The organism is Paenibacillus sp. FSL H7-0737, from assembly GCF_000758545.1.
Lineage (GTDB): Bacteria > Bacillota > Bacilli > Paenibacillales > Paenibacillaceae > Paenibacillus_AQ.
The window spans coordinates 1,384,117-1,441,787 of sequence record NZ_CP009279.1; the positions used below are offsets into that span (position 1 = coordinate 1,384,117).

60 protein-coding genes and 1 riboswitch (2 of these 61 only partly in view) are annotated in these 57,671 nt (G+C 45.4%); of the genes, 40 read left to right on the forward strand and 20 right to left on the reverse strand.

Annotated elements, in window-relative coordinates:
• Nucleotides 1–930 carry the 5' portion of a DMT family transporter gene (locus H70737_RS06060; protein WP_042185604.1) on the reverse strand. 18 nt of this gene lie to the left of the window's left edge, so 930 of the gene's 948 nt are visible here — the first part of the coding sequence; the start codon lies at nt 928–930; its stop codon lies off the left edge, out of view.
• A 229-nt stretch (nt 931–1,159) separates the two neighbouring features.
• Here H70737_RS06060 and H70737_RS06065 point away from each other — a divergent pair, with 229 nt between their 5' ends.
• Nucleotides 1,160–1,873: a metal-dependent hydrolase gene (locus H70737_RS06065; RefSeq protein WP_042185605.1), complete on the forward strand. Its 714-nt coding sequence runs from the start codon at nt 1,160–1,162 to the stop codon at nt 1,871–1,873.
• Nucleotides 1,874–1,958: 85 nt separating this feature from the next.
• Here H70737_RS06065 and H70737_RS06070 read toward each other — a convergent pair whose 3' ends face one another.
• Nucleotides 1,959–2,960 carry a lipoate--protein ligase gene (locus H70737_RS06070; protein ID WP_042185606.1) on the reverse strand — a complete coding sequence of 334 codons (1,002 nt, stop codon included), beginning with the start codon at nt 2,958–2,960 and terminating at the stop codon, nt 1,959–1,961.
• A 280-nt stretch (nt 2,961–3,240) separates the two neighbouring features.
• Here H70737_RS06070 and H70737_RS06075 point away from each other — a divergent pair, with 280 nt between their 5' ends.
• From H70737_RS06075 to H70737_RS06100, 6 genes are all read left to right on the forward strand, one after another.
• Complete coding sequence (locus H70737_RS06075) at nt 3,241–3,825, forward strand: TetR/AcrR family transcriptional regulator (RefSeq protein ID WP_042185607.1); 585 nt, start codon at nt 3,241–3,243, stop codon at nt 3,823–3,825.
• Nucleotides 3,826–3,832: 7 nt separating this feature from the next.
• Complete coding sequence (gene map, locus H70737_RS06080; RefSeq protein ID WP_042185608.1) at nt 3,833–4,579, forward strand: type I methionyl aminopeptidase; 747 nt, start codon at nt 3,833–3,835, stop codon at nt 4,577–4,579.
• A 257-nt stretch (nt 4,580–4,836) separates the two neighbouring features.
• A complete protein-coding gene (locus H70737_RS06085; protein WP_042185610.1) occupies nt 4,837–5,925 on the forward strand; it encodes a pyridoxal phosphate-dependent aminotransferase in 1,089 nt (362 codons plus the stop codon).
• A gap of 565 nt (nt 5,926–6,490) precedes the next feature.
• Nucleotides 6,491–7,270: an adenosylcobinamide amidohydrolase gene (locus tag H70737_RS06090; protein WP_231573392.1), complete on the forward strand. Its 780-nt coding sequence runs from the start codon at nt 6,491–6,493 to the stop codon at nt 7,268–7,270.
• A 49-nt stretch (nt 7,271–7,319) separates the two neighbouring features.
• The gene (gene cbiB, locus H70737_RS06095) at nt 7,320–8,279 is read left to right on the forward strand and encodes an adenosylcobinamide-phosphate synthase CbiB (RefSeq protein ID WP_042185612.1); all 960 of its coding nucleotides are present in this window, start codon (nt 7,320–7,322) and stop codon (nt 8,277–8,279) included.
• A gap of 8 nt (nt 8,280–8,287) precedes the next feature.
• A complete protein-coding gene (locus tag H70737_RS06100) occupies nt 8,288–8,944 on the forward strand; it encodes a histidine phosphatase family protein (protein ID WP_052404184.1) in 657 nt (218 codons plus the stop codon).
• A gap of 106 nt (nt 8,945–9,050) precedes the next feature.
• On the opposite strand, the gene catA is transcribed toward H70737_RS06100, so the two are convergent.
• Nucleotides 9,051–9,710, reverse strand: coding sequence for a type A chloramphenicol O-acetyltransferase (gene catA / locus H70737_RS06105; protein ID WP_042185618.1), 660 nt, complete (start codon nt 9,708–9,710; stop codon nt 9,051–9,053).
• A 167-nt stretch (nt 9,711–9,877) separates the two neighbouring features.
• On the opposite strand from catA, the gene H70737_RS06110 reads away from it, so the two are divergent.
• From H70737_RS06110 to H70737_RS06145, 8 genes are all read left to right on the forward strand, one after another.
• Nucleotides 9,878–10,414 carry a P-loop nucleotide/nucleoside kinase family protein gene (locus tag H70737_RS06110; RefSeq protein WP_042185621.1) on the forward strand — a complete coding sequence of 179 codons (537 nt, stop codon included), beginning with the start codon at nt 9,878–9,880 and terminating at the stop codon, nt 10,412–10,414.
• 125 nt (nt 10,415–10,539) lie between these two features.
• Nucleotides 10,540–11,991 carry a MocR-like pyridoxine biosynthesis transcription factor PdxR gene (pdxR, locus tag H70737_RS06115; RefSeq protein ID WP_042185623.1) on the forward strand — a complete coding sequence of 484 codons (1,452 nt, stop codon included), beginning with the start codon at nt 10,540–10,542 and terminating at the stop codon, nt 11,989–11,991.
• Between the two features lie 19 nt (nt 11,992–12,010).
• Nucleotides 12,011–12,943, forward strand: a complete 933-nt coding sequence (locus H70737_RS06120; protein WP_042193411.1) for a D-alanine--D-alanine ligase — start codon at nt 12,011–12,013, stop codon at nt 12,941–12,943.
• Nucleotides 12,936–14,099 (forward strand): aminotransferase class I/II-fold pyridoxal phosphate-dependent enzyme, encoded by a 1,164-nt coding sequence (locus tag H70737_RS06125; protein ID WP_042185624.1) that lies wholly within the window; start codon nt 12,936–12,938, stop codon nt 14,097–14,099. Before H70737_RS06120 ends, H70737_RS06125 begins: the two co-directional genes overlap by 8 nt.
• Before the next feature lie 92 nt (nt 14,100–14,191).
• A complete protein-coding gene (cobT, locus tag H70737_RS06130) occupies nt 14,192–15,253 on the forward strand; it encodes a nicotinate-nucleotide--dimethylbenzimidazole phosphoribosyltransferase (RefSeq protein ID WP_042185625.1) in 1,062 nt (353 codons plus the stop codon).
• The gene (gene cobU / locus H70737_RS06135; protein WP_042185626.1) at nt 15,250–15,798 is read left to right on the forward strand and encodes a bifunctional adenosylcobinamide kinase/adenosylcobinamide-phosphate guanylyltransferase; all 549 of its coding nucleotides are present in this window, start codon (nt 15,250–15,252) and stop codon (nt 15,796–15,798) included. Before cobT ends, cobU begins: the two co-directional genes overlap by 4 nt.
• Nucleotides 15,795–16,610 (forward strand): adenosylcobinamide-GDP ribazoletransferase, encoded by an 816-nt coding sequence (gene cobS, locus H70737_RS06140; RefSeq protein ID WP_042185627.1) that lies wholly within the window; start codon nt 15,795–15,797, stop codon nt 16,608–16,610. The genes cobU and cobS overlap by 4 nt, the downstream gene beginning before the upstream one ends.
• A 187-nt stretch (nt 16,611–16,797) precedes the next feature.
• Nucleotides 16,798–17,124, forward strand: coding sequence for a YnfA family protein (locus H70737_RS06145; RefSeq protein WP_042185628.1), 327 nt, complete (start codon nt 16,798–16,800; stop codon nt 17,122–17,124).
• A 58-nt stretch (nt 17,125–17,182) separates the two neighbouring features.
• Here H70737_RS06145 and H70737_RS06150 read toward each other — a convergent pair whose 3' ends face one another.
• The gene (locus H70737_RS06150; protein WP_042185629.1) at nt 17,183–18,871 is read right to left on the reverse strand and encodes a methyl-accepting chemotaxis protein; all 1,689 of its coding nucleotides are present in this window, start codon (nt 18,869–18,871) and stop codon (nt 17,183–17,185) included.
• 343 nt (nt 18,872–19,214) lie between these two features.
• A riboswitch (PreQ1 riboswitch) is annotated at nt 19,215–19,260 on the forward strand.
• A gap of 10 nt (nt 19,261–19,270) precedes the next feature.
• On the opposite strand from H70737_RS06150, the gene H70737_RS06155 reads away from it, so the two are divergent.
• The 10 genes from H70737_RS06155 to H70737_RS06200 all read left to right on the forward strand — a co-directional run bounded on the left by H70737_RS06155 (nt 19,271) and on the right by H70737_RS06200 (nt 27,772).
• Complete coding sequence (locus H70737_RS06155; RefSeq protein WP_042185630.1) at nt 19,271–19,984, forward strand: queuosine precursor transporter; 714 nt, start codon at nt 19,271–19,273, stop codon at nt 19,982–19,984.
• 209 nt (nt 19,985–20,193) lie between these two features.
• Nucleotides 20,194–21,675, forward strand: a complete 1,482-nt coding sequence (locus H70737_RS06160; RefSeq protein WP_042185632.1) for an AMP-binding protein — start codon at nt 20,194–20,196, stop codon at nt 21,673–21,675.
• Entirely contained in the window at nt 21,672–22,823 is a 1,152-nt protein-coding gene (locus H70737_RS06165) for a thiolase family protein (RefSeq protein ID WP_042185633.1), read from the forward strand. Before H70737_RS06160 ends, H70737_RS06165 begins: the two co-directional genes overlap by 4 nt.
• The gene (locus tag H70737_RS06170) at nt 22,820–23,221 is read left to right on the forward strand and encodes an FAS1-like dehydratase domain-containing protein (protein WP_042185634.1); all 402 of its coding nucleotides are present in this window, start codon (nt 22,820–22,822) and stop codon (nt 23,219–23,221) included. Before H70737_RS06165 ends, H70737_RS06170 begins: the two co-directional genes overlap by 4 nt.
• On the forward strand, nt 23,196–23,537 hold the full coding sequence (locus tag H70737_RS06175; RefSeq protein WP_042185636.1) for a MaoC family dehydratase: 342 nt from the start codon (nt 23,196–23,198) through the stop codon (nt 23,535–23,537). The genes H70737_RS06170 and H70737_RS06175 overlap by 26 nt, the downstream gene beginning before the upstream one ends.
• Before the next feature lie 2 nt (nt 23,538–23,539).
• Nucleotides 23,540–24,361: an SDR family NAD(P)-dependent oxidoreductase gene (locus H70737_RS06180; protein WP_042185638.1), complete on the forward strand. Its 822-nt coding sequence runs from the start codon at nt 23,540–23,542 to the stop codon at nt 24,359–24,361.
• Nucleotides 24,362–25,162, forward strand: coding sequence for an energy-coupling factor transporter ATPase (locus tag H70737_RS06185; protein ID WP_042185640.1), 801 nt, complete (start codon nt 24,362–24,364; stop codon nt 25,160–25,162).
• Nucleotides 25,147–26,004: an ATP-binding cassette domain-containing protein gene (locus H70737_RS06190; protein ID WP_042185643.1), complete on the forward strand. Its 858-nt coding sequence runs from the start codon at nt 25,147–25,149 to the stop codon at nt 26,002–26,004. The genes H70737_RS06185 and H70737_RS06190 overlap by 16 nt, the downstream gene beginning before the upstream one ends.
• A complete protein-coding gene (locus H70737_RS06195) occupies nt 25,997–26,800 on the forward strand; it encodes an energy-coupling factor transporter transmembrane component T family protein (protein ID WP_042185644.1) in 804 nt (267 codons plus the stop codon). Before H70737_RS06190 ends, H70737_RS06195 begins: the two co-directional genes overlap by 8 nt.
• Before the next feature lie 6 nt (nt 26,801–26,806).
• Nucleotides 26,807–27,772 (forward strand): NAD(P)H-dependent flavin oxidoreductase, encoded by a 966-nt coding sequence (locus H70737_RS06200; protein WP_042193412.1) that lies wholly within the window; start codon nt 26,807–26,809, stop codon nt 27,770–27,772.
• Nucleotides 27,773–27,932: 160 nt separating this feature from the next.
• Here the strand turns inward: H70737_RS06200 and H70737_RS06205 are convergent, their stop codons facing one another.
• Nucleotides 27,933–28,712 carry an alpha/beta fold hydrolase gene (locus tag H70737_RS06205; RefSeq protein ID WP_042185646.1) on the reverse strand — a complete coding sequence of 260 codons (780 nt, stop codon included), beginning with the start codon at nt 28,710–28,712 and terminating at the stop codon, nt 27,933–27,935.
• A 541-nt stretch (nt 28,713–29,253) separates the two neighbouring features.
• Nucleotides 29,254–30,348, reverse strand: coding sequence for a M24 family metallopeptidase (locus H70737_RS06210; protein ID WP_042185648.1), 1,095 nt, complete (start codon nt 30,346–30,348; stop codon nt 29,254–29,256).
• A 292-nt stretch (nt 30,349–30,640) separates the two neighbouring features.
• On the opposite strand from H70737_RS06210, the gene H70737_RS06215 reads away from it, so the two are divergent.
• Nucleotides 30,641–31,525 (forward strand): SDR family oxidoreductase, encoded by an 885-nt coding sequence (locus H70737_RS06215; RefSeq protein WP_042185650.1) that lies wholly within the window; start codon nt 30,641–30,643, stop codon nt 31,523–31,525.
• Nucleotides 31,509–32,012 (forward strand): GNAT family N-acetyltransferase, encoded by a 504-nt coding sequence (locus H70737_RS06220; RefSeq protein ID WP_042185652.1) that lies wholly within the window; start codon nt 31,509–31,511, stop codon nt 32,010–32,012. The genes H70737_RS06215 and H70737_RS06220 overlap by 17 nt, the downstream gene beginning before the upstream one ends.
• An 18-nt stretch (nt 32,013–32,030) precedes the next feature.
• Here H70737_RS06220 and H70737_RS06225 read toward each other — a convergent pair whose 3' ends face one another.
• Nucleotides 32,031–32,375 (reverse strand): winged helix-turn-helix transcriptional regulator, encoded by a 345-nt coding sequence (locus H70737_RS06225; RefSeq protein WP_042185654.1) that lies wholly within the window; start codon nt 32,373–32,375, stop codon nt 32,031–32,033.
• Between the two features lie 109 nt (nt 32,376–32,484).
• Between H70737_RS06225 and H70737_RS06230 the strand changes: the two genes are divergently transcribed.
• The 10 genes from H70737_RS06230 (at nt 32,485) to H70737_RS06275 (ending at nt 40,584) form a co-directional block, all read left to right on the forward strand.
• Nucleotides 32,485–32,727, forward strand: coding sequence for a YqkE family protein (locus tag H70737_RS06230; RefSeq protein WP_156113209.1), 243 nt, complete (start codon nt 32,485–32,487; stop codon nt 32,725–32,727).
• Nucleotides 32,728–32,959: 232 nt separating this feature from the next.
• Nucleotides 32,960–33,907, forward strand: coding sequence for an ABC transporter permease (locus H70737_RS06235; protein ID WP_042125010.1), 948 nt, complete (start codon nt 32,960–32,962; stop codon nt 33,905–33,907).
• Between the two features lie 2 nt (nt 33,908–33,909).
• Entirely contained in the window at nt 33,910–34,854 is a 945-nt protein-coding gene (locus tag H70737_RS06240; protein ID WP_042185658.1) for an iron chelate uptake ABC transporter family permease subunit, read from the forward strand.
• The gene (locus H70737_RS06245) at nt 34,848–35,603 is read left to right on the forward strand and encodes an iron ABC transporter ATP-binding protein (RefSeq protein WP_042185659.1); all 756 of its coding nucleotides are present in this window, start codon (nt 34,848–34,850) and stop codon (nt 35,601–35,603) included. The genes H70737_RS06240 and H70737_RS06245 overlap by 7 nt, the downstream gene beginning before the upstream one ends.
• A 122-nt stretch (nt 35,604–35,725) precedes the next feature.
• Nucleotides 35,726–36,718, forward strand: coding sequence for a siderophore ABC transporter substrate-binding protein (locus H70737_RS06250; RefSeq protein WP_269321807.1), 993 nt, complete (start codon nt 35,726–35,728; stop codon nt 36,716–36,718).
• Nucleotides 36,719–36,892: 174 nt separating this feature from the next.
• Entirely contained in the window at nt 36,893–37,396 is a 504-nt protein-coding gene (locus H70737_RS06255) for a sigma-70 family RNA polymerase sigma factor (RefSeq protein ID WP_042185661.1), read from the forward strand.
• The gene (locus H70737_RS06260; RefSeq protein ID WP_042185662.1) at nt 37,389–38,582 is read left to right on the forward strand and encodes an anti-sigma factor; all 1,194 of its coding nucleotides are present in this window, start codon (nt 37,389–37,391) and stop codon (nt 38,580–38,582) included. Before H70737_RS06255 ends, H70737_RS06260 begins: the two co-directional genes overlap by 8 nt.
• A 183-nt stretch (nt 38,583–38,765) precedes the next feature.
• On the forward strand, nt 38,766–39,272 hold the full coding sequence (locus H70737_RS06265) for a metallophosphoesterase family protein (RefSeq protein ID WP_042185664.1): 507 nt from the start codon (nt 38,766–38,768) through the stop codon (nt 39,270–39,272).
• A 103-nt stretch (nt 39,273–39,375) separates the two neighbouring features.
• Nucleotides 39,376–39,837: a GNAT family N-acetyltransferase gene (locus H70737_RS06270; RefSeq protein ID WP_042185666.1), complete on the forward strand. Its 462-nt coding sequence runs from the start codon at nt 39,376–39,378 to the stop codon at nt 39,835–39,837.
• Between the two features lie 36 nt (nt 39,838–39,873).
• Nucleotides 39,874–40,584, forward strand: coding sequence for an HAD family hydrolase (locus H70737_RS06275; protein WP_042185668.1), 711 nt, complete (start codon nt 39,874–39,876; stop codon nt 40,582–40,584).
• A gap of 73 nt (nt 40,585–40,657) precedes the next feature.
• On the opposite strand, the gene H70737_RS06280 is transcribed toward H70737_RS06275, so the two are convergent.
• From H70737_RS06280 to H70737_RS06290, 3 genes are all read right to left on the reverse strand, one after another.
• The gene (locus H70737_RS06280) at nt 40,658–41,509 is read right to left on the reverse strand and encodes an RCC1 domain-containing protein (protein ID WP_042185670.1); all 852 of its coding nucleotides are present in this window, start codon (nt 41,507–41,509) and stop codon (nt 40,658–40,660) included.
• Nucleotides 41,510–41,656: 147 nt separating this feature from the next.
• A complete protein-coding gene (locus H70737_RS06285; protein ID WP_042185672.1) occupies nt 41,657–42,763 on the reverse strand; it encodes an FAD:protein FMN transferase in 1,107 nt (368 codons plus the stop codon).
• Between the two features lie 180 nt (nt 42,764–42,943).
• Nucleotides 42,944–43,876 (reverse strand): glycosyltransferase family 2 protein, encoded by a 933-nt coding sequence (locus H70737_RS06290; protein WP_042185674.1) that lies wholly within the window; start codon nt 43,874–43,876, stop codon nt 42,944–42,946.
• A gap of 274 nt (nt 43,877–44,150) precedes the next feature.
• On the opposite strand from H70737_RS06290, the gene H70737_RS06295 reads away from it, so the two are divergent.
• Nucleotides 44,151–44,873: a DsbA family oxidoreductase gene (locus H70737_RS06295; RefSeq protein WP_042185677.1), complete on the forward strand. Its 723-nt coding sequence runs from the start codon at nt 44,151–44,153 to the stop codon at nt 44,871–44,873.
• Between the two features lie 141 nt (nt 44,874–45,014).
• On the opposite strand, the gene H70737_RS06300 is transcribed toward H70737_RS06295, so the two are convergent.
• From H70737_RS06300 to H70737_RS06345, 10 genes are all read right to left on the reverse strand, one after another.
• Nucleotides 45,015–46,595 (reverse strand): oleate hydratase, encoded by a 1,581-nt coding sequence (locus H70737_RS06300; protein WP_042185679.1) that lies wholly within the window; start codon nt 46,593–46,595, stop codon nt 45,015–45,017.
• A 156-nt stretch (nt 46,596–46,751) separates the two neighbouring features.
• Nucleotides 46,752–47,321 carry a TetR-like C-terminal domain-containing protein gene (locus tag H70737_RS06305; protein ID WP_042125036.1) on the reverse strand — a complete coding sequence of 190 codons (570 nt, stop codon included), beginning with the start codon at nt 47,319–47,321 and terminating at the stop codon, nt 46,752–46,754.
• Between the two features lie 20 nt (nt 47,322–47,341).
• Entirely contained in the window at nt 47,342–47,737 is a 396-nt protein-coding gene (locus H70737_RS06310) for a hypothetical protein (RefSeq protein WP_042185681.1), read from the reverse strand.
• A 47-nt stretch (nt 47,738–47,784) separates the two neighbouring features.
• Entirely contained in the window at nt 47,785–48,306 is a 522-nt protein-coding gene (locus H70737_RS06315; RefSeq protein WP_042185682.1) for a hypothetical protein, read from the reverse strand.
• Between the two features lie 97 nt (nt 48,307–48,403).
• Nucleotides 48,404–48,823, reverse strand: coding sequence for a GNAT family N-acetyltransferase (locus H70737_RS06320; protein WP_042185684.1), 420 nt, complete (start codon nt 48,821–48,823; stop codon nt 48,404–48,406).
• A gap of 103 nt (nt 48,824–48,926) precedes the next feature.
• The gene (locus H70737_RS06325; protein ID WP_042185686.1) at nt 48,927–49,919 is read right to left on the reverse strand and encodes an RluA family pseudouridine synthase; all 993 of its coding nucleotides are present in this window, start codon (nt 49,917–49,919) and stop codon (nt 48,927–48,929) included.
• Nucleotides 49,920–50,012: 93 nt separating this feature from the next.
• The gene (locus H70737_RS06330; RefSeq protein ID WP_042185688.1) at nt 50,013–50,201 is read right to left on the reverse strand and encodes a CLC_0170 family protein; all 189 of its coding nucleotides are present in this window, start codon (nt 50,199–50,201) and stop codon (nt 50,013–50,015) included.
• Between the two features lie 24 nt (nt 50,202–50,225).
• Nucleotides 50,226–51,449, reverse strand: a complete 1,224-nt coding sequence (locus tag H70737_RS06335; protein WP_042185689.1) for a Ger(x)C family spore germination protein — start codon at nt 51,447–51,449, stop codon at nt 50,226–50,228.
• Nucleotides 51,442–52,545 carry a GerAB/ArcD/ProY family transporter gene (locus H70737_RS06340; protein WP_042185691.1) on the reverse strand — a complete coding sequence of 368 codons (1,104 nt, stop codon included), beginning with the start codon at nt 52,543–52,545 and terminating at the stop codon, nt 51,442–51,444. Before H70737_RS06340 ends, H70737_RS06335 begins: the two co-directional genes overlap by 8 nt.
• The gene (locus tag H70737_RS06345; RefSeq protein ID WP_197071268.1) at nt 52,538–54,151 is read right to left on the reverse strand and encodes a spore germination protein; all 1,614 of its coding nucleotides are present in this window, start codon (nt 54,149–54,151) and stop codon (nt 52,538–52,540) included. Before H70737_RS06345 ends, H70737_RS06340 begins: the two co-directional genes overlap by 8 nt.
• Before the next feature lie 170 nt (nt 54,152–54,321).
• Between H70737_RS06345 and recQ the strand changes: the two genes are divergently transcribed.
• Together recQ and H70737_RS06355 are read left to right on the forward strand one after the other, a co-directional pair.
• Complete coding sequence (recQ, locus tag H70737_RS06350) at nt 54,322–56,157, forward strand: DNA helicase RecQ (protein WP_042185693.1); 1,836 nt, start codon at nt 54,322–54,324, stop codon at nt 56,155–56,157.
• Nucleotides 56,158–56,173: 16 nt separating this feature from the next.
• A protein-coding gene (locus H70737_RS06355; RefSeq protein WP_042193418.1) for a B12-binding domain-containing radical SAM protein crosses the window boundary here: on the forward strand, nt 56,174–57,671 show its 5' portion. The gene runs 410 nt beyond the window's last position; only the first 1,498 of its 1,908 coding nucleotides appear in the window; its start codon is at nt 56,174–56,176; the stop codon falls past the right edge of the window.

Consider the following 57,671-nt stretch of genomic DNA (forward strand, 5'->3'; position numbering starts at 1 on the left):
ATGTAATTTGGAAAAATAATTCTTCTTATGTTGATTCTGACCCGGTTCCGGACTCAGCTCTGCCATAAGCATAGCTCCCAGAATACAACCACAACCGAGCAGAGCGGACATACCAAGCGTTTCTCCGCCAAAGGCTAAGCCTGTCAGAACAGCGAATACAGGTTCTGTGGCATAAATAATGGCTACCCGTGAAGGCGTAGTGTATTTCTGGCAGGCGGTTTGAATCCAGAAAGCAAAAGCGCTGGTAGGACCAATAGAGATTAAAAGTGCCCAGAGAACGTCCGGGTCCTTTATAAGCTCTGCGCTGTGTGCCAGTGGTGCAGCTCCTTCAAAGATAAGCGAAGCGACAATGCTCAACAGTCCAACGAAGGCGAGCTGCAAGGTTGCCAGCGGCAACGCCGGATAATGAGGTGCATAAACGCCAGTATATGCGACTTGTAGCGCAAAAGCTATGGCGCAGAGCAAGATCAAAGCATCGCCTTTATTCAGGGACAAAGCAGAGCCGGTGAAGGTCAGCAGATAAAGACCTACTGCGGCAAGCGCCGCGCTGAACCAAGTGTAACGTGAAATGGCATGCTTTAGTAGCGCCAGAGAGAGAAACGGAACCAATACGACCGATAGACCGGTAATAAACCCGGTATTGGAGGTGGTTGTATATAGAAGTCCCATGGTCTGGAAGCCATAGCCCATAAACAAAAAAAGGCCTAGCAGCAGAGAATCACGTACCATGCGGAAACTTAGCTGTTTCCACTCCTTGCGGTAAAAAATAAAAGTGATTAGAGCCAGCAACAGGGCAGCACCTGTAAAGCGGATGCTGTTAAACGCGAGTGGAGGGAGCACTTTGACAGCATTTTGAACAATCAGAAAGGTGCATCCCCACATCATCGCCACAAGTAGCAGGCTGAAATCGGCCATACGGGAACGCTTCACTTCTTAGGTCATCCTCTCTTCGGCAAATGCCGTCCTTGTAAGAACGACAAGGTCAAGTTGTCCAAATTGTATCGTATATTCATGGGGAGGACAAGATAAGAATCGCTCAAAGGCTTATATTTAAAGGGATTTAAGGGATTAGGCTAGACAAAAAAACAGGGTCTTGATATACTTCGATAACCGCACATTTGTTCTTGTTTTTCGCATCTTAGAAAGGAGCGGTTTCACCATGATGGGCAGATCCCATTTAATAATCAGCACTGGGGTTACCCTATCTGTAATGAGTTTGATGTCACACGATATTACGATTCCAGTTATTGCAGTCGCAGCGTTAAGCTCTTTGCTTCCTGATATCGATGAACCGAATTCGCTGCTCGTGCGCAAGGCGATTCCAGAATTTCTATTAAGAGTGCTGCAAATTGCTTTGATAGGCGCGGCGATTTATCTCTATTTTGCCGGAATCGTGGAACGTCCTTGGAATATTGTGCTGGCATTGCTAGTCGGAAGTGTATCTTTCCTGCCTAGTCGAAAGCTGCGCCATTTGGTCATGATCTTGATTGCCATAGCACTCTTTGCCTTCGGGGAAGCCTATGATCCATGGAACTACATTGCAGCGTGCGTGCTTGTAGTCTCATCGGTTGTTCCTCATCGTGGACTGACACATACCCTGTATGGAGTTGCGGGCTGGAGCGCCTTATTGTATTTTGCCTCAGCGGGTATAAATGACGGTGGCAGTCTATGGATAGCTGGGGGCATGTCGTATGCGCTTCACCTACTAGCTGACTCTCTTACCCAACGGGGAATTACACCCCTGCCGCCAATACCCTTTAAGCTGCGTCTAAAGCTAATGAGTACAGGCACGAAAAAAGGTGGAGCCGTAGAGAACATCTGCATCATGCTGACTCTAGCGTTCGTTGTCTATGTATTTATACTTTCTACTTGAACTAAAATGAATATGAAAAAGGGGCTTGTCTATTCTTTACGCAAATTTGCGCATAGGATAAGCAGGCCCCTTTATTTTTGTGTAACTATTCTTCTAGGAAAACCAGTCCGATAAAGTCCTCCGGCTCAATACGTCCGAAATAATGCTTCAAATCCAGATCAGCTAATGCTTCTCTAACCTCTGCCTCATTATAACGTTTGCCACGAAGTGCATTTTCAACATCTACTACGTCACCAACCCCAAAGAAGTCACCATAGATTTTGATGTCCTTAATGAGGGAATCCTCAATATCCATACGAATATCAATAATTCCAGCAGGAAATTTACGTGTGTGTTTGACGTTGCTTTTTGGTGACAGACCGTAGTTCCAGTCCCAGTTCTGGTAGTGCTCTTTGGAAATTTCGTGGATTTTGTCCCAGTCTGCTTCCTGAAGCTTATACTGAGGGACCTCGGATGGCTCCATGCCAAAGATCGAACGTAGGAGACCGGAGCGGAACTCTTCAATGGTCATGTCTGTACCTAGCAGCTCTTTGATGTTGGCTACGCGACTACGTACGGATTTGGTGCTCTTCGATTTGAACTTCTCTGGATTTACTTTTAGAGAGGCTTGTACATTGTCCAAATTGAGGTCAAACATCAGTGTGCCATGGCTGAACATGCGTCCACGTGTGGAGAATTGAGCGTTGCCGGAAATTTTTTGTTCGCCGACTTGAAGATCATTCCGTCCACTAAGCTCAGCGTTTACACCCATGCTTTGTAAGTAGTCGATCACCGGCTGGGTGAATTTCAGGAAGTTATGGAAGGATTGGCCGTCGTCCTTAGTAATGAAGCTGAAGTTAAGATTTCCGAGATCGTGATAGACCGCTCCACCGCCGGACAAACGCCGCACAACCTTAATATCATTCTCTTTAACATATTCCTGATTGATTTCTTCAATCGTATTTTGATGTTTACCGATGATGATAGATGGGCTGTTAATATAAAAAAGCAGGTAACTCTCGTCCATCGGCAAGTGTTTCAGCGCATATTCCTCAATCGCCAAATTGATGGAAGCGTCAGTAATCCCTGTGTTATCAATAAAAATCATAGTGAATTCCTCCGTTGCAGCAAAATTGATTACAGTTCTCATTTTAAACCAAAAGCAGTTTTTTAACAAAAGAGATCGCTTCGTGTTTCGGTGGAATAAAGTATTAGACTGGAATCGTTGAATTAATGCGATTTTTAAGTTGAAGAATTTCCAGCGCCCAGTCTTATTGTTAAGTACTTCATTTTATCGAAAATCAACAAATATTTTGCATTTCTTCAGCCCATGGGTTACTATTTTTATATTGACAAATTTGCAGGTCTAAATAAGGAGGTTACACGTTATGTGCCCCCGTACCAAAGAACAAAATGAGCTCATACGCATACAGCGCAAAGAACAGATCCTGGACGTCGCCGCGCGCTCCTACTTTCGCACGGGCGGCAGCTTTGATATTCGCGACGTCGCCCGCGAGGCAGGTCTTGGTTACGGCACAGTATACCATTATTATCCCAACCGGCATTTATTAATAGAAGATGTGTTAGAAGGCGGCTTTGAGCGATGTGAGCAAGTTATCGCAAAATGGGCGGACATCAGCGGCAGCCCACCGGATGACAGGCAGTTGTTGATGTATTGTAAAGCGCTGCTCCAGCTGTGGCAGTCGGACGCCCGCGCATATCTCGTCTACAAAATGGCGGCGGAACATTATGTAGGCTTGTCTGAAAGGGATCGACACCACGCCAAGAGACGGTTTATGGAACGCCTGTACGTTCCACTCCAATCGATCGCCCAGTGCGAAGACGACAGCGTCGACCATATGCTTGCCGTGCTGGTCGGTTGCTGTGGGCTGCACTACTATGCGGGCAATTCCGATCTGAACGTCGATCGAATCGCCCGACTCGCTATCCAAGCTATTACGAAGGGGTCCTGATACGAACATGGTCATTTTAAAAAGCAAGCATGAAATTGAGGCTATCCGCAAGGCATGCCAAGTGGTGGCTGAATGTCATCGTACAATCGCCCCGCTTATCAAACCGGGTATTACCACCAACGAGATTGAGCGCATATTCGAGGACATTATGTTGAAGCACGGCGCAAAGCCATACCAGAAAGGCTATAGGGGCTATCAATATGCGACCTGTGCCTCCGCCAACGATGTAATCGCGCATGGCTTCCCTAGCAATAAGCCACTTGAGGAAGGCGATATCGTGACGATTGACACGGTCGCTGAGCTCGATGGTTGGCTCGGCGATTCGGCCTGGAGTTATGCGGTCGGGCAGATCTCGCCGACAGCCGAGAAGTTGATGCGTGTCACGAAAGAATGTCTTGACCTGGGCATCGAGCAGGCTCAGCCCGGTAATCGACTCGGCGACGTGACGAGCGCGATTCAGCGGCATGCGGAATCACACGGTTTCGGCGTCGTGCGCGACCTTCTCGCCCATGGCATCGGCCGCGACCTGCACGAGGAGCCGACTTATATGCATATCGGCAAGCCTGGAAAAGGCCCCCGTATCAAAGAAGGTATGGTGTTCACGATTGAGCCCATGATCACCGAAGGTACCTACTTCTTGACAATCGATCCGGACGGCTGGACCGCACGGACAATGGACAACAAGCTCGCCGCCCAATATGAGCATACGATCGCCATCACGGCTGAAGGTCCACAAATTTTGACCGCGCAATAGAAAAAAAGAAGTCGACCAACGAAATGGTCGACTTCTTTTTTTCGGGTTCGGGGACAGCGTGTCCGTAGATCTGATGAGGCTGCCAGTCTAGAACTTTATTATCTTTTGACATCTCGTAGATTTTAATGTCGATTTGAGGCAAGGGGTTATTCAGGTGATTCCTTTAGTGAGCATTGACGTATTCCCGGCAAAGACGCAATAATGGTGGCAATGAGATACATATCGAACAAACGAAAGTGGATAGAGGGAGTGTAAATATGCTTGAAAAATACGGCCACGGTGGTGATTTGCTAACAGCTGCGGAACTTTATGAGGAGGCTGGTGGCACATTTCTTGATTTCAGTGCAAACATCAATCCTATCGGGCCTCCGCCAGCCGTCTTAGAGCTACTTAGAACAGCATTGTCTACGGTGGTTGCCTACCCTGACCCTGGACATCGGCGCTTCAAAAGTCTGCTTGCAAAGGATCTTGGTATACATAGTAGTTGGTTGACAGTAGGCAACGGAGCCGCAGAATCTATGGCATTGTTGCTGCTTGCGATTGCTCCGCAAAAGGTAGGTATCGTAGAACCTTGTTTTTCTGAGTACCGGCAGCTATCTGTGCAATTCGGCGCAGAAGTATTATCTGTTCAGGGAACAAGGGAACAGCACTTCCGAGCTGGAGTGAACGAGATTGCCGGGTTGCTGGAGAAGGTTGATCTGCTGTTCCTTGGACAGCCGAACAACCCTAATGGCGTTCAGTATACTGTGGATGAGCTGCGCTGGTTAGCGCAGAAAGCTGAAAGCTACGGGACGTATTTGGCTGTGGATGAAGCCTTTATTGATTTTATTCCAGAAGCAGAACGAAATACGCTTTTGCCGGATCTGGATCAGTTTCCGCATACGATTTTGGTGCGGTCGATGACGAAATTTTATGCGATTCCCGGACTGCGTCTCGGGTTTGCCATTTCGCATCCGGAGCTGGCAAAGGCGATGACCGGAAAGCAGGTTACCTGGAGCGTGAATGGTTTGGCGCTGCTGGCGGGCGAAGCCTGCCTTGAGTGTGGGCACGAGTATGGACATCGCACACGCGAACTGATCGCCACGGAACGGGAGCTGCTGCGTCAAGGCCTTATGCAGCTAGGCTGCGAAGTGCCGCCAGGCGAAGCCAACTTTCTGCTCTGTGGCCTGCCTTCGCCGTGGAGTGCGGCTGAGATGCAGACCCGTCTTGGGCGTGTCGGTATACTGGTGCGCAGCTGCGCTATGTACCCCGGTCTAGGAGACGAGCATATCCGAGTAGCCGTTAAGGGACATGAGGATAATGTCCGGCTGCTAAAACAGATGAAGGAAATTCTGGCGGATAAGTGACCTGTGTAGCTTAGAGGGCAGCGGGTTTGCTGTTAAAGTGTCTGGTGTAGAGCAAAAATTGCGATTTGATACCGGATGGCGGGCTTCAGCTTGCATGCTTAAGGTTGTGACAAAGTTTGGTGAGATAGCTTCTGATGGACATCCTCCAAAGTGCATTCGTTGTATTTCGTACAACAGAACTCGCTTTGCTGGCGTAGCAATTCGATTCTATAGCACTGTGTACAATAGAAATTTGGAAAATGATGCGAATTAGGTTTTTACGTGACATTCTATTGCAAGAAATACAGCAGAATGGCTTTTGCCAGTGAATAAAGCTGAATTTGTTGTATAAAGTGCAATAGATGGGTGAGGGATGGATTTCTAGGTGGATATTGGAGTATGTGTTGTAGTAGAAATCGAGTATCTGTGGAGCGGATATTGAGTATGTGTTCAGAGCTGAAATTAGGGGCATGTGTTGGTGTAGATTTTAGAGCAGATAGTCATTTGCTGTGAAATAGAGAATTAGGTAGTTTCTAAGTGAGACGGTTGGGGAAGTACAGGCGCGACCGCGAAGCGGGTTGGATGAATGGATAAAAGTAATGTGCTGTGGAAGGAGCAAGATCGATATATGGTGCAAGTAAAGATTCCATTTAACCTCGCAGGAGACGTAAAAGAGTACCATTCGGCCATCTGGCCAGGGCTTGCTTTACAGTGGAAGGGAAACCATCTGCTACTAGAGCTACCTGCTGAAGCAGATGGTTTATCGAGTGCGTTCTATGGTGGAGGAATGAATCGGCTAGAGAGAGCCGTCAATTTATATGTTGACCGCAATTATGAATGTAGTGATCCTGTTCAGGATATGGAGAATAAGCTCCGCGAGTGGGGTTATTCAATGTCTGGCTGTGCCGGTCTGATGACGGCAGTACCGCTAGAGCATGCAGCGGTAGCTGAGGAAGACACCGGCTCAGCGGGTATTTTTGTTTGCGTTACTGCCGCCGCAGGAAATGCTGCGCGCGCGGGTGTGGAACGCAATGTGCTGGCTGTTTATCGCCCGGGTACGATTAACATAATGCTAGGTATTGATGGCCGCCTGACACCGGCGGCCATGGTCAATGCTGTGCAGACAGCTGTCGAAGCCAAAGCTGCTGCACTGGCAGACCTCGGGATTACCGATCCCGAGAATGGCCTGATCGCTACCGGAACAACTACGGATGCGATAGTGCTCGCTGTGAGCCAAAGTGGGCGATACAAGGCAGAGCATGTTTACGCCGGAACCGCTACCGACCTTGGTGGCGCAATCGGACGCCTTGTATACAGCGCAGTGACGGGCAGCTTGCTGTCGGTGCAGGCAAGGAAGGACAGCTAATGAGAATGGATTGCTGGAGAAACAGAAGATTGTTCAGAGGTGATCGCCTGTGACAATCGCTTTAGTACTGCTTGCGGCTTATATAATTGATCGGATCGTAGGTGATCCGCGTAGCTTGCCCCATCCCGTAATCGGTATGGGCAAAGCAATCACGGCTCTGGAGCGGGCGATCCGTCGTTTATGGTCCCACCCGCAAAGCCTGCGCAGAGCAGGGGTGTTACTTCCGCTATGTGTGGCGGGTGGTGCTTGGGCACTGACAGCCATTCTGCTATGGCTGCTGTCATATATCTCACCGTGGCTCGTCTGGATAGCCGAGGCTTGGTTGATTTCAACCACGATTGCCTCCAAGGGACTGAAGGATGCAGGAATGGCAGTGTACGTGGAATTGCAGAAGGGCGATATCCCTGCTGCCCGCAAGGCGTTGGGGATGATCGTGGGGCGTGATACGACTTCGCTAGATTCCCCGGAAATTGTGCGCGGCACGGTAGAGACTGTAGCAGAGAATATCGTCGATGCGATTATTTCTCCATTGTTCTATGCGCTCATCGGTGGTGCGCCGCTTGCTATGGCTTATAGAGCAGTAAATACACTCGATTCCATGGTGGGATATAAGAATGATAAATACCGAGATGTCGGCTGGGCATCCGCTCGGCTTGATGATGTTGCCAACTTCATTCCAGCACGGATTACGGCATTGCTCTTGGCACTGTGTGCATGGCTGCTTCGTCTGGATTGGCGCAATTGTTTGCAAATGGTGAAGAGGGATGCGCGTCTCCATCCAAGCCCAAATAGCGGCTATCCAGAATCCGCTGTTGCGGGCGCACTTGGTATCCGTCTCGGAGGAGAGAACGTCTATCATGGTGTCGCTTCTTTCCGAGCCTATATGGGTGATCCGGTACGAGCGATGGAGCCGGACGATATTATTCAGACCTCGCGGATGATGATGCTCTCCTCTTCAATTTTTGTAGGCTTATGCGCGGTTGTGGCATGGATATGGATCGGGGGCTAATGCTAGACATGGCGTTTCCTTCAATAGAGCTAGAATTAGTACTTGTCCGCCACGGGCAAACTCAGTGGAATGCTGAGCATCGTTACTTAGGACATTCGGATCTCCCGTTGCTATCTAGTGCAGTAGAGCAGCTATCTCAGCTTAAGCAGCAGTCTGAAGTATCGAATGATTTTTGGTGTGTATTTTGCAGCGATTTGCTTAGATGTCGGGAGACTCTAGCTTACATTTCTCCTTCTTTAGAGAAGGTGGCTGTCTACGATCCGCGTCTACGCGAAATAAATTTTGGAGCTTTCGAAGGCTGTACTTATGAGGAATTGAAGGATAACTCACTGTATAGAAGGTGGATTGATAATCCTTCCACAATTACACCACCGGATGGTGAAACATGGGCGCAGTTTGACGAACGGTTGCGTAGCTTCCTGTCAGATCTGGGGCGAGGGGCTGAGGATACATTTGTGCAGGCTGCAATTAGTGAAAAAAAGGCTGAGGTAATAACAAACAGGGTATTGGTAGTCACACATGGTGGTGTTATTCGGAATTTCCTTGCACAGTTAATTCCTGGTGTCACATTCTACAGCGCAGTTGCACCTTCTCCTGGAACAGCAATGGTACTCAGGCTATTTTGGCAGAACGGGCAATGGTCGGCAGATATTTCGGGAAATTGATGAGAAAATCAAATGAAAAAAAGGGTTCCACATATTAGGTATACCTAATATGTGGAACCCTTTATGTTTAAACTATCGTTGGCCCTCAGCAGAATAAAGTGGATAATTAGATGTTAGGTAACCATTCCTTATAGGTATCTGCACGTGATTGCAATTCATTATACAGCATGCTGGCATGGTAACCGTCGCACACGGCATGGTGGAATTGCCCCGATATTGGTAATAGTATTTTTTTGTCTTGATGAAAATATTTTCCTATAGTAAAGATGGGAAGCAGGAAGGTTCCCTCGTTATACACGTTCAGGTTAAAGCTCGTGAAGCTGACCCACGGAATACTAGAAATAGGGAAGGTGTTCGGTGGTTCGTTTGCTTTAGCGATAAATTGTTTCACGCTTCCGTACATTTTCATATCATCCAGATAACGGTTATAGAAATCATTAAACTTTTCACCGTACGAAGTCCAGATGCTTGAAAAAGTCTTATCATCATCATGGAAAATTGTAAAACTAGGTGACAAGCTATCCCAATAACCTAATCTACCTTCAGAATCAAAGCATGTGCGGAATTCACTATGACGGTTCACCACCGTAGTTATCATGTGGATTAGTGCTGGGTACAGCTTAATTCCCTTATGCTTAAGCTCTGATAGTAGAAGGGTGATATCAATATTTGCGGTCATGCTATAGGTGCATCTGACATTGTTTAAATAATGTTCAAAATAGGGTTTTCTACTCCAGTTATCAATGACAATCGGGTTAAAAATCATTTATTATGACCTCCTAAAATTATTTCATTTTTCATTTTAGGAGGTCTGCTGGACTGATTTCACCATATCCTTATCACAATCCTTTGAGAAAGTATTTTGTAACGATGAGTATACCATCATCATCGCCGTAATTAAACTAGATCAAGTGGAAGGAAGATGCATTTATAATGCTGAGTGAAAAGTTGGTTATTGAAAAATTGCTTCAGCAAAAGCGTACGAGTGTTGCTTCCATCGTAGTAATGATGTGCGGTGTAGCGGGGTCGGGTAAAACAACCTTTGCTAAAAAGCTGGAGAAAGAGGGATTCGCCAGACTTTCGATAGATGAAGATATTTGGGCCACGCACGGACGTTTCGGGGTGGATTATCCAGAGCAGAATTATGAGTCCTATAAAGAAGAGTCGGAGATAAAGCTGCGGGGGGAGCTGGTGAATCTGCTTCAGGCAAAACATCATGTTGTCATCGATTTCAGCTTCTGGCAACGTCAGAGACGGAACGATTACAAGCAACTTATTGAGAGTTATGGTGGCGTGTGGGAACTGATTCACTTAAAAATTCAGCCAGATGAATTGCGTCAGAGACTGCTTATCCGGAGTGAACGTTTTGACGCTAATGCCGCATTTCCGATTACTGAGGACATACTAACCCGGTTTTTAAATGGTTTTGAGATCCCTGCTGGAGAAGGGGAGCTTGTGATCGAAGCATAGATCTATAACTTGATTTTTTGGGCATTTGTCCCCTCAAAGAACCACAGCCGGATTAAAATCCCATGGCTGTGGTTCTTTTTTTAAGCGAGTGATTGTGCCATGATAGTCATGGGGGCGATTGAGAGATGTTTAAGGATTTTAAGCTCATAGCCGGACGGCCGGTGTATATACAAATTAAAGACTATATGAAGCACTTAATCATAAAAGGCGGTCTGCAAGGCAATCAAAAGCTGCCCTCCACACGAGAACTCAGCACATTGCTTAAGGTTAGCCGCAACTCCGTAATCTCTGCTTATGCAGAGCTTGAGGATGATGGATTTGCGTATGCCGTGCAGGGTCAGGGAAGTTATGTGGCACCTACACCTCCCGGCAGTGAAACAATCTCTTCCTGGACGATGGACTGGAAGACGCGTATCAATGATCATGCGCGGCTGGCGGAGGATCTGGATATCATGAAGCGCGGCATACGAGCGGAGAAGGGGACGATCTCCTTCACGAGCATCGCACCTGATGAGAGTCTTTTTGATCTAGATAATGTGAAACGCTCCTTTATGGATCGTATGTCGGTGGAAGGCAACGTCTTACTAAATTATGGATATGCCAAAGGGTATAAGCCTTTAATAGACTATTTGAAGCAGTACATGGAGCACAAAGGCGTTGAAATGAAAGGCAAGGATATATTGATCACCAATGGCTTTACAGAGGGATTCGATATTGTATTGTCAGCACTTAGCAAAAAGAATGGTTCGGTCATCTGTGAGAATCCAACGCATCATACGGCGATCAAAAATCTGAAGCTGAATGGCTTTGAGATCACCGGGATTCCTATGGAGCGTGATGGGATTGATCTGGTTGAGCTGGAGAAGGCATTGCAGGAGCAAGCTTTTGACTGTGCCTACTTTGTCCCTTCTTATCATAATCCGACCGGCATTGTAATGTCTCCCGAGAAAAGACAGAGGCTAATGAAGCTGATGAACCGGTACCAAATACCAGTGATCGAGGATGGTTTTAACGAGGAGTTACGCTATTCGGGCTCACATGTGGCTCCACTTATCGCAGCAGCAGGGAGCGGCAACAGCGTGATCTATCTAGGTAGCTTCTCAAAGGTATTATTTCCGGGACTACGCGTAGGCTGGGTGCTGGCAGATCAGGAGCTGATCTATTCTCTCGAAAGCGTCAAGCGCGCACGTACCATTCATACCTCGACGTTGGATCAATCCATTTTGTATCAGTACTTATTAGGTGGCCATTTAGAGAAGTATTTGAAAAAAGCCAGAGCGGAATATAAACGAAAATATGAATTAACCCTGCAATGCTGTAAGGAGTTTATTCCTTATACGGCGTTATCAGGGGATGGCGGATTGCATCTTTTTGTAACCTTCGCGGAGGGCTTTAATACAAGGACGCTGCTGGCGGCCTGCCATGAACAAGGGGTTATTTTTACAGCAGGAGATATATTCTTCACAGACGGTAAAGGTCAAAATACGATACGGATCGGTTTCTCCAGAGTGACGGATGAGGATATCCGCAAGGGGATCGAGATTATTGGCAGAACAGCACGACAACTAATGGGATAAAGAGGTGCTTGAGATGAAGATGAAGGTAGGCGTAATTATGGGCGGGGTGTCCTCAGAGTATGAGGTATCCATGAATAGCGGTAGAGAGATTTTGAAGAATCTAGATCCCAATAAATATGAGGTTGCTCCAATAGTGATTACCAAGCGTGAAGAGCTTATTGAGCAGGCAAAAGGAATCGATATCGCGCTGCTTGCGCTCCACGGAGCTTACGGAGAGGACGGTACGGTTCAGGGGACGCTGGAGACGATGGGGATTCCTTATACGGGTAGTGGCGTTTTGTCTAGCAGCATTTGTATGGATAAAGATCTTTCCAAAAAGCTTATGCGCTGCTCAGGCGTCAATACGGCGGATTGGCTGTGCTGGGATAGTATGAAGGATTATTCTCAAGAAGCCGTAGAGCGGATTGGATATCCTGTTATGGTGAAGCCATGTGCAGGCGGTTCGAGTATCGGTATGGAAAAGGTGAGCAGTAGCGAGGAGCTGTTGAGCGCAGTAGAGAAGGCTTTTGCTTGTGATCAGTCGATTCTGATCGAGAGCTACATTCAAGGCCAGGAAATCACTTGCTCTATTCTAAATGGAGAGATGCTGCCCGTTTTGGGAATCACCTCGGCGCATGCGGAGTGGTTCGATTACAGTGCGAAATACGAAGATGGCGGGGCAGACGAACGAGTCATTGATCTACCAGCTGAGGTGTATGAGCGAGTACGTGATGCAGCCTTAACTTGCTACAAAGCACTAAAATGCAGCGTGTACGCAAGGGTGGATATGCTCATTAAGGATGGTATTCCATATGTGCTGGAGGTGAACACATTACCGGGCATGACGAAGGCGAGTCTTTTACCAAAAAGCGCGCAAGCGGCAGGTTACAGCTTCAGCGGACTGCTGGACGAGATCATTTCCCTTTCCCTAACAGAAAAGAGTCCGAAAGAAGAGGTGCTCAGTCATGCATAATGAATGGATTACTCCGCGTGTACGGGAGATTGCTCCCTCGGGGATTCGGGCTTTTTTTGACCTAAGTACAGGGAATCAGGATATTATATCGCTTGGTGTAGGCGAGCCTGATTTCGTTACACCGGAGCATGTAAGAGCTGCCTGTATTCGTGCTTTGAATAATGGGGAGACGATGTATACACCAAATTCCGGCTTGTTGGAGCTTAGAGAAGAGATCGCCTCTTATCTGCACACAAGCTTCAATCTCCGCTATGAGCCAACAAACGAGATTATGGTTACAGTGGGAAGCAGTGAAGCCGTGGATTTGGCTCTGCGGGCCTTTATTACACCCGGGGATGAGATTATCGTCCCTTCTCCGAGCTATATTGCGTATTCGCCGATTACTCATTTGAACGGTGGGATTACGGTAGAGGTTGAATCTTCAGCCGAGCAGGGTTTTAAACTTACTCCTGAAGCGTTGCGGCAGGTGATTACCCCGCGTTCCAAGATTCTTATGGTGAATTTTCCGACTAATCCTACAGGAGCAGTAATGACTTACGAGGATTGGCTACCCATTGCACAGATTGTAAAAGAGAATAACTTACTTGTCATTTCAGATGAAATCTATGCCGAGCTAACCTATGATAGTCAGCATGTAAGTATTGCCTCTCTTCCTGGGATGTTGGAACGAACGATTGTCATTAGTGGCTTCTCCAAAGCCTTTGCGATGACTGGCTGGAGAGTAGGCTATGCTTGTGGTGATCAGGAATTAATTGCTGCGATGCTCAAAATCCATCAGTACACTGCGATGTGTGCTCCGATACTAGGTCAAATCGCTGCCATTGAATCACTGCGGAACGGTATGGAGCATAAGGACCACATGAAACGATGCTTTGATGAGCGAAGAAAGCTGCTGGTTAGTGGATTTCGATCTATTGGTTTACCGTGCCACGAGCCGGAGGGTGCATTTTATGTCTTTCCTTCCATCGCTAATACCGGAATGAAGTCAGAAGTTTTCGCTTTGCAGCTGCTCAAGGAGGTTGGTGTTGCTGCGGTTCCGGGGCATGTGTTTGGAGCGGGTGGAGAAGGGTATATTCGCTGCTCTTATGCAGCATCCCTACAAAAATTGACGGAAGCGCTGGAGAGAATCGAAGGATTTATGAAAGTGAAGTTGTAATTCTAGTGGTCCCCATCTATCATAGATGGGGGCTTTTATGTGTAGATAAGATAGAATAGGTTATACGGATATCTTTAATTGGAGGTTAAAATATGATTTCATCTATTCAAGAAGTAATTAAACGAATCACACCAGCGGATGAACAGTCTTTCCTAAAGGCGGAGCACCGCTTGAACATTCTAACTAAACCACCGGGCAGCCTGGGACAATTGGAGACGCTGGCCGTTAAGCTCGCCGGAATTTCGGGTACGGAGCAGCCTAGTTTCACCAAACGAACGGTAGTTGTTATGGCTGCCGATCACGGTGTATGCTGCGAGGGAGTTAGCGCGTTTCCACAGGAAGTCACAATGCAGATGGCCTATAATTTTCTCAGCGGAGGAGCGGCTGTGAATGTACTGGCACGCCAAGCTGGGGCTGAGGTAAAGTTCGTAGATATCGGTGTTAACGGCGACCTTAGTCATGAGGATCTGATTGATTGTAAAGTGCGCCGAGGAACGGATAATATAGCCGTGGGACCTGCGATGAGTCGTGAAGAAGCGATGAATGCTGTGCTTGTAGGTATAAGAATCGCACAAGAAGCGATTGAGAACGGGACAGAGATTTTTATTACAGGTGAAATGGGCATAGGGAATACAACGGCTAGCGCAGCTATTCTGTGTGCTCTAAAAGGAATACCACCTGAAGTAGCCGTTGGAAGAGGAACGGGAATTGATGATGAACGTTTACTACATAAGATTGCAGTTGTGGAACGCGCTTTAAAGGTGAATCAGCCGAATCCGGCAGATCCGCTGGATGTATTGTCCAAAGTAGGGGGACTGGAAATCGCCGGTTTGACGGGTCTGATTCTTGGCGCAGCTGCTGCCAGGGTACCTGTCATTTTGGATGGTTTTATTTCGGGTGCGGCAGCTCTTGTGGCGAAGGCGCTTGCGCCAGAATCCATTGCTTATATGATAGGCTCCCATCTATCTGGAGAACAAGGACATAAGCTGATGCTGGAGCGGCTTGGGCTTGAACCGTTGTTTAACCTGGGTCTTCGTTTGGGTGAAGGAACTGGAGGCGTATTGTCCCTTCATTTAATTGAGGCGATATGCCGCATTTTGAGCGAAATGGCCACCTTTGAAAGTGCAGGCATCTCTGGAGCTGGGAAACAATGAGTATTCTTGTAACGGGAGGGGCGCGTAGCGGGAAAAGTGGTTTTGCAGAAAAACTGATGTCGTCACTGGCAGATCAGGCCTTCTATGTTGCAACCGGACAAGCGTTTGATGATGAAATGAATGAACGGATTGCACTGCATCAGCAACAGCGCTCGCAAAGCGGATATGCTTGGGAGACGTTAGAGGAGCCTTATGATTTGCCAGATCTTCTTAAGCGTTTATCTGGTGAAAAGGCGGTTCTCGTAGATTGTCTAACGTTGTGGTTATCGAATGTACTGCTAGCCATGGAAGGATTTACGGATAGGCAAGAGTTGATTGAGAGCGAGATTACAAGACTTGAAGACAGTGTACACACATTTCAAGGAAACCTCATTTTGGTCACTAATGAGGTTGGAGATGGTATTGTTCCGGAGTATGCGCTTGGCCGATTGTACCGTGATCTGGCAGGACGTATGAACGCGCTGCTTGCTCGGCAATGCGAGCAGGTTTTTTTAGTGACTGCGGGCATTCCAATTGAACTCAAGAGCAGGGAGTATCGTTTATGAGGGAGCGCAGGGATGCTGCCGCGGCTGCCTTTCAGTTTTTGTCCCGGTTTCCTGTAAAGAGTGACCCTGGATTTTCTCCTGAGCTGCTGCGCCGAAGTGTGCTGTTCTATCCTGTGGTGGGTGCAGCTATCGGACTGTGCGTAGCTGCTGGGGCAGCTTTGACGGGTTGGATTTTACCGGCTTGGCCAGCAGCTGTTATTACCCTCATCTTATGGGTAGGACTTACTGGCGGCCTGCATCTCGATGGTTGGATGGACAGTGCGGATGGTCTGCTAAGCTACCGACCGAGGGAACGGATCCTGGAGATTATGAAGGACAGCCGTGTGGGTGCGATGGGTGTGCTCGCCTGCGTGCTGCTCTTGCTGTTAAAGGTCTCTTTAGTGGCAGCATTAATCGAAGGCTACGTCTATTACGAGCTGCCACTGCTCTTGCTGCCAGCGATCTGGAGCCGCTGGTATATGGTGCGGGCTATGGTGCGTTATCCCATTGCCCGCGGGAACGAGGGGCTGGCTGCGAGCTTCGCCGGCCTCGCTCCCTCGCATGAGCGGCGCGCGCTGGCGATAGCCGCGCTGCTCTCGCTAGCCGCAGCCGGTGCGCCTCTGGCGCTCGGCGCTGGCTTAGCCGCGTGGCCGCTGCATCTGGCGGCAGCGTTACTGCTGCCGGCTGCGGCCTTGGCCAGCGGCACCGTGGCTGCGCAGCGGATTAGCAGCCGGCTCGGCGGGCTCACCGGCGATGTGTACGGCGCGCTGAATGAACTGCTAGAGGCTGTGCTCCTACTAGTATTAGTGCTGCTCCAGCACAATTTCATGTGAGTCGCTCTTGCGGGTGACGCATAGTAACCAGCTCGCTCAATCTGATTTTATACTCTATTGATGCCTTGGGTTAGCTATTTGGTGGCCCGATTCTTGCTTGTACAGATACTTGCTAACCGTGATGACGTTGTATCATATTTTGCGAATCATTTGATATTTTTAGAGTTCAATAGGAAAGAGGGATGACATGGTTGCTGCCATTCTACTATTTGTAATTGCTGGCCTTGCTGAGATCGGAGGCGGATATTTAGTATGGTTATGGCTAAGAGAATCAAGACCTCTCTGGTACGGTTTGGTAGGTTCTTTGATTCTGATAAGCTACGGCATTATTCCTACCTTGCAGAAGTTTCCATCCTTCGGAAGAGTGTATGCAGCTTACGGCGGGGTGTTTATCGTGCTCGCTGTGTTATGGGGCTGGCTAGTAGACAAGAAAACACCCGATGTATATGACTGGGTTGGTGCTGTTATTTGTGTGATCGGCGTTTCGGTCATTCTTTGGGCGCCAAGACACTAACAAAACAACCCGTTCAACACTTTCGTGTGAACGGGTTGTTTTTATTTAAGCCTAAGCTTTAGATCTTAAATTGTTGCACAGCTTCCTGAAGCTTCTTAGCCTGCTCATATAGATGCTGCACGGTTACTGCATGTCCTTCAAGCTCTATACGTTGGCGCTCGGAGTTCTCGGATAGTGTGTCCGCACTTTCTTGGGATCTTGAAGTGATTTGTGCGGTTTCCTCGACGGAAGCACTAACTTCTTCTGTACTTGCTGAGATTTGCTGCGTAGCCGCAGATACGGATTGAATATTCTGATTGATGCTTTGGATCAGAATCAGAAGGTGATTGAAGGCATCGCCCGCTTCTGCCACCTTGCCTACCCCGGAGGCTACCTCAGAATTCACATGGTTCATCTCAGTAACGGAGCGATTCATATCTTCCTGAAGTCCGAGTAGGAAATCACGAATCTGCTCATTCGCATTACGGGATTGTTCGGAAAGCTTGCGTACTTCTCCGGCAACCACGGCAAATCCGCGTCCATGTTCTCCTGCACGTGCTGCTTCGATCGAAGCATTGAGCGACAGCATTTGGATTTGCTTCGTAATTTCAGTAATGCTATGAACGACTTCTCCGATCATTACTGAACGTTCATTCATAACTTGTAATTGCTCCAGCGACTGCAGGGAGGCACGTTCAACATGGCGCATTTGCAGAACGGCACTTTGGGCAATCTCATTACCGCCAATGGCTTCAGCGGAAGCTTCACTGATCTGCTCAGTGACTTCGGTGGCTGCTGAAGCAATATGCTGAATGCCGAAATTGATTTCTTCCATAGCTTTTGAATTATCTAGAGCGCTGCTCGCGATGGTCGTACTACCTTTGCCAATTTCTACAACAGATGTACTAGAGTGGTCTGCCATTTCATTTAAGACCTCAACACGTTCTCTTAAAGAATTGGAATCGGTGACCACAGTATTTGAGGTGACGAGTACATGTCCGATCATTTCTTTTAAGCGCAGGGTCATTGCTTGGAAGCTTCTGGACAGTTGAGCTACCTCATCACTGCCTTTAACCGTTAATTCCTCTGTGAAATCTCCCTCTGCGAGACGGGCACTGTAAGCTGCAAGCTTTGAGATAGGACGAGTAATCCGCATACTCATAAACCAGGCACCAGTTGAGCCTATGATCAGCGTTAGCAGAGTGATCCCGGCACTGGTCCACAGAATACTGTCTGTTTTTTCTTGAATAAAGCTTACATCACTGCTGATTCCGATAACCATCGTACTTCCGGGAATTCCGATATAAGCTGACTTATGTACACCATGCGAGTCCTTGTATGTATCGCTTAGTCCGCTCTTTCCTTTAAGAGCTTGCTGCATTGCAGAGGACACCTTAACAATTTCCTCCGGCTTTAATTTTGCATCATGATCTACAGACAGAACCTCAGCTTCCTTGCCTTTTAGATTGAGTAGAAAAATAGTCTCAACCCCATGCTGCTTTCTCTTATCCTGGAAATAGAATTCAAGATTGGTGGCTGCTTGTTCGTTCTTCTTTAGTGCTTGCTGAGCATGCATTGTATTTATATTCTTATATACGTCCTGAGCAGCTGCAGTTAGAATTTGATTGATTTGTGGCATGACATAGCTGTTGAAAATACTGGTGGATATAAAGTAGAAGCTGGTACTTAACAAAAGAGACGTGAGTAATAGAACTACAAATAATAAACGCGTAAATCTGCGACTGATCGACTGCTTGAAACGAAACATATTGTTCTCCCCCTTTTTATGGGCAGCGAAGCCCCATTTCTTTATATCCCTACCGACTGCTAGTGACTGGCAACCTGCAATATATTCCATAGTTATGTAATATATCAACTAAATGGATCGGGAATGAAGTGTTTGATACTATTCTATAGAATTAACCTCTGGATGAATAGTGAAAGTTTTAGTTTATAGAGCATATTTTTCTGAAAAAGATGAATTATTACTGACACTTTTATTTTTAGTTAATAAAAATGGGTATAAATACCCATTTCATAAATTGTTTATTTTTATGGATTGTTTGACGACAGTGTGATAGAGTATTAATGTTTTGTTCCAAAACTTAATGTAAGCCGCGGTTCGTAACCATCCCGCGTAAACAAAACTAGGAGGAGTTTAAGCAATATGTTTAATTTGATGTGGGGAGTTTTATTTGTTATTGTCAATTTTGCTTTTTTTCTACTCTGTTACCGCCTGTTCGGCAAAAGTGGAATGTATGCCTGGGTAGGTATCGCTACTGTAATTGCAAACATTCAGGTAGCTAAGACGATTGCTATGCCATTTGATATCGTGATGACACTCGGAAATACGATGTATGTCACTTTGTATATGACCAGCGATTTGCTTAATGAGAAGTACGGAAGAGCAGAAGCACGTAAAGCGGTTTGGTTTGGCTTCTTCACCTTGCTTATGACGACAGTCATTATGCAAATGGTACTAGTATTTAAGCCGCAAGAGACCGATATTGCTCAGTCTTCTTTGGAGACGATCTTTGGTCTGATGCCTCGACTAGCGTTGGGTAGTCTAACTGCTTACTTCATTAGTCAGTTCCTAGACGTTCGGTTGTACTCCTGGATTCGCAAATATTACAGCACCTCAAGTCAGTTGTGGATTCGTTCCAACGGCAGTACGATGGTTAGCTCCTTTGTGGATACACTAATCTTCTGTACCATTGCATTTGCTGGGTTGTATAACTGGAGTGTGTGGTTTGAAATTTTGCTTACAACGTATCTAGCGAAATTCTTACTAACCGCAGTAAGCACACCTATCTTATATATCGCCCGAACTTTTACTTTTGCTGAAGATGGAATACCATCATCCGCTCATAAGAAGGAATAAACAACAATACAGCCAGCGCGTACCGATCATAATCGATGCGCGCTGTTTGATTTTTCCAGTCGTAAGAGAGCTCAATCGTTCCATATAAATATGTACATAAAATTAATATAAAGCTAAAATAAGCTATCGTAGCCATTCTAATTGTATCCCGAGCGAAGAGAGTGTACATAATCGGTAGTCACAGAAATTACGAATAGGTGTGGTGAAGGATGAATCTAGTAGTTCCTATACTGCGTCATGCAGCAGAACAGCCCGACAGCATTGCCTTAACCCATTACCAAGCAACTCATACCTATGCAACATTAGTGCAAGCGATGCGGAGAATTGCCAATGGTCTACAGCAAAAGGGCCTTAAGCATGACAAAATCGCTATTTTATCTACAAATCGCATTGAATTTGTCGAGGTTTTCTTGGGGGCTATTTATGCAGGTTGTGTTCCCATTCCTTTAGATCCCAAGTGGAGTGCAAATGAACTGCGGGTTATTATAGAGCAGTGCCAGCCGACAATGATTTTTGCCGAGCCGGAAGCTGCAAAGAATTTGGTCTTCAAGGACCAAGCCATCCCAACGCTGACTTTTTCAAATGAACGAACAGGTTCCTATGATCAGTGGTTGAAGGCTCAGAAGCCAGAAGCTGAATTGGATGAGACGAACGAGTTATTATTTATCGGCTTTACTTCAGGCACAACGGGGCTACCCAAAGGATATATGCGTACCCATTTATCGTGGTTAAAGAGCTTTGAGGTATCGAGTGCTGCCTTTGAATTGGACGCTATAAAGGATGTTTTAGCACCGGGTCCGTTTGTGCATTCGCTGTCCTTGTTCGCTGTAATGCAGAGTCTGTATGGTGGAGCAAACTTTCATATCACGCAAAAATTTAGCGCCACACAGGTGTTAGAGCTGTGCAAGCAGATTCCGGGTGTGGTGTTGTTTGTTGTACCGACAATGCTTGAATCCATGATGCAGCAGGCTGTTCCTGGGCAGACGCAGATTGATGCGATTATTAGCTCAGGTGCAAAGTGGTCGGAGTTGTCCAAAAAAAAGGGCATAGAAGTGTTCGCTGGAACGCGTCTCTATGAATCCTATGGTTCCTCAGAAGCGAGTTATATTAGTTATTTGGATGTTCTGGAAGAGCATAATCCGAACTCTGTAGGCAAGCCCTATCCCGGAGTGCAAATTTCCATTCGTGATGAAGAGTTTCGTGAAGTCCATACGGGGGAGATTGGGCAGTTATATGTGCGAAGTGATATGATATTTCTAGGCTACCATCAATTACCGAAGGAGACCGCAGCAGCTTTTCAAGAGGGATGGCTTGTGTTGGAGGATTATGTTTATCAGGATGAAGCTGGTTATTTATATCTGGCGGGTCGCTTGAAAAATAGAATCATCTCCGGTGGGCTGAACGTTTATCCAGAGGAAATAGAGCGAGTACTGGAGCATCTTCCGGAAATACAAGAAGTAATGGTGCTTGGCGTCCCTGACGATTATTGGGGAGAACAGCTGGCAGTCCTCGTGAAATGGAATGGTGCAAAGCATTTATCTATAGACGAAATAAAGAATTATTGTCGCCAGTATTTAGCAAGTTACAAAGCGCCGAAGCTGCTGCTGACAGTTGATGAGTTTATCTATACAAGCAGTGGAAAAATTGCCCGGCAAGCGATGAAAGACTATGTGAAAAGAGCGATGGTATGATAGAAGCAGTAATTATTATGGCAAAACGTACACCGATTGGCAGGATGGGCGGCTTATTAAGTACATTTGAGCCGGAAGCATTACTGGCGCCGCTTATTCAGCATATTGTGGCAGAGACGAATCTGCCCGTAGATATGATCGATGATGTGATTATTGGAAATGTGGTCGGTCCGGGTGGAAATATTGCCCGGGTAGCTGCGCTTGAAGCGGGACTGCCTGTTTCGGTTCCGGGCGTTACTGTGGATCGGCAGTGCGGTTCTGGGCTAGAGGCCATTAATATAGCAGCACGGCTTATTCAAAGCGGCGCAGGTGAGATTTATTTAGCGGGCGGCGTTGAGAGCACGAGTCGTGCCCCTTGGAAAATGGCTAAGCCCCAAACCTTGATGGGGGTTCCGCAGCTATATACCCGTGCTCATTTTACACCTAGCGCTTACGGTGATCCGGATATGGGAATTGCTGCGGAAAATGTAGCGCGGAAGTATGGGATTTCGCGAGAAGAGCAGGATCAATATGCCTTGAAAAGCCATCAGAAGGCCGTTCATGCTCAGCAAAGTGGTAGGTTTCAGCAGGAGATTGTACCTCTTCTGGTTGAGGGGGAGTGGGTGAACACCGACGAATGTCCAAGGGCTAATACGAGCCTGGACAAGCTGCGAAAGCTACCTTCAATCTTTGAAGAAAAGGGTACTGTCACCGCTGGAAATGCCTGTCCTATTAATGATGGTGGGGCGCTTCTATTAATGATGTCCCGTGAGAAATGTCGGCAACTCAAGCTTAAACCTATCCTGCGTGTCGTAGATGCGCAAGCAGCAGGTGTAGATCCGAATTATTTAGGTATGGGCCCAGTTCCAGCTGTACAAAAGGTGTTACATCGTCAACAGCTGACCATAGCAGATTTAGATATCGTAGAGTTTAATGAAGCCTTTGCTTCACAAGTTCTAGCCTCACTGAATGAGCTTCAAATCCCACAAGAAAAGGTCAATCTTGGAGGAGGCGCATTAGCCATCGGTCATCCATATGGGGCGTCCGGAGCGATTTTAATGACGCGTTTATGTGCTGAAATGCAGCATACGCCTTATAAAAGGGGACTTGCCACTTTGGGCATTGGCGGCGGGTTGGGGCTGGCAACGCTTGTGGAGATTACGGAATGAACAGTGTCCGACATCGGATTCTTATGACTGCTGAGTGGATATCGGATTACGCACAGAGTATTGAGGCACCCGTGCAGACGACTAATGGCAATCTAATTGCTCCTTCTACGATGCCTATTATTTTCTGGCAGGCCTTTGATATTCCTTGGCTTAGCAAGGGAGAGCCTTTGCTTCACGGCAGTCAGAGATTCTCATATCAAGCTCCGATTACGGCAGGGATGACGTTAGATTGTGAATTAGCATTAACGAGCAAGGTGCAAAAAGATGGCCGGCAGGGCAAGCTGACCTTTTACACACATACGCTGGTTTGTAAATGTGAGGACGAGCTTATAGTCACCGCAGAAACGGTGTTAATTCGGGTAGGTGATGATCATGATGAGAAAATGCATAACGGCTGAGGCCATCCAGCAATATGCAGCAGCTTCCCAAGATCTGGCCGCTATTCATCTAGATGAGGATGCTGCAGCTGAGGCTGGATTTAAGCGGCCCATTGCGCATGGGATGTATCTAATGGGATTAGCCCAATCCTTATATATCGAGGCGCATCAGGCACAGTGGATCACTCAATATGATATGAAATTTCATAAGCCTATAGAGGTCGATAATGTCGTGATTTTTGATTTTTCGGAGGATGACTGCATGGTTAAAGTGACCCTTACAACAGAAGCTGGCAATGTTATTGCTTCGGGAGCTTTTTCAGTGAAAGAGGTGTAGTGATGAACAAAGTAGCCTTAATTACTGGAGCAACCAGAGGGATCGGGCGTAGTATTGCCGTGCAGCTCGGCAAGTCCGGTTATATAGTAGTTGTAAATGGTACAAAACAAGTCTTAATCGATGAGGTTGTCCACGAGATTCGTCAGGCGGGTGGTGAGGCATCAGGATACTCTGCTAATGTAGCAGATCCAGTTGCGGTCACTGCAATGGTGGATGAGGTTATTACACGGTATGGCCGTATTGAGGTATTGATAGCTAACGCTGGCAATTTGCAGGATCAGAAATGTCTACGGATGACGGATGAAGAGTGGAAGGCTGTGCTGGATGTGCATCTAAATGGCACCTACTATAGCATTCAACGCGTACTTCCATATATGCGCCAGACAGGTGGCGATATCCTGTTGATGACCTCTACGGCTGGACTAACAGGTTCTGTGGGTCAGGTGAATTATAGTGCAGCCAAAGCTGGAATACTTGGAATGACGTGGACACTCGCAGCGGAGCTGAAACGTGATGGAATTAGGGTCAATGCGATTTCACCAGCCGCTTTAACAGATATGACCAGACCTGTCATTAATCATTTGAAAGCGAAACATGCCAGTCTTAATGAACCGTTCCCAGACTTTTGGAAAATAGGTGGCCCGGAGAATATTGCTTCCTTTGTGACTGCATTATTGAGTGAGTCTGACGCGGATTTAACCGGTGAAATCTTTGCTGTGAATGGATCAAAAGTGACGAAATGGGAGAAGCCTGCACCTGCATTTTCCGAGAACAGCATTGGGGCATTTTTCGCTACTTGGCATCGTCAAAAGGGGAGTGAATAAATGCTTACCTTCGATCAAGTTCATTTTTATTATAAAAAGGGTCAGCCTGTCCTAGAGGATATCAACTTTACAATAGAAGCGGGGGAGTTTGTGGCGATTGTTGGCGCGAATGGCTCTGGCAAATCCACCATTGCAAAGCTCATGGACGGACTGCTGCTGCCGCGAAAAGGGGCTGTACAGTTTAAGGGCCTAGACACCACAAAGCCAGCTGATCTTGCAGATATTCATCAGCAAATTGGCTTTGTTTTTCAGAATCCAGAGGATCAATTTATCACCACAACCGTTATGGATGAGGTGCTTTTTGGTTTGGAGAACGTTCGTGTGCCAAGGGAGGAAATGCGCAGTCGATTGGAGCATGCCTTGCAGGCTGTTCATATGGAGGATTACCTGGACGCTATGCCACATCAGCTCTCTGGAGGTCAGAAGCAACGTGTCGCTATTGCGGCTATATTGGCGATGCGCCCGCAAGTCATTATTTTTGACGAAGCCACCTCTATGCTTGATCCTCAGGGAAGGCAGCAGGTGCTTGCCATTATGCAAGAGCTGCATCGTCAAGGTCTGACCATTATTCAGATCACTCACCATATGGAGGAAGTGCTTTCAGCAGAACGATTATTACTCCTGCATCAAGGGCGACTTGAGTATGATGGTGCTCCACTGGCTTTTTTTGAAACGATGCCTGTTGCGGACTATCAATTACAACTGCCTTTTGCCGTGCGTGTACATGCATTGCTCCATTCAGAAGTGCCGCCAACAGCCGATTGGAAGGGGATAATTCGATCACAATGGTCTACAAATTAGATAATTTAAGTGTAAACTATGCTGATCATGTGGCTTTGCACAATATAAACTGTACCATTACTGCGGGCAAATGGATTTCGATCATCGGTCCCACAGGTGCAGGAAAGTCTACCTTTGTCAAAGTGCTGAAGGGTTTGATTCCCACCGTAAAAGGAGACTATTGGATTGATCAGCAGCCTGCTCCCAGAGATGCCAAAGGACAATTAAAGGTGGTCCCGGAGCTGGGCTTCGTGTTTCAATATCCAGAGCATCAGCTATTCGAAACTACGGTGCAAAAGGAGCTTTCTTTTGCTCTGAATCTGCAGGGTGCTTCACGCCAGCAAATCACGGCGGTGATTGAAAGGATTTTACCGCAAGTGGGTCTGTCAGAGAGCATTCTCCCGTTAAATCCATTCCAATTAAGCGGTGGAGAAAAGCGCCGTGTGGCCATTGCCGCCGTGCTGATGACGAATCCGAAGCTGCTAATTTTGGATGAACCGACAGCGGGGCTAGATCCAGCTAGCCAAGTATCTTTGCTGAAGCTACTGAAGACTTGGCAGCAACAAAATCAGAGCACCATTCTCTTCGTTTCGCATCAGATGGAGGATGTTGCTGAGTACTCGGATGAGGTTTTGGTTTTTCATAAAGGTCAGCTAGAAGGACATTTTGACCCCAGAACACTATTTATGGAAAAGGAAGAATTATTGGTGGAGCTGGGCTTGTCCATGCCTGAACCCGTACAGCTTTTGAAGCTAGTAGAGGAACTATCTGGCCAAAAAATAGAGGTTGCTAGCTGTAAAGAGCAGGATATCTTCGATGCTGTTCAGCCAATTTGGCATTCGAGGGGGCGTCTACATGGCTGATTCCGTAATAGTGGGTCAATATGTGGAGACGCATTCGATTTTCCATCGTTTAGATCCTCGTATAAAGCTTGTTAGTATCGTGATTCTCATGCTTAGCTTTCTGATGCTTGGAACATGGCTTAGCTATGCAGTTGCAACTGTTTTTGTATTCGGAATTTTGCTGCTCTCGAAGGTTCCTATTCATTTCTTCTGGCGGGGGCTGCGGCCGTTATTATTTGTTTTGCTGTTTACCCTTCTGTATAATGCTGTGTTCACCAAAGGAACGATCCTCTGGTCGTGGTCCTTTATTGAGGTAACTGAAGAGGGACTGCGAACAGGATTACGTTTCGTTTGGCGTATAATATTGCTCATCTTATTAGCCTCAGTATTAACGTTAACGACTAAACCGCTAGACTTAGCATATGGTCTTGAAAAGCTACTTGCACCTCTATCCAAAATGGGGGTACCCGTAGAACAATTCTCCTTAATGATAGTGATTGCGATCCGGTTTATTCCTACCATCAAGGAGGAGCTGGATCGTATTCTGCTCGCACAAAAGGCTAGAGGTTATGACCTTACAGCATTATCACTGCCTAAACGGATATTTGCTTATGTCCCGATCATTATTCCTTTGCTCTTCACGACGATTCAACGTGCTGAACAGCTGAGCTATGCGATTGATGCGCGTGCTTATGGAAATGGTAAAGGAAGAACTTCTTATAGGGTATTGCAATTTCAGAAAATGGATTATCTGGCAGGGGGAATTGCTCTTTTATTTGCTGTGATTCTGCTGTGGTTAAAGATAGGAAAGGTGTAGATGAAGATGAAATGGAACACCCGTATTACGGAGTTATTGCACATAGAGTATCCTATTATTCAAGGTGGACTTGCTTATTTAGGTTATGCAGACCTCGCAGCTGCCGTTTCGAATGCTGGTGGATTGGGTCAGGTTACAGCGATGAGTCTTCCGAGCGCAGAGGCTTTACGTTCAGAAATCGAACGGGTCCGTACTATGACCGACAAGCCTTTTGGCGTTAATTTTGCCATCGGTGTGCATGGTATCGGTTATGAAGATCGGGTGCAGGTTGCCATCGATGAGCAGGTTCCCGTGGTGAGCCTCACCGGTGGGAATCCGGCCCCTATACTGGAAATGCTACAGCACACTGATATTAAAACGCTCGTGCTCGTCTCTTCACGCAGACAAGCCCAAAAAGCTGAACAATTAGGCGCTTCTGCGGTTATTGTTGTCGGGCAGGAGGGAGGAGGCCACTTGGGACGTGATGATGTAGGGACTATGGTGCTCGTTCCTCAAGTAGTTGATGCGGTTGATATTCCTGTGATTGCTTCAGGCGGGATCGGGGATGGGCGTGGATGGATGGCGGCCCATGCACTGGGGGCTGAGGGAATTGAAATGGGCACACGATTCGTTGCTACGGTTGAATGTATTCATGCGGCTGCTTCTTATAAAAAAGCCCTAGTAGAAAGCTCCGAGTCAGATACAGTCGTAATCAAACGCTCTATCGGAGCGCCCGCGCGAGTATTGCGTAGTGAGTACATAGATAAGATTCTCGAAATTGAGCGTGTGACTCCGACTTATGAAGCCTTAAAAGAATATATTAGCGGTGCAGCCAACAAGCGCTGGATTTATGATGATGTCAAAGAAGAGGGCATTGGCTGGGCAGGCCAAGTAACAGGGATGATCCATGATATCCCTACAGTCTCGGAACTAGTCGGCAGGATGGTCAAAGACGCAGAGTCGATTCGCGGGATGTGGGGAATGCAGGTGTGAAGTTGTCAGCAGAGCAGTTGTATCCAAAAGATGAATTAATGAACTGAAAGATAGGTATTAGATTGACGATACTTTTTTTAGCTAACGGGCAGGTTTGCTCAATCATCGGGCATTATCGGACTATATTTATGGGGAGCGATGGTGCGGCTAATCCGAGGCGTTATGCAAAAGAAGATAATAGTTGGTTGAATCTATCACGCTCCTCCAAAAAAGGGCAATGGCTGCTGTATTGGAATGGAACTAATTGCGAATTTTTAATCAGCTTATTTGTTTCCTGAGCTTGGGTAAACGGAACGACTTTATCATGAATTCCATGGATAATTAATGTGGGCACATCGATCTGTCCAAGATCGTTGTAAACATTCTCATCTCTTAGCGTGACCATAATGGCGGAGGTCGACCAATTCGCAGCTTGTAAACCCATTAGAAAGAACCATTCGGATTTCGCTTCAGAAATGTACTGAAAGAAAAAGCTCTCCGTTTGGTTTTGCAGCATTTTTGGACGGTCATTGTTTGTCTCTTCGATGATTTTATTCGTAAATTCTTTTGGAACGCTTGATGGAGACGCAGCGTCGATCAGGACGAGTTTAGATACCCCGTACCCTTTATAACGAGCCATATAACGAATTGAGATCGCTCCTCCGGTAGAGTGTCCTGCCAGTGTTATGTTTTTTAGCTGTAACGCTTCGATGACCATACGAAGATCATCTGCTAATCTATCGAAACCGTAACCATCGAATGGTTTATCCGAATTTCCGTATCCTCTCCAGTCCACTCCGATACAACGATATCCGAGCTTAGGAAGGAAATTGAACTGATATTCGAACTGGTTATGGTTTAGCGGCCATCCATGAATAAAAAGTATCGTTTTATTTCCCTTCGGATTGATGTCCTCTATAAATACTTTTACGCCCGGTTCTACAGTAACGAAGTATCCCAAGTGTATCGCCTCATTTTTTTTAATGTATTTCCCCGTTAAGATATTCGCCCTAGGCAAGGTTAATGCCTAATTTCGGCGTCAAATTGGGTTTAGATAGTACGTAGAGATTTCTGAGGAATAGCTTGAGTGAAACAATTTCTTCTGATCATTGAGCTCACGGGGTACGTTAGTGGAATAGCGGTTGCTTTGGCAGCCGTTTTTTTATTTGTTCAACTAACGGGCAGATTAGTTTAGCAACCTATACTCAGGAATATATGCGCTAATATTGATATAGCAATAACCAAAAAACGGAGGCAAAGTCATGAGTGAGATTGCTAAAACATAAAAGGTTTTACTGTATCTGATTGGTATCTCGCTTATAAAACAAGAATTTGCAAGGTTGAAAGGGATTATGGATTTGAAAAGGTCTGAACAAGTCGAGTATGGTGCGGGAAAAAGAGAAAGCCCATCACAGTAAGTTGAAAGTGATTCTTTTCCAACTTATTAGGGATGGGCTATCTTTGATTCTAATATTTTTCGGATACTCTTGATATTTTCTTTTCTACAAATGAAGAATAGTCAGTTCCTTAGGGAAGCTTGTTAAGGTTTCCGCACCTTCAGCTGTAATAATCAGATCATCTTCGATACGCACACCCGCTAGTCCCGGTACATAAATCCCTGGCTCGACGGTGAACACATTGCCGATCTCAATAATGTCATTGTTCTGTCCATGGAGTGATGGATATTCATGCACATCCATACCGAGTCCGTGTCCGACACGGTGCAAGAAATATTCTCCGAATCCGGCTTCCTCAATCACATCACGCGCAGCTTTGTCGACAGAACCGAAGGGAGCTCCAGGATTGGAAGCAGCGATCCCAGCTTCGTTGGCAGCCAGCACGGTGTTATAGATCGTGATTAGCTTGTCGTCCACGGATTCAATAGCAAAGGTACGTGTAATATCAGAAGCATAACCATCAGCATACACCCCAATATCAAACATCAGGAAGTCGCCTGGCTGAATGACCCGGTTGCCTGGAACACCGTGAGGCAGAGCAGTTTTCGGACCAGAAAGCACCATAGTGTCGAAGGAAGGGCCGGAAGCGCCAACCTTTTTCATTAGATATTCCAGTTCCGCTACTAAATCGTTTTCTGTAACGCCTGTTTTTACATGGGTAAGCACGCGGCGCAAAGCTTCCTCAACTAGCTCAGCGGCATGTTTCATGCGCTTAACTTCATCTGGGGTCTTTTTGGAGCGCATGCTGCGCAGCAATGGACCTATATCACTAAAACGTTCTGCTGGAACGGCTGCGGTTAGATGCTCAAAACGGGCTACTGAGAAATGTTCCTTCTCTATACCAAGAGTACCTAGCTTACTGCTGCCGAAACAATCTTTAAGCAGGTTATAGGGATTATCGGTGTCATTATGAGTTAGGATTTTGGTGACCGAAGAAGCTGCTTGAGCCGCTTCTGCATCCAGTGCGGGTAGAATGAGCATTGGCTCTTCTCCGCGTATCAACAGCAGACCGAGAAAACGTTCATGCGGATCGCTGGCGAATCCGGTTAAATAGTAGACATGTTTGGGATCTGTTACGAGCAGGGCATCAAGGCCTTCGCCCGCCATTTGCTGCTCTAGGCTTGTCAGAGCATTATTCATAGTTGGTGTTCCCCTTTCAACTTCACGATTAGAACTGCAATATTCCTATTATAGATCAAAAATAGACTAGACGCACGAGACGGACTACATCTATCGTTGGCTAATCATAACATGCCTATTCGCAAGCTTTCCGTAAAGAAGGATGCATATTTGATCACCTATACTTTTAAAACCTGACAAGAAGCTTTTCTTGAGCCTACTAGTTGGTGTAACATAATCTTAAATATACTTCTCGTAAGGTTAGGCGGAAGCTTATTGGGGTACGGTTGTTGAGAGAGGAGTGATTCTTGGGATGAGAGGTAAAATTGCACTTGTAACTGGAGCAAATTCTGGTATGGGGCTAGCGACGACAGTTGAACTGGCTCGCAAGGGAGCCAAAGTAATTATGGTATGCCGTAATCGCCAGCGTGGAGAGGAAGCACTGGCTGCCGCCAAGCAAAAGAGCCACTCCGTGGATATCGAGCTGATGTTGTGTGATCTGGCCTCGCTGGAGAGCATTCGCAGTTTTGCGGAGGAATTCACCCGGAAATATCCGATTCTAGATATACTCATCAATAACGCTGGGGTAGTCACGATTAAGCGTCAGCTTACGAAGGACGGCTTTGAGATGGATCTTGGTGTGAACCATTTGGGTCATTTTTTGCTCACGAATCTGTTACTGGAGCCTTTAAAAGCAGCAGAGCAAGGCCGTATCGTTGTGGTTGCTTCCGGTGCTTACAAAATAGGTGCACTTCACTATGAAGATCCAACTCTCGCACGCCGTTTCAATCCCGCAAAAGCCTATGCTCGATCCAAGTTAGCCAATATACTGTTCACGAAAGAGTTGGCAGCACGCCTGCAAGGGACAAGAGTAACGGTGAATTGCGTGCATCCAGGAGCAGTGGGCACAAATATAGGTGTTAACCGGGAGACAGGCTTTGGCAAGTCGATCCTTAAGCTGCTGTCATACTTCTTTTTAACTCCTGAACAAGGGGCCGATACAGCGATCTATTTGGCTACAGAATCGGATTTGCAAGAGGTAACCGGTCAATATTATTATCGACGAAAGAACCAGGAGCTGACTCCCAGAGCACAGAATAAACAAGAGGCGCAGCGGCTGTGGCAATGGAGCCAGGAGCAGGTCGGCCTGAGTGAATTAACACATTTGGAGGAATCAAGGGATGAATTGGGAGAATAGCAGGATTGAAGATGCAAAACCTACAGACTTAGCAGCTATTGTGGAGATTTATAACTCAACGATTGCTGGACGGATGGTAACTGCGGATCTGGAACCTATTACTGTTGCTGACAGAGAAAAATGGTTCAATGAGCATAACAGCCACCATCGTCCTTTATGGGTACTCAGGCAGGGAGATGAGATTGCGGCATGGTTCAGCTTTCAATCCTTCTATGGTCGTCCAGCGTATAATGCAACAGCAGAAATTAGTGTATACGTGAGTGAAAAGTTCCGTGGTGGTGGAGCCGGTAGAATTCTTTTGAAAGAGGCCATTGAGAAAGCACCTAGTCTCGGCATTAAGAATCTAGTTGGTTTTGTATTCGGACATAATGATCCAAGCCTTGGTTTGCTAGAAAAGTTCGGTTTTAAGCAATGGGGATTACTGCCCGGTGTAGCTGAATTGGATGGTATAGAACGTGATTTAGTGATTGTTGGACTTAAAATCTAACTGCCGCAATTGAAACGCTTACATTTTGAGTGTTGAGCTTACGCTATTTGTGTCACAATCAATCCATATTTTTGACCAACGCTGCAAATCCCGGATAACTGTCTCCAGGGCAAGTCCTTTATCCGTTAAGGAATATTGGATTCGCACAGGTGTCTCAGGGAATACTTCTCGAAGGACAATCCCTTCCAGTTCCAGCTCTTTAAGTCGTTCGGAGAGCAATCTTCCGCTGATGGGCAAGGCTGCTTCAATCACATTGAAACGTTGCGGTCCTTGGAGGAGCTGGTAGATAATTAAACCTGTCCAACGCCTGCCGATAATATCCATACTTTTTTGTAGCTGGGGACATAAATCAGTGGACTTCATATGGCTCACCTCTTAGTGAACATTATAAACGAAAAGACCAATAATTTAAACAAATTCCAATTTAATTCATTACTAGAAGGGATGATTGACAGTGGCTAAAAAAAAGAAAATGCCTACCACTCCGCGTCCTGCTGCGACCGATGCACCAGCTACGCTAAAAGACCTGTTGAGCAGTGATGTTCTTGGAAAGCTGAAGGCGCAATCTGATGCGTTGAAAGCGGAAGAGAATGACCGCAAGGAAGCTGCTCGTAAAGCGGTTGAAGATCAGCGAAAAGCTGAGCAAAAGCGGCTTGAGAATGATTTTGCACATCTGTTGGAGAACAGTAATCAGGATTGGCACAAGTATAAATAACTGCTATAGCTAGCGGAAATAGATCATGTGATAAAGAGATGCCTATTAGGGTGTCTCTTTTTTAATGTTATTTATAAAAATCAATTGTTTTAAATTTTACTATACGAAAGGGTTGACCCTCAAAGTGGGCTTAGGTATAATCGAACATAGTGCAAATGAAAATCATTATCAATACCGATAATATCATCTATTTCCCAAACTATTTAACTATTAAACAGATAAGGAACAACTCATGAAACTAAAATATTTGTCCCTACTTCTAATAGTATTCTCATTTATATCTTTGTTTATAGGCGTAAAAGACATTTCACCTTTGGATCTTTTTTCGCTTACAGAATCTCAGATGCAGACTCTGTTAGTCAGCCGGATTCCACGCTTAGCTGCACTGATTATAGCTGGTGTAAGCATGAGTATTGCCGGATTAATTATGCAGCAATTATCACGGAATAAATTCGTTTCTCCCACTACGGCGGGCACGATGGATTCCGCGAAATTCGGTATTCTCGTGTCCCTGATGCTGTTCACAGGGGCGACACCGATGCAGAAGCTACTCGTTGCTTTTGTTTTTGCCCTACTGGGAACATTTATATTTATGAGAATCTTAGATCGGATCAAGTTCAAGGATAGTATTTTTATCCCGCTGGTCGGACTCATGTTCGGGAACATTGTAGGCTCGATTACTACATTTTTTGCTTACAAAAATGATTTGGTTCAGAATATCTCGTCTTGGATGCTTGGCGATTTCTCAACGATTATTAAGGGTCAATACGAATTAATCTATATCAGTATCCCACTTGTCATTCTTGCGTATGTTTTCGCCAATAAGTTCACCGTTGCCGGTATGGGGGAGGATTTCTCCGTCAATCTCGGTATGAACTACAAAGCGGTAGTGAACGTAGGATTGGTGATTGTAGCGTTAATCTCTTCAGTTGTTATTTTAACCGTAGGTACGATTCCATTCCTGGGTCTTGTTGTACCTAACATAGTAACGCTATACATAGGCGATAACTTGAAAAAAAATCTGGCGCATACTGCCATTCTCGGTGCGGTGTTCCTCCTGTTCTGTGATATTCTGGGCAGGCTCATTATATATCCATACGAAATATCCATCAGTCTTACGGTAGGCGTCATCGGAAGTGGTCTATTTATCTACTTGCTGATGAGAAGAAAGGCGAATTAGTGATGAAGACGAAACTAACTATATTATCCTTAAGCGCTGTTGCTCTCATCGTCTTGTTTATGACCTATCATGTTATGGGAAATTGGGATTATGTTCTACCCAGTCGGGGGAGAAAGCTGGCGGCCATCTTAATTACCGGAGCGGTGATAGCTGTCTCTACCGTAGTTTTTCAGAGCATTACGAACAATCGGATTTTGACACCTAGTATTCTGGGGCTAGACTCTTTGTACATGTTGATCCAGACGTTCGGTGTATACACCCTAGGCTCATCCAATATGACGTTTATGAATAAAAATGTGAATTTCTTGTTCTCAGCTTGCATCATGGTTCTGTTCTCAGGTGTGCTGTATAAGCTAATGTTCCGCAGAGAGGGTCAAAACATATACTTCCTGCTGCTCGTAGGACTTATTATGGGGACGATGTTCCAGAGTGCATCTTCTTTTATGGAAGTGCTCATTGATCCGAATGAATTCCTGATTCTACAAGGAAAAATGTTCGCCAGCTTCAACAACGTCAGCAGTGATCTACTGATATTGTCTACAGTTGTTCTAGCGCTAACTACGCTGTATTTCATGCGATTTGTGAAGTATTTAGATGTTATTTCTTTAGGAAAAGATGAAGCCATTAACTTAGGGATCAATTATGACTATGTAGTCAAAAGGCTGTTAGTTATTGTATCCATCTACGTTTCGATATCAACGGCTTTAGTGGGGCCGATTACTTTCTTGGGTTTACTTGTAGCCAATGTGGGGCATCAGTTGTTCCGTACGTATAAGCATTCCTATCTGATTCCCGGCACGATTTTGCTAAGCATTATTGCGCTTGTCGGGGGACAGTTTCTAGTTGAACGTGTGTTTGGATTCACTACTACGGTTAGTGTAATCATTAATTTTGCAGGTGGCGTCTACTTTGTCTATCTGCTGTTAAAGGAGAATAAGTCGTGGTAGAAGTTAAGCATGTAAGCAAGCGTTATGGCGGAGTAACCGTTGTAGATGATGTGTCTTTAACCATTAAAAAGGGTGCAATCACCTCGTTTATCGGCCCTAACGGAGCTGGTAAAAGCACGTTGCTCTCCATGATCAGTAGACTTATCTCTAAAGACGCAGGGGAAGTACTGATTGAAGGGAAGGAAATTGGCAGCTGTAAGAGTAATGAGCTTGCTCGTAAAATATCGGTACTAAAGCAGTCCAATCATATCAGCGTACGCCTTACCGTAAAGGAACTTGTTTCTTTCGGAAGGTTCCCTTATTCACAGGGAAAGCTCACACCTGAGGATCGAGCGTTCGTTGACGAAGCGATTGCTTACATGGACCTTCAAGAGATGCAGGATAAATATATTGATCAGCTTAGCGGTGGACAACGTCAGAGAGCATATATTGCGATGGTTATGGCTCAGGATACCGAGTATATTTTACTCGATGAACCACTCAACAACCTGGATATGAAGCATTCTGTACAAATTATGAAGGTGTTACGCCGATTGGTAGAAGAGAAGGGCAAGACGATTGTGCTCGTCATTCATGATATTAATTTCGCTTCTTGTTACTCTGACTACATTGTAGCGCTCAAGAATGGGCGGGTAGCTTCATCGGGTACGGTGGATGAAATTATTGATACAGCAGTGCTTAGGGATGTATATGACATGGATATCCCTATAGAAACAATAGGTGGTCGTAAAATTGGTGTCTATTTTTAAACAAGACGCCGCTTATATTCGGAAATTATTATGACGTAACGCTAGAAGTGATAGGCGCCAGCTTCTTGACGTATACGCGAATAATTCAAATAGCTTGACTATAAATTATAGGGGTGAATATTTTGAAGAAGAACGTATCTTTACTAATCATGACAGTGTTTCTTGCCGTAATCTTGGCGGCCTGTGGCTCCAATAATGCAGCAACTTCAAATAATAATACAGCAGCGGCAGGCAATACAGAGGCTACTACTGCACCGAATACAGAATCCAAAGAGCTTACTATTAAGCATGAACTTGGAGAAATTACGATTAAGACTAATCCGCAGAAAGTGGTTGTATTTGACTTCGGTACACTCGATACTTTGGATAAACTGGGCGTAGAGGTGACTGGAGTGCCTCAAAGCAATGTACCCTCTTATCTCTCTAAATATAGCGATGCCAAATATGAGAATGTCGGTGGTTTGAAAGAGCCTGACTTCGAAAAAATAAATAGTCTTTCTCCTGATCTGATCATCATTTCCGGCAGACAGCAAGATTCTTATGATGAATTCAGCAAAATTGCACCTACATTGTACGTTGCTGTAGATAATGCGAATTATATGGAATCCTTCACGAAAAATGTGAAGACGCTGGGCCAAATTTTTGGCAAGGAAGCTGAAGTAGAAGCTGAGCTTGCGACTATTACTGACTCCGTTAAAGCTCTGAATGAGAAAGCTAAAGCCGATGGTAAAAAATCTCTTATCATTCTTGCCAATGAAGGAAAAATCAGTGCTTATGGTTCAGGTTCACGTTTTGGTATTATCCATGATGTATTCGGATTTGCACAAGCGGATGATAAAATCGAAGTATCCACTCATGGTCAAAGCGTATCTTACGAATATGTAGCCGACAAGAATCCGGATTATCTGTTCGTAGTAGATAGAGATGCGGCTGTGAAGAGTGATGGCAGCAAATCCGGTTCAGCGAAGGATGCAGTTGAGAACGATCTCGTGAAGAACACAAATGCTTTTAAAAACGGTAAAATCATTTACCTTGATCCTAACTACTGGTACTTGTCCGGTGGCGGTTTAATCTCTGTTAGTGAAATGCTCAAAGAAGTTGAGGTTGTTCTGTAAGCAGAGTAACTCGAGGAAATGGTTATTAAGAAGCCTGTTGGCAGGAGTAAACCTCCTTGTCAGCGGGCTTTTTTTCGCATTCTTCCATAGAAATACTGGTATATTCATACTAGTTGCTAAATTTAGCTGTAACTTTTTATGCGAGTATACGTGGTTAGGTTAAGGGGGGAGTGCATGAAGCGAAATTCACTGGATGAAATATATCAGATGTATGTGATGGATATTTACCGCTATTTGCGCTCCCTTTGTGGTGATCATCACGCGGCCGAAGATTTAATGCAGGAGACCTTTTACCGTGCTTATTTATATTTGGAGGATTGTAAAGACGAGAAGATTAAGCCGTGGTTGTTCCGTGTCGCGTACAATGCCTTCGTAGATTATAAGCGGAAGGAAGGACGCAGTACTGTTCAGAGTGAGGATTTTTTTAAACAGCTCGCCCATCCAGATACCACGGAAAGCACGCTGCTTCGGCAGGAACGTTGGGAAGAAATGAGGATTGCGATAGGTGAGCTACCGGACAATCAGAGGCATGCACTTCTGCTACATGATTTTCATGGTCTTAGTTACCTGGAGGCATCGGACATTATGAATGTGGGTCTGTCCCAATATAAGATATTAATCTTTCGAGCTAGACAGAAGCTGCGTGAAGCAGAGCGGAGGAGGAATGAACATGAGTGAGGAGTTCAAGGAGAAGTTAAGAAGGTACGGCGAAGGTACCCTTGCTGACGAGGATAGGGATGTAGTAGAGCGCGAACTGGAGAAGATGGAAGCTTATCAGGCTTATCTGGATGAACTCATGGGTGAAGAAAAGCCGGCTTCAAGTGAGGATAAGAGCATAAAATTCGGAAAGGGTAAAAGAAACAGATCTGGCAAGGAAAAAAAGATCATCCGCCGCGGTAAATGGAGAGCCCGTATATCGAATACTTTAACGGTAATTTCTGCGTTCTTAATTTTCATGATTATTTGCAGTATTATCAGTGCGATATTTTATGGTACTGGGGAGAGAGTAGAGAAATACCGTGATGTCGTTTCTTCCGCAATTGCTGTTTCACAGCCGAACACGATTGTACATTTGAGCAGTGGTACCGGTCCATTTTTTAGTATGAATCTGACAAGTAAGATAGAGAAACAAGTGGGAGATGAACAAATCACTGTCGGAGATTATTCAATGAAGCTTCTATTTGGCTGGGCTAGGCTCTACAACTATTCCTGGACGAATGAGAGTAGAAGTGTTGGTTATTACTTTCTATATCCACAGGGGAAGAATGATGCGGCAAATAGTATGGATAATGGCAGTGAGTGGGAGAGATTAGAGAAGCTCCCTGAGGGGACGGTAGCGGAAGCATACTTGTCTTTTGACCAATTATTTACGACAGATGAGCTGTTGAAGAAGTTTGAGCCTAAGAATCTTCAGCCTTTGTGGTTTGCGGCAGATACAGGTCCACGGACACGACAGCCAGTAGTTAATGATCCATTAGGTTTTCCATATATGCCAATTTGGCATGCGGATGATATGAAAGTGACACAGGAATCGAGGGAGAAGCGAGGATGGTTTGGAGGGGTGACTAGCCGTTCGAGTAGTTCTCCATCTGTTAACTCATATGGTGATGGTGAACTGCGTAATGCAAACTTCCTCAAGACGCTGCACTTGATGCAAGAGTATAAATCCATCTCCAAAAGGGTGATTCCATTCATTGATTTAGATGATTCCATTAGTTATATAGAGAAGAATGGAGTTAAGCTCTATGGAGCTGTCGTAACCGGTCCGGTGAAAGAACTGCTCAAGCTGAAGGAAGAAACATGGATCAGCAGAATGCATGTTGGGGAAGTAAGGCTGTGGAATTGGCAGGATAGAGAGAACTAAGATTTAATAGAAGCCGGATATGCCCTGTATGGGAGGGTGTACCCGGCTTTTGGTCTAGCTAGATAGTGATAGAGTCACAGAACTTGCTTCTCGCTTAAGCAAATCGTACAATTATTTGAATATTAGATTTATGAATAAGTATGATAAGCGAAGTTAAGTATGATAGATTAGGAGCTGAGATTTATGAAAGTAGGAGTCGTATCTGATACACATATGTCAAGAATGGCTAAGTCTCTGCCAAAGGCGTTGATAGCAGAGTTTCAAAATGTGGATTTAATCTTGCATCTCGGTGATTGGGTGAGTATGGGAATCTATGATTTACTGTCAGAACTAGCACCGGTGGAGGGGATTGCCGGAAACAATGATGGCGATGAGATCATTGCGCGTTTCGGAGAGCGCAAGATCATTACCCTTGAAGGAATCCGGATTGGCATGGTACATGGACATACGCCACATTCCCGCAAAGGAACGGATGGGAATGCACTGCTTGCTTTTGCGAATGATGAGGTGGATTGTATTCTCTTCGGTCATTCACATCAGCCCTTGCTAAGAGAGGAGAATGGTATCCTGCTATTTAATCCAGGTTCTCCTACAGATAAGCGGCGTGAGAAATTGTATTCTTTCGGAATTTTAGATATCGAAGCGGGTAAAGTTAGTGCCCGGCATGTGTTCTACGATTCAAAGGAATAAGGCTCAATTGTCCAAATCATTCGGCGTTCTCTCCATGGCGAACGGCTCAGTAACCATTTACAATGAGGTTAAAACGGGCGAAGCCGGAAAGTGAGCGCTGTTGATGAACAATTATCGGATAGAACGAGTGGTTCTGGATGATTTAGAACGGCTCATCCCATTATTTGATGAGTATCGAGTATTTTATGGAGCAGCCTCAGATCGGGAAGGTGCACGCGTCTTCTTAGCCGACAGACTAAAGCTGAATGAATCTGTGATCCTTATGGTGGTTGAGGGGGAAGGCGATGAGAAACGCGCGCGGGGCTTCACACAGCTCTATCCTTCTTTTTCATCGGTTACGATGGAGCGCCTCTGGATACTGAATGATTTGTTCGTTACTGCAGAAATCCGAGGGCAAGGGCTAGGTGCTATGCTACTGGAAAGTGCTAGAGATTATGCGGTCTCTACGAATACGAAGGGCTTATCCCTGACAACGATGACGGAGAATGTGGTGGCGCAGCGGTTATATGAAGCGCATGGCTACATTCGGGATGATGAATTTTTTACCTATAACCTTTTTTTCTAAAGCAGCTAGAGAGAAAGACGAGTAAGGGGCGTTAAAGTGGAAACAAGTCATAAGTTGGCAATCTTTTTTGATCTCGATGATACGTTGTATGATCATCTGGTACCATTTAAAGAAGCGGTACGGGAAGTGCTCAGCCCAGATGAGAGTAGTCTGGACTTTGCAGAATTATTTTATAAAGTGAGACATCATAGCGATGTGTTGTGGCCAATGTATTTGCGCGGTGAGATTCCGCTTGAAGAGACGAGGGTGCGCCGTTTGGAGCTTGCTTTTGCCGAGTATGGTTTGCAGATTAATCGTGATCAAGCCACGGCGGTTCAAGCGGCATATATTGGACGTCAATATACGATTCAGATGATTGATGGCGTGCGTGAGCATCTTGAACGATTTATTGCGGATGGTCATAAGGTAGGCATTATTACGAATGGACCGAAGGATCATCAGATGAGTAAGATTCGTGGACTAGGCTTAGATCAGATTATTCCCGAGGACATGATCTTTATTTCTGATGCTGTAGGTCTTGCTAAACCAGACCCAGAAATATTCATACACGTAAACCAAAAGACGGGTACTTTGGCGGACAATTCGCTTTATATAGGGGATACTTGGGCTAACGATGTAGTTGGAGCACTTGCGGCTGGATGGAAGGTTTGCTGGTACAATCCGAGAGGAAGACAACCGGCTACGGATCATAAGCCTAGTTATATTTTTACTAATTATAAGGAATTTGGCGAGCTTCCTTTGGTGTGAGAGAACAAGTCCTCCAAAGATATTAGAAAGCCATGCGAGAGAAACCTGCGCATGGCTTTCATTACTTTTATAACTAATTTTCGGGTAGTTGAATGCCGCGCCACCCGCTTACATCGCATTGTCCATGTTCGTTATTACCCACAGCAACCACCGTACCGTCCGATTTAAGACCGATGGTATGAGTGCAACCTGCCGTTACCGCCACTATATCGCGCCAGTCACTTATATTGCATTCGCCGTGCTTATTCCAACCCACAGCAACCGCTGTACCGTCTGATTTAAGACCGATGGTATGATGACTACCTGCCGCTATAGCCACAATACCGTGCCAGCTGGTTACATTACACTGGTCTTCATGATTTCGACCCGCAGCAACTACCGTGCCGTTCGATTTAAGACCGACGGTATGAAGGTAACCCGCCGCTATAGCCACTATGTCATGCCAATCATTTACATTGCGTTGGCCATACCGATTATTACCCACAATTGTCACCGTGCTGTCCGTTTTAAGCCCGACGGTATGCCAATCACCCGCAGCAACTGCTACTATATCACGCCAGTCACTTACATTGCATTGGCCTTCATTATTTCGACCCACAGCAACCACCGTGCCATCCGATTTAAGTCCGACACTACGACGCCAACCCGCAGCTACCGCCACAATATCAGCCCAGCCGCTTACATCGCATTGGTCATACTTATTCCAACCCACAGCCGCCACCGTACCATCTGATTTAAGCCCGATGGTATGAGCATTACCGGTATGAGCATTACCCGCCGCAACCGCTATCATATCGCACCAGTCACTTACATCACATTGGCCATATTTATTATCACCTACAGCCGTCACCGTGCCGTCTGATTTAAGGAGGGCGGTATGACGATAGCCCGCCGCTATGGAAGTTAGGGGTTTCACAAGGTTCATAAATCTCGCTCCTTAGTTGATGGTGGATGTTTTGATTTTCTCATGTTTCGCAGAGGGAGAAGCGTTCTTCTTGTTGCTCCTTCTATCCAAAAAAAAGCTTGCTCCCTAGAAAGCCAGCTTCGGCACAAAGGGACAAGCTTTTTTCGTTTAATCTGCGAAGCTATACGTTGGATCTGTCAGGTTCATTCTTTCTTTTATGCCTTTAGTGGCATAGATTTTGTTGTCGTCGGTAATAAAGAAAGCTTCAACATCATCAGGTAAAGATTCAAGATATTTCATGCCCTCCTCGATTCCCATCAGGAATACCCCAGTGGATAAGGCATCCGCATCTGTTGCATTCGGGCTCATAATGGTAAGGCTTTTGAGACCGTTCTGTGAGGGATATCCTGTGCGTGGATCAAGGATATGATGGTAACGAACATTGTCCTGCATAAAATACCGTTCATATACACCTGAAGCATCGATGACCTCATCTGAGATCTTAATGGTTCCTAGCTGTGTGCCACGGCTTTGATCTGGATCCTGTAATCCGATATTCCATTCCGTTCCGTTTGGCTTCTTACCGAGAGCAATAATACTGCTGCCTCCGAGATTAATCATAGCGCTATTTAGACCTTGCTCTTTCAAATAATCAGCGATACGGTCAGCAGCATAACCTTTACCAATACCGCCCAGATCTAGCACCATATTTTCCTTCATCAGCTTTACAGTTTTCGCAGCTTCATCAATTTCAACGTCCTTGTAATTGGTTAGGCTCTTCGCTTTATCAATTTCAGCTTGGGGAGGGACCTTATCTCCACCGCTACCAATATTCCATAGATCGATTAACGGACCGATTGTAGGATCAAATAGCCCGTCCATTTCCTTTGCGTATTGTATGGATTGTTTAATTACATCCAGGGTCTCGTCAGAAACAACAACCGCTTCTTTTCCTGCTGCCTGATTGACTGCGTAAGTCTCTCCACCTTCTTTGGTGCGGCTAAGCTCCATATCCATTCGCTCCAGCATCTGCTGGATATCATCCATATTTTTCTGTTCTACTGTAGCACCGAACACTTTGATATTCACAACAGTGTCATAAATATAAAAGGTTTGTGAGAGAGACTTTTCCTCTCCTTTTCCGGCTGTTGTTGCGCTACCCGTAGTTCCCGCTGTTTTATCGTCCTTATCCTTAGTAATTAGCCAAGCGCCGACAGCTATGAGGGCGATGACGATTACAACGAGGATCAGCGTCGTTTTTTTGTTCTTGAACATATTCCACCATCCATAAAGTTAGTTTCTAAAACAAAACACATTATTTATATCATACCCCAGATAACAAGTTGATGGAAATTAATTTCATGACACATTTAGGGTTATAATCGGGCGACATAGAAAAAAGCCCCGTATCCTGATTCGGAGCGGTGCTACAGATTTAGAAGTAAACGATGCTACTTAATCGAGCATATATTCACTATATTTATTCTTGCGAGGATTTAATACGAAGAGGATACCCTTGGCATATCCGCTAACAGCTTTGAAATTCCGTTTTAGAGTTGCTTTAGCCGTCAGACAAGTCAATGTCCAGATCAAGGCAGCATAATTCATAAAAGGAGCTTTACGCAAGTTGAGCAGATAGTAGTGGTTGATGGCGGTAGCATGTGCTACAACGCCTGCCTTATCGCGAGAGCCTGGCGACTCATGATGGATGATTTTCATCGCGGGATTAATCACAAGCTTGCCATAACGGCTGGCCAAATGAGACAAATAAATATCTTCGGCTATGGAATAGCTTGTCATCCATGGATAGGGTTTAATATCACGTAGTGCCGAGCGCCGGAAGGACATATTGCAGCCGTGAAAAAAATCAGTTTCAAATACATGCTTCTTCTCTCCCCAAAGGAATTGCGAGCCTGCAAACATACTTGCCGACAATCTGCCTGGTGATCCGGACATTTGTCCGGTTAGCATACCGAATAGCCTGCTTGGCATGCTACTATGTATGCCTTTGGCTACACCACCTACACCAATAATGGAATCATCGGCTGCATAAGTATCTAGCAATCGTCGAATATATAAGGAGTCATCTAATTCTGCATCATCATCTAAGTGGAGCATAATTTCTGCATGGATCAGTCCTAGCGCTTCGTAACGGGAAAGCCAGAGACCAGGCTTAGTTTTGCGATGATAATGAAGTTTAGCCTGCGGTAATCCAGTTAGTATTTCACGACAATAGGCTAATCTGTCCTCAGGGATCTCACCGTCGTCGACAATCCATAGCTCGATGGAGATGTCTTCAAGCTGTGTCTGCTTGCCAATGGACTCTATGCACACCGTAAGGTCGTCGATTCGGTTACGGGTAGGAATCACTATAGATAGATCATACATATCTTGAATCTCCCTTCAGGACTTCTTTCGTCCGCTAATCTGAATGTAGTCTCCCGGCGAAATGGTTACCTTGATTCTATCGTTCCTGAAGAAGAGCGTATATACCACTTTCGTATACTTTTAGTTGGGGTTCAGGTCTAAAGAGATTTTTTTGAAAATAAAAGTTAAGTTTGTATTTTTCGGTTTTTAACTATATAATAGTAAGCGACGAATATTTAGTTATCAATCTTATTCAGCAGTTACAAATGAACAATAATATTAGGAGGTTTTTTTCATGAGAATAGATATTTGGTCCGATTATGCGTGTCCATTTTGTTATATTGGTAAAAGACGTTTGGAGAATGCGCTGAGTCAATTTCCGAACCGTGATCAAGTAGAGGTGGTATTCCGTAGCTTTCAACTAGATCCACACGCAGAGGTGAGTACAGATAAGAATATTCATGAGCTGTTGGCTACCAAATACGGAATGTCTATCGAAAAAGCAAAAGCAATGAATGCTCAGTTAGCTGAGCAAGCACAAGATGTGGGATTGGAATTCAATTTTGATACAGTGGAGCATACGAATACTTTCGACAGCCACCGCCTGAGTCACTTTGCAAGCTCAAAAGGAAAAGGTGCAGAAATGTCCGAACGTTTGCTACGTGCCTACTTTACGGATTCATTGAATCTTGGAGACCGCAGTGTACTTGCTACACTTGCTGCCGAGGTAGGGCTGGATCAGGCAGAAGTTGCGGCAATGCTGGAGACAGATGCTTACACAGCTGAAGTGAACGGCGATATCGAGGAAGGAAGCCGTCTTAATATTACCGGTGTACCATTCTTCGTGTTCAACAATAAATATGCGTTATCTGGTGCACAGCCAGGACCTGTATTTACAGAGGTGTTGGATACTGTGTGGGCGGAGGAGCAAGCAGGGCCAAAGCTGCAGGTGGTTGGCAATGGAAAATCCGAAGTATCCACGGATGATGGCTGCGCAGATGGATCTTGCAATATATAAAGTTCGTATAGTGTGGAGAAGAAGAGATGGAGAAGTATCCATTTCTTCTTTTTTTAATTCCGAAACTCTGCTCTGTTTTACACACTACAAAGACAAGCGCCCCCGAATCTATCCGGGAGCGCTTGTCTCTTTATGATGTGTTTATCTAAAAGAAGTGATGAAGCTTGTGAACAAGGTGCGGACATCATACTGATGCTGATTGATTGGTTCGATAGGCCGGTTAATGCCGAGCAAGGTGTATACTGCAGTTCTTGCTGCTCTGATAGAGTATTCTTCCGTGAATACAACATCATCTGGAATTTCGCAATATTGGCCAACGAACGCAAGGTTAGTGGAGCCTTCAGGAACTACTTTAGGTCGGTCACTATTTAATCTAGGCATGAATTGTGAAGTGATATAAGGCATCATACATGGTATACAGTTGGCAGTTGCCATGATCTCGTCCTTATGTTCTTCGAAATGAAGATGACCGATTAATTCTTCCATAATTTCTTCCCCGGTACATTCGCTCATTTTCTTCTTCACGAAGTCTCCTACGTTGTCAGGGTATAAACCGTAGCCCCAGAATACTTTTACATGCTCCGGTTGATTGCGGAAATGCGGTTGGAAGGCTAAGACAACGGACATTAACCAGCTTGAATCTTTAAAGGTAACCAATGCGCCAGTACCCGCACGATTGCGAGTGAATTTCTCCATAAGATCGAAGAATTTGGAATCTCGGAAGGTCACGGTAAAGGACTCCCATTTCGAACCATCGATATGATCATCGAAGGAGGATGGATTGCCGAGACCTGGTTTTTTGACGGCGATGTTCTCCCATAACTTCCATGAGCTACCTTTCCCATTGAGACGTGGGGCAGAGGTCATGGATCCAAGGCTTGATCCTTCAGTCATGGAGCCGTTCGTGACGATTACGATATCGTCTTCGCTTATGTTAATAACGTCTGGGACACCTTGGCGCAGGACGTTCATTTGGGTTACGGTAATGCCATCTCCATCTTTGAACTGCAGGTCAGTTACTGTACATTTCAATGTAAAGTCTACACCAAAGCCTTCGAGATATTTGTGCATAGGTAAGATGATGGAATCATACTGGTTATATGGAGTGCGGGTTACGCCTTCCAGGGTTTGTATTCTTGGGAACTCATGAACGAAGCGAATCATATATCGTTTAAGCTCTACCGCGCTATGCCAAGGTTGGAAGGCGAAAGTAGTAGCCCACATATACCAGAAGTTCGTGGTGAAAAAGTGTGGACCAAACCAGTCGTTAATCCGAGCTTTCCCCATTTTTTCTTCCGGTGTAATAATTAATTTACCCATCGCAAGCCGGTCAGCCATATCAAAGCCCATGGATAATACATCTTCCACCTCACCGTTGCGGTTAACGAGTCTAGCGTTAGCATGTGTTGGATTGGCGGTATCGAATTCTATAATCTCTTCTCTAACGGATTTCTCAGGATGGTCGAGGGAGGGAATCGACATGAGTAGATCCCATGTATTCTCATAGGTCTCATCGTTGAGCATCCGGCCACCGCGAATGACATAACCGTGCTCAGCGTCACCTGCGCCGTCGTTGCTGCCACCGAGAATCTTCATCTCTTCAATAATGTGAATGTTCTGTCCCGGAAAGTCACAGTCTCTGACCAGGTAAGCCGCGCCCGCTAAGGATGCAATTCCGCCACCGACAAAATAAACCTGTTTATTACCGTACTCTTTTTTCACAATGGTCGCCTCCAAGTTGTTGTTGAAATAATCACATTCTTAATGTAAACCAACTCCAATTTTGAAGGTATAATCAATCCTTTTAGAGTGTATGGATTTTAGTCATTACGGTCTATGTGTCTAGTTTTTAGACAAAAAAACCGCTGAACCCAAAGGTTACAACGGCTTGTTCTCATATTTGTGCAAAGCTTTTAGAAAATTCCCCTCAATGAGTACACTTAGCTTCTCGATAATGTGATCCGGATGCTCCTTCATCCCGTCTCTCATCCACTGAATGACAAGGCCTGTGAAGGCCAGTGTATAGAAGTTAGCAATGAAATGTTTATCTTCATGGCTAACCTCCATCCCGGCGGACAGTTCGTTTATGACACCCATAATGAGATCATTCGTCACTTCGTATAGATACGCATCCAGATGATTTCTGCCCAGTGAGTTCAAGGTGTTGCAGCAAAAGGTTTTATTTCGTTCGATATAGCAGAAGATTCTATAAAAACCGTCCGTCCACGTACTGTAGCTACGATACTGGGCGATGCTCTCTACAGCCTCAGTCTTATAGATCCAACCGAGTAAATCAAATATATCTTGAAAATGATAATAGAAAGTTTGTCGATTTAGTCCGCAATGGTCCACGAGCTGTTTGACTGTAATTTTATTGAGCGACGTATGTTCCATTAGTTCTTTTAAGGAATGGGACAATGCATTTTTGGTTAGAAAAGAATTGGACAACGATCGATCATCTCCTCCGTTCAAGCTTTCGGCCACTGCTTAACTAGCAGACGAATTCCTTCCGCCAATAAACCGAGTGCAAATCCTCCACATGTAAAAAAGAAAAAAGCAAGGAGTCCCGCGAGATCCTCCCAACCGGACATCTCTCTATAGGTGTAGCTTAGCATAATTACTGAACCGATGATTATTCCTGTTGTAGTGATTAACCAGAGTAGACGAGCTCCGAACCACGCTAAGACGTTAACGATACCAGATACAATAATGGAAAAGAGTGCGAAGCGCAGCAAGAGTGTGACATCTAATGTATGAGCCATCATAACGAATCTGTGCAGAATGAAAAGCAACCACAGAAAAACACCATAAACAGCCATCCAGATAAACCAACGGTTACTTTTGGTAGCAGGCAGGAATTTCATTTCTGGCTCACCTCTTTTTCCAAAGTACGAACGGTGTGCAGTAGGGATTATACGGAGAAAGATTCCAGTTCTTCTACACTTTGCAGAAGATGATTCAGCAGGTTCGGAATGTCCTCCATCTGCTCCTCCGTGATTTGCCTTTTGAATCGCAGCTCGATGCAGTTGTTGTAGGTTTCACCTTCTTGACCATAAATGAAGCTTAAAGATTGCACGGGCTGGAATTCAGGCCCCCAGATCGCTTTGAGAATACTCTCGATTGCCTGACATTCAGCAGGAATATCTTCGATCTCCATATAAAAACGTAACGAAAGATTGCAGCCGGGATCCGTGTTAGGCACTTCCAATATTTCATCGCTAAGATCTTTCACAGATGAAGTAAGAAAGACTTCGGCGGTTACGCTCCTGCCAGCCGTCAATTGGAAGGAAAGGCTGAATTCTCTGGACATCAATGCCATATTCAGAAGGTCGGAACGATCCGTAACTACTAGAATTCCGTCCAAATTATCGTAATCGTAGATTTGGTTCTCAAAAGCAATTTTAATATTATCGAAGACAGTAGGATGGAACAATAATGGCACCTTCTTTTGTTTATTAGTATTGTAACATGATCTAAATAGAAGTGAAAAAGATGCCCAGGGACCATATGGACCGGGCATCTTTCGCTTGTTACTCCATGACCTTGAACATGCCCGTCATACCCGGGGCATGATTCTGAAAGCCGTATCGTTCGTAAAAGGTATCATTCCCATGTGATGCGAAAAGTCCGACGAACGCGCCAGAAAAACAATGAGATCGAATATAGTGTAGTAGCTGCTCAATAATGACATTACCAATGCCTTGGCCCTGAAATTCGGGAAACACGGCTACGTCCTGAATATAGAAATACATATGACCATCGCCGACGATCCGCCCCATACCGATAACCTTGTCTTCCTGTACAACGACCATACCATACACCGAATGAGCGAGAGAGGCTGCGGTCATTTCCGTATTCACGTTCCCCCAACCGACAGCTTCCCATAAGGAGGCATGCTCCTCAGGCGTGGGTAAACGTTCAATACATTCATAATGATGTGCTGTTGTCATAGCTAATCACCCATTCTTTGTTAAGTTATTGTAGCGATTGTAGTGTAGTAAGCTCCACTGTAATCAGCCCCCTTAGGATGAATGGGTATTCACTGTGATCTTGTTAGTTCGTAGGTGCAGGTGCGGTATATTTCAGGAATGTCTTCGGAATTGGACTTTCGAAGGTCATTAACTCTCCTGTAGTAGGATGAATAAAAGAAAGTACACGAGCATGCAGACCGAGACGGCCTACCGTTTTGGTCTCTGCACCATACTTCTTGTCTCCTGCAATCGGATGGCCGATATCTGCCATATGAACACGAATCTGATTTTTGCGTCCAGTTTCAAGCTTTACCTCAAGTAACGAGAAGTGGCGGTTCGCCTGAATGAGCTTATAATGTGTGATCGCATGTAGACCATCGCCTTCATGAGGACTGGAGTACATTTTCAGGGTAGAGGTTTCTTTTAGCCAAGAGCTCACTGTACCTTCAGGTCTTTTGACGGCGCCTTCGACTAGAGCTACGTAAGAACGTTCTTTCACGGTATCCTTCCACGTAGTTTGCAGTGCTTGCTGGATCCGTTCGCTTTTGGCAAACATCATTACCCCAGACGTATCGCGGTCCAAGCGGTGCACGACAAAAATTCGATTCTTAGGATTGCTGATGCGGACATGCTCCATAAGCTGGCGGTAAGCTGTTAATTCATTTTCTTCCGCAGTGGCAATCGACAGCAGTCCAGCATCCTTCTGAATAATGATTAAATCATCATCTTCATGGACGATGGTGAGTCCGATCATTTCCGCTACTTGTACAGGCTTCTCTTGATCAATCGTCACAGTTTGACCCGGATGCAATTGAAAATTATGCTGTGTGACTACTTTGCCATTCACTGCTACTTGTCCACGCGAGAGGATAGATTTAATAGCATTTCGTCCACGGCCTGTGATATGGATGAGTAAGAAGGGTAGCAGCTCAGAAGGTTCATTTACTGTAAAAGACTTGGGCGCTGCGGGTGCTTTAGCTTTATGATTAAGCTTGCCATTTGGCTTGCTGTGGGAATTGCTGTGGGAACGAGTACCTCTTTTGGCTGTTTCTTTAGGATTTCTTCTTGTGTTCATGACTGCATTCTCCGTCCTTTAATATTGTACTCCTCAATATACCATGGGCGGTTAAGAAATACTATGTGAAGGGCAGCAAGAAACGAATTCGATTTATAGATAGAATAGCTGAGCTAGTCCTATCAGCAGGAATAAGCTGAAATATATCCAACCGATCACATTAGCGTATTTCTTTTCCCGGTGCATAGCATTGACTGCATATATTTTAGTATCCACAGTAAGCAACAGAACACTGGAGATCAGCAGCGCAACAATTACGTAGGTTAGCTGGTGATAGAACATAGTAGAGCCTCCTATAAAGGTCATTTAATTTTGTTTAAGACCTACTCTGTCGATGTGAGTTTTCAACTTAACTTCAATACTGAGATTGGAATACTGCTGCTCCCAGTCATGTTTGTCACGAACATGGGCTTTCCAGTAGGAGGGAGCATATGCACGAATATATTCACCCATGCCAAAGACATCGGAATGCGCTTGTTGAGTTTCTTCGATAAGGTGGTTGAAAATACCGATCACTCTCTTTTGAAAGATATCTTCAATCTTTTCTAAAGAACGGCTGGAACTGATAGGGATATCACTACGTAAATGCTCATCCAGAGCCGCCTCTAAAGAGAGGTTATAGGTGATGTGAGGTTTACCCTCTTTGAATTGAACTTTCACCCTCGTGAACCGGTCGTTGACCTTGAGCATCACCGGACCGAATTCATCAGCATAAAAAAGATCGGAGTATCCCCCGGGATTAATGCCCTTCATGGACATATATGCGCCAATCTCAATGGGAATCGTCGAACCGACCATCACTCCACCACTAAAGTAAGCTAGGCCTTTAATCATGATATTGTCTTCCTGATGTAATGAGACGTAAGGCAGATAACCACTTTCGCCCCATTTGGAATCTGCTGACCAGAATACACCTATATAATCAGCAGGAAATTTCCCCGATGTCACTGCTTTTTCCATGGTAGAGAGGATGTAAAGGGTCGGCACTCGCTGCAGCGGAGGATTAATATTCATAAATTTGGCAGCCTCCCCTTCGGATACTAGCAGCCAGGTCCGGCGACGAACTTCTGGATTGCGACGCAAATAATCATTTAAGTCATCCATGCTTTTTCTTGCTATGTCCTCACTAATAATAATCACTCGTAAATGAATCAGATAACGTGGATCAGAAATTTGCTGCTGCAAATTGTTCATGGCGTCATCTAATGTGTACCCGTATACTTCTACGACCCATACTGGATTTTGATTTCCGCCTCCGCCTTCACCCCCGCTGCCTGGTCCGAGTGGAACTCTTCCCGGAACCGCAATTTGGGCGGTTACACGAATTTGGGGTAAGTTAATATTTGCGCTTTTAAGATGAGTGGTTTGGTCATCATTTGTTTTGCTGTCTGGAGGGACGGAATCAATGGATAACCCTAGCACCAATGCACGATCTTCAATTTCGAGCTGGTCCCAGCAACCTGCGAGCAATCCAGACAGGAGTGAGAGAATAAAAATAAGAACTACACGCTTATAAATTTTTTTATTCATGAGAAATGGCTCCTTTATTTCGGATTAGAGAGACTAACCATAATAAAAGAGGATAGAAGGTCAAAAAAATCAAACCGATTATCGCTGTAATGCTAGCAAATGAATAGACCTGAAATATGTTTCTCGGCAAAAGTGAAAAAGTGAAGATAAGTGGAAGTAAGAAACTGGATATTAGGCGGTGATCCTTGTGCCGCAGCACTTGTTGCAGAGAGTATGCGGCTAAGTAGTAGTTCGTAAAGATGGTAGTGAATATAGAAATCACCCAAATTATTATAAAAAGAGCATCAAACCGTTCTAATAGTCCTGCGCCGATGGATATGGAGCGAGCTGCTTCTAGGGTTGGATAGGACAGTAATTTGGTTTCCTGAGCTCCAAACATGCCTAGAGTGACCCAAACGATCATTACATAAATGAATCCAATGATACCAAGCGCAATAGTGCCTGCTTTAAGGATCTGTTGAGGTTTTTTCATTAGAGGAACCAGCAGGATGATGACAAATGTGCCTTGATAAAGGCCAGCGGACGTAATCGTTCCTTTGGAAAAGCTTGAAAAGGTGGTGTGATTTCCGGTGAGGGGTAGCAAGTTCAGAACATCAACATTTCTCATAGCTACCAATATAATTGCGATAGCGGATAATAGAATAAAGGGTAAATAAAAAACATGTACATAAGTGAATTTTACAATATTTCTACGGATTGATAAGGCAACCAGTAGGAGCATTAAGAGAATTACTACTTCTATGGGTGTCTTTTTAAAGACAACCGCAACACATACTTCTCCAAATTGGCGCATGGTGATCCCAGCAGAGAAAGCAAAAAACAAAGAAATAAGCATGGAGAAAATATCCGCGAGCCAAGTTCCGAGAAGGCGGCGGCTGAATACGAACAACGTTTCGTTAGGGAATTTTCGGCAGACAACCGCTGTAAACCAGCAACCTAAAAAAGCAACAGGTACGCCAGAAGCAGTTACGAGCGGTGCACCACTGTCTCCGGCTTCAGCCATATAACGAGGAATACTTAAGATTCCTATTCCTATAATCGTACTGATGATTACAGCCATGACTTGGATCGTTGTTATAGGGCGGTTACTATTCATCAGCTTCACTTTTCTCCTTAAAAATCAGATCGGTATGCATTTTGGGAATATCATTCGCAAGAAGATCGGGATCAGGTGTATTGAGAAAGCTTGGGCGACTTCGCATCCACCATAAAGGTACACGAACAATACTATCCTTGAGGTCCTTCCAAATCGTAGGCACAAAGGGTGTCATGTAGGGAACGCCGAAGGATTCCAAGAATAATAAGTGGTTAACAATAACAATAGTGCCAAGCATTACTCCGTACAGACCAAAGCAGCCTGCCAATATGATCAATGGAAATCTAAGCATTCTTGAAGAGATTGCGGCATTGTAAGCGGGTGTGGCAAAAGACCCTATGGTCGTTATAGCGACAACAACTACGGTAGTTGGACTCGCCAGACCTGCTGCTACGGCTGCCTGACCAATGACAAGCACACCTACAATAGAAAGAGCCCCGCCAATCATTTGCGGTAAGCGAATGGTTGCTTCGCGCAGCACCTCCATGAAGACTTCCATAATCAGAACTTCCAATACGGCTGGAAAGGGTACGCCAGCTCTTGCACCAGTTATTGCTACGGCGAACTCTGTCGGCAGTAGCTCAGGATTGAAAGAGATAATGGATACATATAAGGCTGGGAAGAAAAGGGAAAACAATAATGCGATCAGGCGGATCATTCTTAGGAGGCTTCCTACAACAAAACGTTCTGTATAGTCATCCATCGTCTGAAAGAACTGATTGAAGAGCGCCGGGACGATGAGGCAGAATGGTGAACCGTCTACAAGGATGATGACTCGTCCTTCTAATAAAGAGGCTATAGATTTATCCGGGCGTTCGGTTGGCTGAACCTGTGGAAACGGGGAGAGGGGATGATCTTCTATGAATTGCTCGATATACCCCGCATCAAGGATGCCGTCTACATTTATTGCTGATAATCTTCTCATCACCTTTTGAACTAGCCCTGGATCGGCTATTCCTTCGATATAACAAACAGCTACTTTTGAGCGCGTCCGTACGCCAAGAGGGGCAGTTACTACACGAAAATCCGGCGTTTGCAGTCGATAGCGAAGTAAAGAGATATTGGATTCTAAATTCTCTATAAACCCATCACGCGAACCGCGTATAACTTGTTCAGTTTGAGGTTGCTCAATGCTACGATGCTCAATTTTACGCAGATTGAAGTAAAGTGCCTGATCCATTCCATCTATGATTAGAACTACATTTCCCTCCAACAAGATGGAGGCTAGAGTATTTAGGTCCTTAGTACGGTTACCTTGTGTTACTTGTACTGTCATACTCCAGATGTAATCAGGTAAATCCTTTAGATCTTTTGGAATTTCTGAGAGATCAGAGGAAACATTCATTAATGGCTTTAAAACATAGTTCTGAATTTGATTCTGGTCCACCACAGAAGAAAAAAAGATAATAGCCGCATCATGTCTACCGTACACCTTGAAGTTACGGACTATAAGATCGCTGTCTTCTCCAAAGACTTGTTGAATGAAGCTTATATTGCTCTCCAGGCTGGAATCCAGTGGCTTTACCGGACGATTGTCCTGGGCAGAGGACTCTTTGCGTGCAGGCTTATGTTTAAAGGAGGTATATTTTTGTTTCCAATTTTGCACGGTCGCTCCACCCTTCTATGAAATCTCTCTTCTTAAAGCTTGGCTTAAAAGAAGGCCTTTTATGTAAATATTTCAAAGGAAGAACATGGTGACCATAGTTAAGGAGTGTTGCTCAATACACTTTTGACCGCTAAACTAAAGATAGAAACGCTTAAGGGGTTATGAGAGATATGATGATGCAAGCACCTACTATTGAACAGGCGCAGGCTGAGCTGCAAAAATATTACGGTTATCCGGATTTTCGGGATGGTCAGAAGAAGATTGTTCAGAACTTGCTGGAAGGTCGCGACACACTCGGTATTCTTCCTACGGGAGGTGGGAAATCGATTTGCTATCAAGTTCCCGCACTGCTGCTTCCTGGGCTGACACTGGTGATCTCACCATTGATCTCTCTGATGAAGGATCAGGTCGATGCGTTAACCACGGCAGGTATTCCGGCAGCCTTTATTAATAGCACGTTAAGCGGGAAAGAAGTAAATGAACGGATTCGGGCTGCCCGTCGCGGCGATTTGAAGCTGCTTTATGTTGCGCCCGAAAGGCTAGAGCTGGACTGGTTCCGTCTGGAGATGGCTGAGCTGGCGATTTCCTGTGTGGCTGTGGATGAGGCGCACTGTGTATCTCAGTGGGGACATGATTTCCGTACAAGCTATTTGTCGGTATCGCCTTTTGTGAACGAGCTGCCAGAACGGCCAATCTTGGCTGCATTTACAGCGACGGCAACACCAGAGGTTATGGAGGATATGGTTCGGCTGCTGCGTCTGCGCGAGCCGGGTATTTTCATGACTGGACTCGGAAGAGATAATTTAGCGATGTCTGTGCTACGTGGAGAGAATAAGCGGGAGTTCGTCATGGATTACACCGCAACGCATTCTCATCAGCCGGGTATTGTATATGCGGCTACACGCAAAGAAGTGGATGATCTATATCAAAGGCTGCAGGCTTCAGGAATAGCGGCAGGCCGTTATCACGCAGGTATGAATGATCAGGAGCGGGCAGATAGCCAGGAAGGCTTCCTTTATGACGATATTCGGGTCATGGTGGCCACCAACGCTTTTGGGATGGGGATTGATAAATCCAATGTCCGGTACGTAATACATTACAATATGCCAAAAAATATGGAAGCTTATGTTCAGGAAGCAGGCCGTGCTGGTCGTGACGGGGAGCCGAGTGAATGTATTTTGCTTTTTAGCGCGCAGGATATTATGACCCAAAAGTTCCTGATCGAGCAGAATCCGCAGGACACGGACCGTAAAGCTAACGAATATCGCAAGCTTCAGCAAATGATTGATTATTGTTATACTACCCGCTGCTTGCGCAGTGCCCAGCTGGATTATTTCGGAGAGGAGCATGAGGACAAGTTATGCGGCATTTGCAGCTCATGTACAGATGAACGAGAGCTTATAGATATGACCGTAGATGCGCAAAAGATATTCTCTTGCATCCACCGTATGCGGGAACGTTATGGAGTAGCATTAGTGGCTTCTGTGCTGAAAGGCTCTCGCAATCAGAAAGTGATGCAATATGGTTTTGACAAGCTGCCAACGCATGGGGCGATGTCGAGCCGGACAGAGAAGGAAATCTCAGAGAGCATTAATGTACTCATCTCTGAGGGATATCTTGCTTTGTCTGAAGGACAATACCCCGTAGTGCGGCTCCAGCCTTTGGCTGCTGAGGTACTGCGCGGACAGCGTGAGGTCATGCAGCGAGTAGCGCGGCCATCACGAGCAGGTGCGGCATCTGGTACGCGAGTTCGTAGTCGCGGGCATGACCTCTCACCTTCGGCAGTCAATGAGACCGTCTTTGAGCAGCTGCGTCTGATCCGGCGAGAGTTGGCGGGACGTGAGCATGTGCCCTCATATATTATTTTTAATGATGCCACGCTGCGTGAGATGAGTGTGGTTTGCCCGCAGACCGAAGCGGAAATGCTGAGGGTAAAGGGTGTCGGGGAAGTGAAATACCGAAAGTATGGTAAGGCATTCCTAGAGTTTTTTCAAAATGAAATGTAGAAAAGGTCGTGTAGCATTGAAAATCGTTCTGACCACGCTAAACGCAAAATATATCCATACCTCACTGGCGATCCGTTTGCTTAAAGCCTACAGTGAGCATGAATTTAAAGATATTCATTTGGTGGAGTACACCATTAAAGATCCCGTGATGAATATCGTGTCCGACTTGTTTCAGAAACGGCCAGATGTGATTGGCTTCTCCTGTTATATCTGGAATATCGAAGAGACGCTCAAGCTGATCGGAATTCTCAAGCAAGTGATGCCTGAGGTTACGATTGTTCTCGGAGGACCGGAAGTCTCTTATGAGCCGCTGCATTGGATGAAGAGAGAAGCTGGCATTGATTTCATCGTCAACGGAGATGGAGAAGAGACCTTTCATCATTTGTTGCAGGAGCTGAGAGACGACCGGAAATTTCATTTTGTGTACGGAGCTGCTTATCGTAAGGGAGAGGAGATCATTGTAAATCCACCTCGTCCCAAAAGCGATCTAAATACGCTGCCTACACCGCATCGTTTTCCAGAGGATATTCCAGATCTGAGCAAACGTATTGTTTATTTTGAGACGAGCCGTGGGTGCCCGTTTAACTGTCAATTTTGTTTATCCAGTATTGAGGTAGGCGTACGTTACTATGATATTGAACGAGTGAAGTCTGATTTACTCTACTTAATTGAAAATGGCGCCAAAATCATTAAATTCTTGGACCGCACCTTCAATATCAACCGCAACTATGCGATGGAAATGTTTCAATTCCTGATCGATAATCATCAAGGCTGTGTGTTCCAGTTTGAAATCACAGCAGATATCATGCGGCCAGAAGTTCTGGATTTCCTGTCGAATAATGCGCCTCCGGGCATCTTTAGATTTGAGATTGGTGTACAGTCTACAAATGATGAGACGAACGAGCTTGTTAAACGCCGCCAGAATTTCAAGAAGCTCTCTCGTACGGTAATGAAGATTAAGGAAAGTCGTAATATCGATCAGCATCTGGATTTAATCGCAGGGCTTCCAATGGAGGATTACACCACCTTCCGTAAAACCTTTAACGATGTATTCGTTATGGAGCCAGAAGAGCTGCAACTTGGATTCCTCAAAATGCTTCGCGGGACGGGTCTGCGTGCACAGGCGGCAAAATATGAGTATACGTATATGGAACATGCCCCTTACGAAATTCTTAGCAGTCATATGATGACCTTCTCGGATATTATTCGTTTGAAGCGGCTTGAGGATGTGCTGGAGAAATACTGGAACAGCCACCGGATGGACCATACAGCCAAATACTTGATCCGTCACGTGTTTGATTCACCATTTGATTTCTTTCAGGAGTTCGGTGACTACTGGGAGGAGAGAGGCTGGCAAAAGATTGGGCATCAGCTAGAAGATCTCTTTACCCGTTTGCAGTCCTTCTTGATAGATCGTGGGACTCCATCTATGGATATTATTACTGGGCTAATGAAGCTTGATTATTTCCTAGGACACAAGTATAAGCCTCGCAAAATCTGGTGGGATTTCGTAC

Bases quoted from the DNA above. Each gene is read 5' to 3' on its own strand.
- H70737_RS06265 (WP_042185664.1), top strand. From the start codon at position 38,766: ATGAAAGTAGGAGTCGTATCTGATACACATATGTCAAGAATGGCTAAG.
- H70737_RS06170 (WP_042185634.1), top strand. From the start codon at position 22,820: ATGAACAGTGTCCGACATCGGATTCTTATGACTGCTGAGTGGATATCG.
- H70737_RS06090 (WP_231573392.1), top strand. From the start codon at position 6,491: ATGGATAAAAGTAATGTGCTGTGGAAGGAGCAAGATCGATATATGGTG.
- H70737_RS06340 (WP_042185691.1), bottom strand. From the start codon at position 52,545: ATGAATAGTAACCGCCCTATAACAACGATCCAAGTCATGGCTGTAATC.
- H70737_RS06185 (WP_042185640.1), top strand. From the start codon at position 24,362: ATGCTTACCTTCGATCAAGTTCATTTTTATTATAAAAAGGGTCAGCCT.
- H70737_RS06270 (WP_042185666.1), top strand. From the start codon at position 39,376: ATGAACAATTATCGGATAGAACGAGTGGTTCTGGATGATTTAGAACGG.
- H70737_RS06335 (WP_042185689.1), bottom strand. From the start codon at position 51,449: ATGAATAAAAAAATTTATAAGCGTGTAGTTCTTATTTTTATTCTCTCA.
- H70737_RS06325 (WP_042185686.1), bottom strand. From the start codon at position 49,919: ATGAACACAAGAAGAAATCCTAAAGAAACAGCCAAAAGAGGTACTCGT.
- H70737_RS06190 (WP_042185643.1), top strand. From the start codon at position 25,147: ATGGTCTACAAATTAGATAATTTAAGTGTAAACTATGCTGATCATGTG.
- cobS (WP_042185627.1), top strand. From the start codon at position 15,795: ATGAGGGAGCGCAGGGATGCTGCCGCGGCTGCCTTTCAGTTTTTGTCC.
- catA (WP_042185618.1), bottom strand. From the start codon at position 9,710: ATGATTTTTAACCCGATTGTCATTGATAACTGGAGTAGAAAACCCTAT.
- H70737_RS06215 (WP_042185650.1), top strand. From the start codon at position 30,641: ATGAGAGGTAAAATTGCACTTGTAACTGGAGCAAATTCTGGTATGGGG.
- H70737_RS06200 (WP_042193412.1), top strand. From the start codon at position 26,807: ATGAAATGGAACACCCGTATTACGGAGTTATTGCACATAGAGTATCCT.
- H70737_RS06150 (WP_042185629.1), bottom strand. From the start codon at position 18,871: ATGTTTCGTTTCAAGCAGTCGATCAGTCGCAGATTTACGCGTTTATTA.
- H70737_RS06220 (WP_042185652.1), top strand. From the start codon at position 31,509: ATGAATTGGGAGAATAGCAGGATTGAAGATGCAAAACCTACAGACTTA.
- H70737_RS06320 (WP_042185684.1), bottom strand. From the start codon at position 48,823: ATGACAACAGCACATCATTATGAATGTATTGAACGTTTACCCACGCCT.
- cobT (WP_042185625.1), top strand. From the start codon at position 14,192: ATGATTTCATCTATTCAAGAAGTAATTAAACGAATCACACCAGCGGAT.
- H70737_RS06100 (WP_052404184.1), top strand. From the start codon at position 8,288: ATGGCGTTTCCTTCAATAGAGCTAGAATTAGTACTTGTCCGCCACGGG.
- H70737_RS06165 (WP_042185633.1), top strand. From the start codon at position 21,672: ATGATAGAAGCAGTAATTATTATGGCAAAACGTACACCGATTGGCAGG.
- H70737_RS06195 (WP_042185644.1), top strand. From the start codon at position 25,997: ATGGCTGATTCCGTAATAGTGGGTCAATATGTGGAGACGCATTCGATT.
- H70737_RS06110 (WP_042185621.1), top strand. From the start codon at position 9,878: ATGCTGAGTGAAAAGTTGGTTATTGAAAAATTGCTTCAGCAAAAGCGT.
- H70737_RS06285 (WP_042185672.1), bottom strand. From the start codon at position 42,763: ATGTTCAAGAACAAAAAAACGACGCTGATCCTCGTTGTAATCGTCATC.
- H70737_RS06260 (WP_042185662.1), top strand. From the start codon at position 37,389: ATGAGTGAGGAGTTCAAGGAGAAGTTAAGAAGGTACGGCGAAGGTACC.
- H70737_RS06120 (WP_042193411.1), top strand. From the start codon at position 12,011: ATGAAGGTAGGCGTAATTATGGGCGGGGTGTCCTCAGAGTATGAGGTA.
- H70737_RS06235 (WP_042125010.1), top strand. From the start codon at position 32,960: ATGAAACTAAAATATTTGTCCCTACTTCTAATAGTATTCTCATTTATA.
- H70737_RS06280 (WP_042185670.1), bottom strand. From the start codon at position 41,509: ATGAACCTTGTGAAACCCCTAACTTCCATAGCGGCGGGCTATCGTCAT.
- H70737_RS06225 (WP_042185654.1), bottom strand. From the start codon at position 32,375: ATGAAGTCCACTGATTTATGTCCCCAGCTACAAAAAAGTATGGATATT.
- H70737_RS06125 (WP_042185624.1), top strand. From the start codon at position 12,936: ATGCATAATGAATGGATTACTCCGCGTGTACGGGAGATTGCTCCCTCG.
- H70737_RS06240 (WP_042185658.1), top strand. From the start codon at position 33,910: ATGAAGACGAAACTAACTATATTATCCTTAAGCGCTGTTGCTCTCATC.
- H70737_RS06180 (WP_042185638.1), top strand. From the start codon at position 23,540: ATGAACAAAGTAGCCTTAATTACTGGAGCAACCAGAGGGATCGGGCGT.
- H70737_RS06295 (WP_042185677.1), top strand. From the start codon at position 44,151: ATGAGAATAGATATTTGGTCCGATTATGCGTGTCCATTTTGTTATATT.
- recQ (WP_042185693.1), top strand. From the start codon at position 54,322: ATGATGATGCAAGCACCTACTATTGAACAGGCGCAGGCTGAGCTGCAA.
- H70737_RS06065 (WP_042185605.1), top strand. From the start codon at position 1,160: ATGATGGGCAGATCCCATTTAATAATCAGCACTGGGGTTACCCTATCT.
- H70737_RS06230 (WP_156113209.1), top strand. From the start codon at position 32,485: ATGCCTACCACTCCGCGTCCTGCTGCGACCGATGCACCAGCTACGCTA.
- map (WP_042185608.1), top strand. From the start codon at position 3,833: ATGGTCATTTTAAAAAGCAAGCATGAAATTGAGGCTATCCGCAAGGCA.
- H70737_RS06290 (WP_042185674.1), bottom strand. From the start codon at position 43,876: ATGTATGATCTATCTATAGTGATTCCTACCCGTAACCGAATCGACGAC.
- H70737_RS06255 (WP_042185661.1), top strand. From the start codon at position 36,893: ATGAAGCGAAATTCACTGGATGAAATATATCAGATGTATGTGATGGAT.
- H70737_RS06210 (WP_042185648.1), bottom strand. From the start codon at position 30,348: ATGAATAATGCTCTGACAAGCCTAGAGCAGCAAATGGCGGGCGAAGGC.
- H70737_RS06175 (WP_042185636.1), top strand. From the start codon at position 23,196: ATGATGAGAAAATGCATAACGGCTGAGGCCATCCAGCAATATGCAGCA.
- pdxR (WP_042185623.1), top strand. From the start codon at position 10,540: ATGTTTAAGGATTTTAAGCTCATAGCCGGACGGCCGGTGTATATACAA.
- cobU (WP_042185626.1), top strand. From the start codon at position 15,250: ATGAGTATTCTTGTAACGGGAGGGGCGCGTAGCGGGAAAAGTGGTTTT.
- H70737_RS06145 (WP_042185628.1), top strand. From the start codon at position 16,798: ATGGTTGCTGCCATTCTACTATTTGTAATTGCTGGCCTTGCTGAGATC.
- H70737_RS06330 (WP_042185688.1), bottom strand. From the start codon at position 50,201: ATGTTCTATCACCAGCTAACCTACGTAATTGTTGCGCTGCTGATCTCC.
- H70737_RS06075 (WP_042185607.1), top strand. From the start codon at position 3,241: ATGTGCCCCCGTACCAAAGAACAAAATGAGCTCATACGCATACAGCGC.
- H70737_RS06160 (WP_042185632.1), top strand. From the start codon at position 20,194: ATGAATCTAGTAGTTCCTATACTGCGTCATGCAGCAGAACAGCCCGAC.
- H70737_RS06310 (WP_042185681.1), bottom strand. From the start codon at position 47,737: ATGAAATTCCTGCCTGCTACCAAAAGTAACCGTTGGTTTATCTGGATG.
- H70737_RS06085 (WP_042185610.1), top strand. From the start codon at position 4,837: ATGCTTGAAAAATACGGCCACGGTGGTGATTTGCTAACAGCTGCGGAA.
- H70737_RS06155 (WP_042185630.1), top strand. From the start codon at position 19,271: ATGTTTAATTTGATGTGGGGAGTTTTATTTGTTATTGTCAATTTTGCT.
- H70737_RS06070 (WP_042185606.1), bottom strand. From the start codon at position 2,960: ATGATTTTTATTGATAACACAGGGATTACTGACGCTTCCATCAATTTG.